The following is a 55,470-nucleotide window of genomic DNA, read 5'->3' as shown; positions in this document are numbered from 1 at the left end:
TACTCTGCCGGTCGTAGGAGGCCAGCACCCGCCGGATCGCGTCGACCCGCCCGGCCTGGTCGCCGCGGTCGCGGCCGCTGTTGGCCAGCATGGACAGCACGTTCAGGGTCGCCTGGTGATCCTCGCCGAGCCGCGCCTCCAGCGTGGTGACCAGGACCCTGAGCACGGTCGCGAAGATCTCCGGGTCGCCGTCGCCGTGCCGGCTCAGCACGGACTGCGCCACCTGCTCGATGAGCTCGTCTGGCAGCTGGTCCAGCGGCGGGAACAGCGGCTCCCCGGTGGCCTGCGCCGCCACGATCTCCGCGCGCAGCGCCAGCGCCGACGTGACATGGGGGTGGCCGTTGCGCCAGAAGTTGTCCACGGCCTCCTCGACGACCTGGCGGGCCTGCCGCAGATCACCGCGCTGGAGCAGCAGGTCGGCCAGCGGTTCGAGGCCGAAGGCGTACCCGGGGTGCTCCCGGCCGTAGAAGGCCATGCGGTCCTGGGCGCCGCGGCGCAGCTCCTCCTCGGACTCGTCGAGCCGCCCGGCCATCCGCAGGGCCAGGCCCAGGTTGAGCCGGTACGTCAGATGGTCCTTGCGGAACTGCGGGTCGTCGGCGGACGCGGTGGTCGCCTGGCGGTAGCACTCGATCGCACGGCCGAGCTGGTCGGCGTTCAGCAGCACGTTGCCCAGATCGCACTGGGCCGAGGCCCAGGCCTGGCTGCCGTGCCCGTACCTCGCCGTGACCGCCTGCAGTTCGCGCGTCATGAGTTCTTCGGCTTCTCCGAGGCGGCCCTGCTGCAGCAGGGAGAAGGCCGCCTCGATCGGAGTGGGGGAGGATGTCACGTCGCCGGAGTCTAGGTGCCGGGAACGACACTGTGGGGGAAGATCAGCCGGGACCGGTGGAGTCGCGCTGACCATCCTGGCCGCCATCGAAGGTGGACGGTCGCAGTCGTCTGGTGTCCTCCAGCAGGTGCACCAGGTGGGCGAGCTGCGCGCCGGTGAGCCGCCGGGCGTTCCAGGCCAGCGCCGCGAGTTCGGCGCTCGCCGGATGCGGGTTCGCCTGCTCGTACACCGGGCCGACGCCGGTGAGCGCCACCATGTCCGTGGGCGCGTATCCGAGCAGGTGCGCGAACGCCGTCACGTATTGCGGGGTGACCGCGACCCTGCCCCGTCCGAGCATGCCGACGGTGGAGTGGGATACGTACGGCCCGTCGCCCACCTGGGCGAGCAGCCACGCGTTCGGGCGGATGTTGCGATTTCTCATCAGCCGGATCAGCAACGCACCGGGCTCGTCGGGGAAACCGTCGTCGGCGGTGGGTTCGGTGCGGGGCTCGATCGGCAGCGAACGGATCGCGTCGTTCAGCCGGCCGCGTCGTTGCGGGCTCAGCGCCATGGCGTACCGGATGATCGTGCCCACGTTCCAGGGTGTGGTCGGCCATGCCGAGGCCAGCTCCGGTGGCACCGGCAGCCCGGCGATGACGAACAGATCGGCGACGTGGATGTTCAGGGCCGGTCCCAGCTTGTGCAGGACGTCCGGGTTCGGTGCCGTGCCCTTGACGATCGCCGCCAGTTCGGCGCGGGGCACGGCGGCCCGACGCGCCAGATCGGCCGTCATCGCTTCGGTGGAGGTGTGAAAGTCCGGCCGGCGTGCCGACAGGAGCCGCCACAGGCGTATGCCGAAGAGCGATCGTCCGGTCATGGCCGCTGAGCGTAACCCGGCCGTGCCCGCGTCCTGCGGTGTCGCCGGGACAGCCCGAGCGGGCGATCGTCCGTACACTGAGCGGCTTAGCGATCTTGCCAGGTTCCCCCACCAGGAGGTATATCGCCGTGGTTTCCTCGGTCGTCGCTGCCGCCGTAGGCTTCGTGTTCGCTCTGCTCTTCACGCCGCTGGCCATCCGCGCGCTGGCCCGGCTGCGGGCCGGTCAGCCGATCCGCGACATCAATCCAGCTGCGCACCAGGTCAAACGGGGCACGCCGACGATGGGCGGGCTGGTGTTCATCGTCGGCACCGTGCTGGCCTACATGGTCGGGCACCTGGTGATGAACGCGCTGCCGGACGGGCAGATCGTCCCGCCGGGCCCGACGATGACCGGGTTCGTGCTGCTCGGGTTGATGGTGTTCTGCGGCGGCATCGGGTTCGTCGACGACTTCCTGAAGGTCACGAAGAAGAACACGGCCGGTCTGAGCGGGCGCTGGAAACTGGTGCTGCAGCTCGTGATCGGCACCGGGTTCGGCGTGGTGGCGCTCGGGTTTCCGAGCACGGCCGGGTGGTCGGTGTCGGGCACGCGGTTGTCGTTCGTCCGCGAGATCAGCTGGCTGAACGTCGGCCAGGTCGGCGCCGTGGTCGTGTTCATCGCGGTCGTCATGGCGTCCACGAACGCCGTCAACCTGACCGACGGGCTCGACGGTCTGGCCACCGGAACGTCGATGATCGTGCTGGCTGCGTACGGGCTGATCTCGTTCTGGCAGTACCGGCACTGGTGCGCCGATCCGGCGGCGCAGCCGGCGCTGTGCTTCGAGGTCCGGGACCCGCTGGAGACGGCGCTGGTCGCCGGTGCCGCGGCCGGGGCCCTGCTCGGCTTCCTGTGGTGGAACACGTCGCCGGCGCGGATCATCATGGGCGACACCGGTTCGATGGCGCTGGGCGGGCTCATCGCCGGGCAGGCGGTCGCGACGCGGACCGTTCTGCTGCTGCCGCTGCTGGCCGCGCTGTTCGTGACCATCACGATGTCGCGGATCATCCAGTACACGTCGTTCAAGACCACCGGCAAGCGGGTGTTCCGGATGTCGCCGCTGCACCACCACTTCGAGCTGGTGGGCTGGCACGAGGTCACGATCGTGACCCGGTTCTGGATCATTGCCGGCGCGGGGGTGGCTGCCGCGCTGGGCCTGTTCTACGGCGACCACCTCAGCCGGCTGCCCTGACCGGCCCGCGGCGGCTCAGTCGAGGTAGAACTCGTCGCCTTCGACGTCCTGCATGTTCTGGCACGACTCGTTCTCGCCGCCGGCGAGCAGCAGTTGCCCGCGTACCGCGCCGAGCGCTTCCAGGCGTACGCATTCGGCTTCGAGCAAGCCAGGCGCTTCTGGCCCGACGAGTCCTGTGCCGACACGCACGTCGAAGTGCAACCAGTTCGTGATGCCCTTGCCTTCGGGAATGCGGGAAGTACACCATCTGGCCGAAGGCGGGTCCGGTGGACGCGCGAAGAGGACGGTGCGAGTCTCAGGCGATCGACGCACGCGATTTCGTGCAGTCTGCCAGGTGGCATCAGGAGGGGCACCGCGACCAGCAGAAACCAGGCAACCGCTATGAGGCGGGTGCTGACCCGGCTCGGTCTATGCGCAGGTTTCCGAACTCTCAAGCCGACCAAGGCACCCGGCGTCCGCCGTACGGTCTGCTGGGCGGTTGCGGGCTCCGTGGGGCGATGACCGCACCGTGCGGCGGCCGCCCTGAGAGTTGGGGCGGTCCATCTTGACCAGGCTCAGGGAAATCCTGGCACGGTGTGTGGGAAGGCAGCATGGGCGAAACGAGGACTCGCATTTGTGACGAACGGCGCAGTTCATCGAATAGTCCCATGCAGACAGCGAAGGCGATCAAGTACGCGTAAAATTAGGTGTTCTCCGCAATCGGAGGAGAAGCCATGACGACAGTGAACCCTGGTCCGTATCGCAAAGTCACGGGGCTCTGGTTTGCACTCTTCTGTCTACTCTTTCTGGCCGTTGGTGTCAGTGGCATCTACGTGGGCGAGTCCACAAACGGATTCTGGGAAGGGCATAAGGGTGCACAGACCTTTATTGAAAATCTTGGTGGATTTATCGTGGCAGCGGTGGTCTTGGGCATCGTATGGGAGCTGGTCGGGAAGAGGGCCTTCCTGCAAGAGATCTTGGCGACAACCGGGCTTGCCAATGACGTGGAGCGGACAGGCCTTCTTGGAGCAGGAGTCGATTTTACAAACTCACCTAACTGGGGGGAGTTATTTCGCCACGCTCAAAGACTCGACCTCTTCTTCATCTATGGCCGCACCTGGCGGAACACTAATCGCGACAGGCTTGCCGCACTTGCCAGTAAGAGGAACGCTCACATCAGAGTATTTTTGCCTAATCCCGACCGGGTCGATTTACTTCGCGCCATGGCGGAGAGAATGGACATGGATGCAACTGAATTGGGAAATAGAATTCGCGAAGCAAGGGCCGACTTCGAACAAATCGGTCGAACTAGGCGAGGCTCTGTAGAGGTACGTTACTATGACGGTGATATCTTCTATAGCTTCTATAAGTTCGATCGGATTGCGCTGCTCGTGATGACGAAACACAGACGCGAGCGCACCCAAAGTATTCCCTACTTTCTGTGCAGGGAAGGGGGAACGCTATTTGACTTCATCAAAGAAGAGCTCGAAATGATCAGTCGTCACGCTATTCAACCCCCATAACTGACACAACAACCCACGGGGCCCACAGGATAGCCGGTATGACGAGCCTGAGCTGCTCATGAACACCGCATGATTCCCGAAAGCGCACGCTGTTTGAAGGCCGAGTGGCAGTTGCTGAGCGGGCCGAATCGCTACGGCCTCGAGGGCGCGGACTAGCCGCGTCAGCTGGCACCCGGTCGACACTGTAACGCTCAGTGAGCTGAAGATGAGCACGACACTCGCCCATACTTGGGAACGGGACCAACAGGATGAACCATTGGGGCACCCGCTACTTGCCGTTCCGCCCAGCAGGCCAATGATGATCCGAGGCAAAAGGACTAGCCCATACCGGTGATGAGATACGACCTGAACTTCCGCTGGCATGGCGGAGGCCTCCAGTCGCCTTCCTGTTGCTGTAGGTGTGGCGGAATAGTGGTCAGCCTGTGACAAGCGGTGCCAGGTGGGGTGAAGCGAGCGATATGTAGGGTACAGCTGAGGAGGAAAGTGGGGAGATGGGTGTCGACGCGATCTCGCCCGATTTCCGACTAATTCATTGTGCCATGGCCAGGGACACCCTCCTGAAGCGCAGCCGACGGAGGCAGCGGACATGCACACAGCTGGAGGCCTGCCTGACACGCCATCGACAACGCCGCCCCACGAACGCTCAGCACCACCCCGCAGGCGGTCAGCTCGACCCGATCCACCGTGACGTTCTGCACGTGCGGGAGAAGATCGGCAACAGAGCACTGCAATCGCCTATCTCGCTCCAAATCGGACGGCGGCAGGAGTCTGGATTCACGAGTATCGACAGAACCCATCACGATCGATCGCTGCGCCGGCCCGGTCGTCGGTGATGGCGTGGGCACCACTGGCCGCGGCAGGCCTCAGAACGAGCTGCCCACGCCTGTGGCCCAAGGGTCGTCGGTGATGCTGTGGCTGTCGGTGCGGCGGGCGCCCAACAGTTGCAGCGGCACCAGTTCGGTGTTCAGGAACCGGAATGTTCCGAACCGTTCCCGGATCTCGGGGCCGTAGACGGACAGGATCCAGTGCCAGTACGGGGTCAGCGTGAGCTGGGCGCCCTGGGAGATGGTGGTTCCTCGGGCAATGAAATCCCGGGTCAGGCTCGCGGTGGCGGCCGTGTCCGTCGGGGCGGCCGGGTTCAGCGGCTGCAGCAGTTGCCGGTAGTAGCGGGACCAGTGATTGTCGCGCGTGTTCCAGCCCGCCTCGGCAGGGCCCTGAGGCACGACGACGCGATCGCGGCGGCGAGCCGCCTCGGCGAACTGCCCGGCCATGATGTACGGGTTGCGCAGTCCCAACCCGCCGGCGGTGACCGGCCAGTACAGCCAGGCCTCCGGGATCGCCTGCGGTGGGGCTTGCCGGTCGGCGCCGCTGCGGGTGCCGACCAGGGCGATGACGTCCTCGCACAGGGCGGCGGCGATCCCCTGGCCTGGGCCGACGTAGTCGTCGACGAACCGGACCAGGGCGGCGCCGGCCTCCGCGCGGTGGCCGTCACCCAGATCGGCTCCCAGCGCGACGCCTCGGGCCAGGTGGGTCAGGTCCGCGTTGATGATGTCGACCTTCGACAGAACCGCCCCGGCGGCCATGACGCTGCCGCGGCTCTGGGCAAGGTGCTGCTGGAAGGCGGCTTCGTGCACCGACCACTCTCCCCGCTGGTCGAGGGTGAGCATGCCCCACCGGGGCAGCGGCCCCGCCATGGCCGCAGGGAGTTCACCGCCGACGCAGACCACTCCGAACTTGTCGTCGTTGAGCGTCAGCCCGCAGGTCTGGAAGAACGCGGTCACGTGTCCCTGGGCTGCGACGGCGGCGTCGGGATCGGGGGTGAGCAGGCAGATGTCGTCGACCACCCGAATGATGCGGACCGCGGCGCGCTGTCGGACGTAGGCTTCCATGCAGCGTCCGATCAGCTCGGCCAGCAGCGCTGAGAGCCGGTAACCCATGGGCACGCCCCGGGTGGCGGACCGGGTGTCGCCGTGGTCGTCGGTCAAGCCGGGCCCGTCGGGCACCGCCAGGGGCATGGCCAGGAACCTGGCAGCCAGATCCAGTTCCGACTGGCGGACCCCGAGGTTGCCCAGAATGGTCAGCACCAGGTCGTGGGGGATGCTGGAGTAGTAGTCACGCAGATCCAGCTTCACCACGTACAGCGGCCGGTCGGGGAAAGCGGCCCGAGCAAGCTTGATCTCGGCGTTGACCAGTGCCACCACCGGGAAGAACATGTCGTTCTTCTGCTGGTATGCGTCGGCCGCGGTGACCTCATGGAGTTCGTTCAGGTGGCTGTATCGCTGGGTTAGGACCGAACTCGCCCAGGGATCGTCGTTGATGAACTCGAAGCCGGCGCGCGACTGGGAGTCCCGCACAGTGCCGAGATCCGCGATCGGGGGAGGGTCTGACTGCTGGCCCGCGGACTGCTGCTGCTCTCCGTCGAGGACGGCCTTGGGGGCGTTGAGGGCCCACAGGCGCTCCAACCGGTGGTCCTCCGCCTGTCGCTGTCGCCAATCGCCGAAAACGTCGGACAGTTCCTTCTCCCAACGGCGCGCGAGCACGTCGAGCAGACAGGTGGTGGGAAGATCCTGATCGGTGTAGAGCCGCCACTTGTTTCTGGTCCATACGGCCCGGGCGACCACGCCGCCGGCCGGCCACTGCAGGGCGTCGGGGCCGGTTCCCAGCAGGGTGAGGACATCGGCGAGTTCCCCGGCGAGCGTGGGGTCCTGGATCAGGCGGCGCGCCTCGGCCCGCAGCCGAGCGGATTGATACTGATCATTGGCGATGATGCTGAGGGCCTTCTGCAGCGACTCGGCAGGTGTCGCCTCGACGCGGTCCTTCGCCGGACCAACCCTGGAGACCCCGGCGAGCAGGTTCTCGATGAGGCCACGATGGTCGTTCGGACGGGGTGACGCCAGAACATGCTCGCGCAGTTCGTGCAGTTGTCGCGTGGGTGGTATCCGCTGAGGGCTGCCGCCACTGGTTGCCCACTGCTCGAGGAGAACTCCGAACCGGAAGACGAACTCCGATCGCAGGTGCCCTGCGGTCAGCTCGTCGGCCAGCCGACTGGACCAGCGCTCGACCAGGTCGGCGGAGATGGCCTTGCCGGGAAGGGTGTCGTTGGCCAGAACGCCGAGATCGGCCAGTTCGGGATGGACCTTCCCGCCCGCGTAGGTGAGGTCGGCCAACCCGCGATAGAGCTGTCGTAGCCGCTGGTAGGGATCGGTCGCGGTCTCGGCCTGGCGGGTGAGCTGGTCGTAGGCCTCGCTGAGCTGGCTGTGCTGTGCCCGCAGCTCCCGGAGCTTGACCGCGGTGACGAACTGGGTGGTTGGATCGGAACGCATGGTCGCAGACCGTAGTGTCGGGGTCGGACAAAACACGATCGATGTGTTCATCCCGAAGATAGGCGTCGATGCTGCAGAGTCGGCTTGTCGGACGTCCCTCGGAGCGCTTCAGCGCCAAAAGCCCCGACATCAATGTCGTCGGCTGCCCGGTCCGGCCCTTTTCGGGTTGTCGCGCCGGGCTGTGTACCCCTAGATTGCTGGGCGGCGGGGGCGGCTCCTGGGCGTGCTTCCTTCTCATCCTTTTGACCGGTCTAGCGCGACCGATCTCCGTCCCCGCCCTCACCTCCGCCCGCGTCCGTGCCGGGAGAAACCGTGCGTCTGGCTCCGCCGAACCGTGCCACCTCCGCCGAGACCGACCCGGTCGCGCTGGCGCTGCTGCGCCGCGGCCTGGTCGCCCCGGGGCTGCTGGCGGAGCGGCAGAGGATCAAGGAGCGCGGCGCGGCCGCACCCGTGGCCGCGGGTGTACGGGCGCTGGAGGCCGACGCGCTGGCCCTGGGCTACCTGATCGGCCCGCGCCTGCACGCGTACCTGTCCCGCCAGCAGGCCCCCCGCCTGGCGGCACTCGGCCACGGCCTGCTCGACGCGCTCGCCTCGCTGGTCGGCGCGCACGTGCCGCACCTGCCGCTGTTCAAGAACTTCCCCGCCCGCGTTCCGGCCGGCACCGACGACCTGTTCGTGCTGCGCATGTTCGCCTACATCGCCCAGCCCTACGAGTCCTCGTGCGTGCTCTGCGGCAAGGAGGGCACTGTCCGCCCGGTGTCGCCGTGCGGGCATCTGGTCTGCCTGACCTGCTGGGACCTCGACGACTACACCGGCTGCCCGATCTGCCACCGCCGCATCGACGAGGCCGTCGCCCACCTGGACGCGGCGACCTGGCGGCCCTCGGGCGCGGTGCCCGACGACCAGGCCCTCGACCCGGCCGCCGCGCCTCGCCGCGCGGTGCGGCTGGAGCTGGTCGAATGTCTCGACGACGAGGTGCACGCCGCCGTCGGCGCGCTGCTGGCCCGCCGCACCCCGCTGCGCGAGCAGGAACTCGCCGAGCTGGACGCGCTGCTCGACTTCGTCGGCCACCGCGACCTGGCCTGGCTGCCCGACGTCATCGAGGTCCGGGAGACCCGCGCGCACGTCCTGCACCGGCTGGTCACCGACCCGGCGCTGGCCGACCGCATGCCGCAGGCGCTCGACCGGCACGCCACCACCGCCACCGACCTGCTGCGCCTGCTGCATCTGTGCAGCGGCGGCGACGCGGGCATGCGGCGTCCGATCGCCCGCCGCGCGTCCCTGCCGCGCCGCCTGCGCCGGCTGGTCCTGGCCCGCCTGAACACCCTGCCGACCGTGGCGCTGCTCGACGACCTGCACCGCCACCGCGACGCCTGGCTGCGTACCGCCGAGAACCTGCACCCGTTCGAGGAAGCCGCCCGCCACCCCGACGCCGCGCTGGCCTTCGCCGCGCTGCGCGGCACGGTGCCCGCGCCCGGCTCCCCGCTCGACGCGGTGCTCGCCGCCGCCGCCGAACGGCACATCGCACTCGTGCACCGCCACCGCGGCCGGGTGCGCTACCGCACCTGGCGCTCGCACGTCGAGACCGCGCTGCGCGACGGCGCCGACGAGCAGGCCGTCGCCCTGCTCGCGCAGCGGCCCGGCGAGCTGCTGCGCCGCTTGACGGTGCTCGCCCACCGGCACACCGGCGACCCGACGGAGTTCCTGCTCACGGTCGCCGAAGCGGCCGAACAGGCCGCGCCGGGCGTCGTGCTGGCCGCCCTCGGCGCGGTCCGGGCCGCGACCCAGCCGGCCCGCCCCCGGTTGTTCTTCCCGGCAGGTGCAGCGGCCCGGCTGTGGACCACCGCCGACACCCGCCGACGGCTGCCCGCCGACCTCGGCGGCGAACTGGAGCAGCTGCTCGTCGAGGAGATGCTGCGCCGGGCCGCCACGCTGCCCCGGGTGCAGACGGCGCTGCTCGACCCCGGGCTGGCCGACGTCCTCGCGCCGTTCGCCGCGCGCACCGCCTCGACCGCGCTGCTGGACCTGCCCCGCGGCAGCACCCAGCCACTGCCAGACGGCGACGTCGTCCGCCTGTTCCTGCACTGGACCGAACCCGAAGGCGTTCGCGTCGACCTCGACCTGTCAGTGGCCATGTACGACGTCCACGGCGTGTTCACCGGGCTGTGCGACTTCACCCGGCTGCGGTTCGGCGACCGCGCCGCGGTGCACTCCGGTGACCTCACCTCCGCCCCGGCCCCGCTCGGCGCGAGTGAGTTCGTGGACCTCAACGTGTCCCGGCTGCTCGGCGCAGGCGTGCGATACCTGGTCATGGTCGTGTTCAGCTACAACGACATCGCGTTCGAGCAGATGACCGACGCGTTCGCCGGTGTCATGGCCAACCCGCCCGGCGGTTCCCCTGGGCGGCGGGGGCCGTTCGCGGCGGGCGGCGAGCCGTTCCAGCCGCAGCGCGTCGAGCAGCGCTTCGACCTCACCGGCGCGGACAAGATCGCAACTCCGCTGGTGGTGGACCTTCACGAGCGGCGTACCCGCTGGCTCGACGCGAAGCTGGCCGGTTCGGGCTGCGGGCACCAGGTCGGTGGGTACTCGGTCCAGCTGGGGCGGCTCGCGGTGGCTGCCGACCGCTACTTCGGCGCCGGGTTCCGGGTGAGCATGTGGGAGCTGGCGTGCTGGCACGCGGCCGCCCGCGCGGACCGGGTGATGGTCCGCGACGGTGCCGTACGCGGCTACGAACGCCAGCCGTACGAGCGCGCCGTGGACTTCGCCGCCCGCCTGGTCCACGCCGGCCCGGCCGAGCACGACGAGACGGCGCAGTCCGCGCCTGCCGCCTTCGCCGCGCTGCTGCACGGCGACGCGGAGCTAACCGACGCCGCCCGCGTGTACGCGCTGTACCACGCAGGGCTCGACGCCGCCCGCGTCGAACGGCTCGCGGCCGCCGACCTGGTCGCGCAGCTCGCCCCGATGCCGAAGCCGGGCGACTGACCGCGCCGGACCGTCCCCGCTCAGGCGGTGGCGGCCCGGCCTGGAAGGCCGCCCGGCCCGAAACTGCGCCAACGGGCAGGAGAAGGCGCGGTCCGCAGCGCCTTCTCCTGCCCGCCGCGTCGAGGTCAGCCGCCGATGGCGATGTCGGTGACCTGGCCGCCGCCCGCCATCGTCAGCCAGGACGTGTACGGGCCCTGCTTGGCGTAGTAGTTGCCGCTGCCGATGAACGCGAACCAGTCCTGGCCGTTGACGGCGATGTCGCGCACCTGCCCGCCCGTGGCCAGCGCCAGCCAATCGGCATACAGCCCGTCCTTGGCGTAGAAGTCGCCCGACTGGGTCCAGCCGATCCAGTTCCCGGCGAGCACCACCTTGCTCGCACCACCGGCGTTGACGGCCCGCCAGGACGCGTACGCCCCGTCCTTGGCGTTCAGGATCCCGGCCGCGTTGACGAACGCGAACCGCTCGCCGCTTATCGCGATGTCGCGGACCTGCCCGCCGCCGGCCATGCTCAGCCAACCGCCGAAGATGCCCTGCTTGGCCAGGAAGTCCCCGCCCTGGATCAGGCCGATCCAGTCACCGCTGAGCTCCACCCGCGTCGCGCCGCCGGCGTTGATCGCCTGCCAGGACGCGTACGGTCCGTCCTTGACGTACGCGACGCCCGCGGTGTTGACGAACGCGAACCGGTTGCCGCTGATGGCGATGTCGCGGACCTGCCCGCCGCCGGCCATGGTCAGCCAACCGCCGTATACGCCGTCCTTGGCGTAGAAGTCGCCGCCCTGGATCCAGCCGATCCAGTTGCCGCCGAGCACCGCCTTGGTCGCGCCGCCCGCGTTGACCGGCTGCCAGGAGCTGTACGCGCCGTCCTTGGCGTGCAGCACGCCCGCCGCGTTGACGAACGCGAACCGCTCGGTGACGGCACCGGCGGCGGGCAGGTCGGCGAAGCCGAGGCCGACCGGGTTGCCCTTGGTGACCGTGCCGCCGCAGGTGTACGCCGGGCTGATGTTGTAGACGGCGTTGTTGCGCCAGATCTCGAAGTGCAGGTGCGGGCCGGTGGAGTTGCCGGTGCTGCCGACGTACCCGAGCAGTTGGCCCTGCCCGACGGCCTGCCCGGTGCTCACCGACGGCGCCTGCACCATGTGCAGGTACCGGGTGAGGTAGCCGGCGGCGTGGGAGACGGTGACGGTGTTGCCCGCCCCGGAGGTCCACCCGGCGAAGGTCACCGTGCCCGGATAGGCCGCGCCGATGGCTTTTCCGCTGTTGGCGGCGATGTCGACGCCGTAGTGGTCGCTGTCGGTGCTGCCGCAGCGGTTGGACAGCACCCCGGTGACGACGCCGTCCACGGGCTGGATCATCGCCCCGGTCTGCGCGGCTGCGGGCTGAGCCGGCACGAGCACCAGCGCGGCCAGCACCGCCGCGACCACGAGGGTCCACCATGTTCTTCTCGCCGCCCGACCTGCCATCGACCGTCATCTCCTTCTCCGGTGTGGCCGGAGAAGGTAGCAGGGGCCGCGTACAGCCCAGGCACATCGGACGTGGGGCTCGATGCGACAGTCGCCGGGCTCGACGGTCAGACGACGTCGGGCACCAGCCCGAACTGCTCCCGCTCGTCCTCGCGGACGAGGTCGAGGTAGGTGTCGGCGAGCCGCAGGATGATCTCGCGGACGTACGGGCAGTACGGCCGGACGGCGAGGCCGCGCCGTCGGGCGTCGTCGAGTGCGCCGACGACGAGTTGCCGGGCCAGTCCGCGGCCGCTGAACGCGGGGAGGGTCTCGGTGTGGGTGAAGGCGATCGTGTCCGTGGTCAGCTTGTAGGTCGAGAATCCGGCGAGCTGGTCGCCGTCGTGGATCTCGTAGCGGTGCTCGGCGGGGTTGTCGCGGACGGTGATCATTTCGGGTCCTCTGCGGTCGGCGGGCCGACGGGGTGCCGGCTGATGACGGAGATCCGGTTGAAGGCGTTCATCGCGATGGTCACCCAGCTCAGTGCCGAGATCTCGTCGTCGGTGAGGTGCTGTCTGGCGTAGGCGTAGTGGCGCTCCTGCGCGCCGTCGCCGGGCAGCGTGGTGAGCGACTCCGCCAGGGTGAGCGCGGCCCGTTCCTTGTCGGTGAACAGGGTCGTGTCGGGCCAGGCGGGCAGGACGGCGATGCGCTGGGGGCTCTCGCCGCCGGCGAGGGTGTCGCGGACGTGGATGTTCAGGCAGTAGGCGCAGCGGTTGAGCTGGGACACGCGGATGTTGACCAGTTCGACGAGGGTGCGGTCGAGTCCGGCGTCGCGGGTGGCCTGCCGGACCGCTGCCGCGAGATCCCGTTGTGCGCGATACACCTGGGGGTGCTGTTTGTCGATGAGCACCCTGGGCTCGTCGGTTCCGGTGGCCATCGCTGTCCCTTCTGGGCGTGGGGGATCGGCCGCCCGCGCCCCGCAGCCGCCGGTGTCGCGCTGGGCGCGGCTCGGGCGGTGCGGGGCACGCCTGCGGCTCGGGGGTGGGTCAGCTGTTCTTGACCGCCGACACCTCGAACTCCAGGACGATCTTGTCGCTGACCAGGACGCCGCCGGTCTCCAGGGCGGCGTTCCAGGTGACGCCGTAGTCCTTGCGGTTGATCGTGACGGAGCCCTCGAAGCCGACCCGGACCGCGCCGAACGGGTCGGTCGCCGCGCCCTCGTAGGTGAAGGGGATCGTGATCGAGTTGGTGACGCCCTTGATGGTCAGGTCGCCGGTCACCTCGAAGTCCGCGCCGGAGGTCTGGCGGACGGCGGTGGACACGAAGGTGATCGCCGGGTACTGCTCCATGGCCAGGAAGTCGTTGCTGCGCAGGTGCTCGTCGCGCTGGGCGTTGCGGGTGTCGATGCTGGCCGCCTTGATGGTCACCTTCGCCGTCGAGTTGGCGGGGTTCGCGCCGTCGAGGTAGGCGCCGCCCTCGAACTCGTTGAACGCGCCGCGGACCTTGGTCACCATCGCGTGCCGGGCGACGAACCCGATGCGGGTGTGCGCGGGGTCGATGGTGTAGGTGCCGGTCAGGGCGGTCAGGTCGGTGGTGGTCGTGCTCATGGTGTTCCTCCGGGGTGTCGGTCTCGGTGTCGGTGTAGATGATGTGTCATCCACACCGGGTCAGAACCTACATGACGTATCATTCATTTCCAGGCTGGTACATGATGTGTCATCCATCACGGATAGGGTTGGGGCGTGACCGACACCAGATGGCTCGACGAGCACGAGCAGCGCACCTGGCGGGGCTTCCTCGGCCTGCAGCGGCAGCTGATCGGACAGCTGAACCGGCAGCTGCAGGTCGACTCCGGCCTGTCGCTGGCCGACTACGACGTGCTCGTCCAGCTCACCGACACCCCCGAAGGGCGCCTGCGGCCCTTCGAGCTGCAGACCGAGCTGCAGTGGGAGCAGAGCCGCCTGTCGCACCACCTCACCCGCATGCAGCGCCGCGGCCTGATCGACCGCGAAGAGTGCGCCGACGACGGCCGGGGCGCGTTCGTGGTGCTCACCGACGCCGGCCGCAGCGCGATCACCGCCGCCGCCCCCGGCCACGTCGACACGGTCCGCCGGCTGTTCTTCGACCGGCTCACGCCGCAACAGCTGGCCACGCTTCAGCAGGTGTCCGACCAGGTGCTCGGCTCCGACTGAGGCCGCTGCGCCGGCCGCCCGAGCAGCCCGAGACAAAGGCCTTGCGAGGCGTCCGCGGCACGGCCCGACCGGCGGCGCTGGAGGAATGCGTCATGCAGTGAAGACCGGGCAGCCTGCCCGGATGTGACAGTACGAGCCCCGCGACCGGCGATCCCTCGACTCGGACAATGAGGTGGGAACGGCCCACGGAGCACGGAGACCGGACAGGCAGATGAGCCGACCGAGCCTGGCGCGGCCATGATCGGCAATATCCTGGACGGCGGAGAAAGCCCGCGAAATGCCTTCCCGATCGCCGCGCCAGCGGCACGGACCATGGGGGCGACCATGATCTGGACAGCCGGTTTCCGTACCGCGGTGATCAGCCCCTACGGGCAGCTGCATTTCAACGAGCCCCGCGGATTCGCCGGCCAGACCATACGCCAGGTGCTGCACATGGCCGGCGGGGGAGAAGCGCTCCGGGTACGCCTGACCAACCGCTACGGCCGCGATCGGCTGACCTTCGGCGCGGCGACCGTCGCCGCCGGCGGGCGGCAGACCGCCCTCACCTTCGACAGGACCGTGCAGTGCGTCATCCCGGCAGGGGAGGAAGCCGTCTCCGACCAGGTCGATCTTCCCGTCGCGGCGGGAACCGACCTGATCCTCAGCCTCTACCTGCCCGAGACGACCGAACCGGCCACCTACTCCCACAAGCCCGCCGAAGCCGCGCGGATAGCCGCCGGCAACCAGGTCACGGCCGCCGCACTGCCCGACGCGGAACAGGTGGAGTCCCGGTACTACGTCTCGGGCGTCGACGTGCTCGCCCCCGACGACACCAAGGTCGCCGTGGCCTTCGGCGACTCCTGGTTCGAAGGCGTCGGCACCACGATCGGCGCCGATCACCGCTCCGTCGACTTCCTGAACCGGCGCGTCAGCCGGGGCTGGATCGTCAACCAGGGCATCGCGGGCAACCGCCTGCTACGCGACGAGGTCGGCGAACACGCGCTGGCGCGCTTCGACCGCGACACCCTGTCGATCCCCGCGCTGACCCACGTCCTGATCCACTTCGGCATCAACGACCTCGTCCTGCCCGGCATGCTGAACGAACCGATGCCCACCGCCGAGGCCCTCGTGGAGGGTTTCACCAAGCTGTCCGAACGCGCCCACGGCGCCGGCTTGACGATCCTCGCCGCCACCATCGGCCCCTTCGCGGCCGCCGAGATCAGCACACCCGACGGGCTCGCCGTGCGGCGTGACGTCAACGACTGGATCCGCACGACCGACGTGTTCGACGGCGTGTTCGACTCCGCCGCGGCCGTCGCCGACCCGGCCAGGCCCGATTACATCCGCCCGGCGTGGGACAGCGGTGACGGCATGCACCTCAACAACACCGGCGCCGAGGCCATGGCCGCCACCGTCAGCCTCGACGACCTCGTACTGTCGGCTTCCTAGCGTTCGGTCCCGGCCACGCGTGGACACCCGGACCGGCATGTCGCCCGGCGCGACCCGCACCGCCGCCGAGGCGGCCGCCGTGGTGCTGCGGTTCGCGACACTGGACGCCCGCGGGCCCTCCGGCGGGTTCTTCGACGCCGACGGCCCGATTCCCTGGTGACCTCGGCCGCACGGCAGCCTGCGGCCGTCGCGCCGGGCACCACTACGGTGTCGCCATGGCTCGGATAATCGTGGCGTCCATGCCGTTCGCCGGGCACGTCGGTCCGATGACCGCGGTGGCCGGCGAGCTGGCCGCCCGCGGCCACGACGTGCTGGCCTACACCGGCGCGAAGTACGAGCAGCGCTTCCGCGCGGCCGGCGCGCGATGGCTGCCGTGGCAGCAGGCCACCGACTACGACGACAGCGACCTTGCGGCGACCTTCCCGCCCGTCGGCGACGGCAAGGGACTGCGCGGCGGCATGGCCAACGTCGAGCACGTGCTGCTCGGCACCGGCGCGGGCCAGGCCGCCGACCTGCTGGCCGAGGCGTCGCGTACCGCGGTCGACCTGCTCGTGACCGACCACCTGGCGTTCGGGGCGGCGCTGGCCGGGGAGACCCTCGGCCTGCCTGTGCGGCGACGCAGGCCGCGCGGCCACTGTTGCTGCCGCGGGCGGTGAGCTGCTAGGCGACGAGCCGCAGGCCGCCGGGGCGGTGCCGGCTGTGCTCGGAGCGCAGCCGGTCGAGGGCCCCGGCCGTTTCCTCGTCGGCGGGCAGGTACACGACCACCCGCTGGGCGTCGGTGACCAGTTCCAGGGTCTCGCGGTCCAGCCGCAGCCGGTGGCCGGACGGGTGGTCGACGCGCAGGGTGCTCGGTGGCGGCGGTGTGTGCAGGTTCAGCCGTCGGGTGAACTCCGGCCCGGCCAGCGTGGCCAGGTCGGCGGAGAACCATTCGACGGCGTCGCGGGACGGCCCGGTCCACAGGTCGAAGGCGAGCTCGTCGGCGACGGTGTCCCAGTCGGGGAACAGCGAGCGCGCTCGCGGGTCGGTGAACACGAAGCGGGTCAGGTTGGGCGTGTCGTCGTCGAGCAGTCCCGTGCCGTCGGTGACCAGCGCGAACCCGCTGGTGTGGGCGAGGATGTCACCCAGCCCGTTGGTCAGCACGGCGATCCCGGGCTCCAGCAGCCGCAGCGTCGCGGCCGCGCCGGGCCGCACCACCCGGTCCGGCGGGGCGGGCCGGGTCCGGCCCGCGCACGCACCGCCGGTGATCTTCGCGAGGTGGTGCAGGTGGGTGCGGTCGGCGACGCTGAGGCTGAGCGCGTCGGCGATCGCGTTCACGACCGACAGCGACGGGTTGCGGTCGCGGCCCTGCTCGATGCGGGTCAGGTATTCCACGCTGATGCCGGCCCGGCCGGCCAGGTCCGAGCGGCGCAGTCCCGGCGAGCGCCGGCGGCCGTGGTCGGTGAGCCCGAGCTGCTCGGGCTGGATGCTGTCGCGTTTGGCCCGGATGAAGTCGCCCAGCGGTGTTCCCATGATCGGAAGTCTAGGTCGGGTCGGCCGGGTCAGCCTGGCCCTGGCAGGGCCAGCCTGAGCACGGTCTGGTTGCCGCCGCGCGGCCGGTCGAAGGTGGTGGTCATGGAGAACGTGAGCAAGCACAGACTGGTCGTGATCGTCGGCAGTGTCCGGGAGGGCCGGTTCGGGCCCGTGGTGGCGTCGTGGGTCGCCGAGCAGGCGCGTTCGCACGGCGGGTTCGAGGTGGAGGTCGTGGACCTCGCCGACGTCGACCTGCCGCTGGAACTGCCCGCGATGCCGCCGAAGTTCGCCGGGGACGGCTATCCCCGCCCGGCCGGCATGGCGCCTCTGACGGCGGCTCTGGACCGCGCGGACGCGTTCGTCGTCGTCACGCCGGAGTACAACCACAGCTATCCGGCGTCGTTGAAGGCGGCCATCGACTGGCACTTCACGCAGTGGACGGCCAAGCCGGTGGCGTTCGTCAGCTATGGCGGCGGGGCCGGCGGCCGGCACGCGGCGCAGCACCTGGAGAACGTGCTCAGCGAGCTGAACGCGGTCACGGTCGGGGCGGGGCTGGCCTTCGTGAACTACTTCACCGGCTGGCAGGACGGCCGTCCGGTGTCGGAGGACTCGGCCGGTTACGCCAAGACGATGCTGGACCAGCTGGTGTGGTGGGCGGGGGCGCTGCGTGCGGCCCGGCGGGCCGCCCCGTACCCGGCGTGAGCCCGCGGCCGCCCGGGTCTCCCGGGCGGCCGCGCTGGACAGTAGGCGACCGCCGACCGCCCGCCGAATGCCCCTCCAGCACGTCAAACCACACTACCGGGTGAAATATCCGGGCAAATGGCATAGCCCGCGGGAATCGGGATACAGCCGCTGCGTGACAGACACACTCGTGGAGGGCGACAAATCGCCCGGACCACTTCCGCAGCTGCAGAGCATCCCCACAGCCGACGCCACCGATCCGCTGAAGATCGCGATGGTGGCGCCGCCCTACTTCGACATCCCGCCCGCCGCCTATGGCGGCATCGAGGCCGTCCTGGCCGACCTGTCCAACGCGCTGGTCGAACTCGGGCACACGGTGACCCTGATCGCCGCCGGGCGCGACGGCACCCAGGCGAACTTCCGGCCGGTATGGGACCGGGCCGTCCCGGAGCGGCTGGGCGAGCCCGGACCCGAGATCATCTACGCGTCGCTCACCCGGCGCGCGGTGGAGGGCCTCGCCGCCGCAGGTGAGGTCGACGTGGTCCACGACCACACGTTCGCCGGCCCGCTCAACGCCCCGGCGTACCACGCGCTGGGGTTGCCCGTGGTCGCGACCGTGCACGGCCCGGTCGACTCCGAGCTGCGCGGCTTCTACCGGACGCTGGGCCGCGACCTGTCGCTGGTGGCGATCAGCCGCAGGCAGCGCGCCCTCGCGCCCGAGCTCAACTGGATCGGCACCGTCTACAACGGCCTGCGGCCGCGCGACTGGCCGTTCCAGCGCGCCAAGCAGGACTATGCCCTCTTCCTGGGGCGGTTCAGCCCCGACAAGGGCGCGCACACGGCCGTGCTCGCCGCCCACGAGGCCGGGCTGCCGCTGATCCTGGCCGGCAAGTGCGCCGAGCCGGCCGAGCAGAGGTACTACGCCGAGCAGGTCGAGCCGCTGCTCGGCCCGAACGACCGGATGATCGGTATCGCCGACGCGACGCTGAAGCGCGAGCTGCTGGCGAACGCGAGCTGCCTGCTGTTCCCCGTGCAGTGGGAGGAGCCGTTCGGCATGGTGATGATCGAGGCGATGGTGTGCGGCACGCCGGTGGTCGCGCTGCGCGCGGGTGCGGTGCCCGAGGTCGTCGCCGACGGCGTCACCGGGTTCATCTGTGACGACCCCGGGCAACTGCCGGACGCGATACGTGCGGCGGCCCGGCTCGACCCGGCCGGCTGCCGCAGGCACGTGGTGCGCAATTTCAGCGACGAGCAGACGGCGCTGGGATATCTGCAGGCGTACCGGGCGGCGCTGGCGCTGCGGCAGCCCGCGCCCGCCATGGGCCGTGCGGGTGACCCGTACGCGTGAGCGGCGGCCGTCGGTAGCGGGCAGGTCGTCTCCGGGGCGGCCGCTCGTGCCGCCGCCCCGGACATGCGGCCTTCCTGCCGCGTGATACGTATCACACGACATGTGCAACGTAGCGGCTTAGCAATTGAAAAGGTGTTCAATTGCTAAGCCGCTGGCTGGCCGCGCTGACCCACGCCGCCGTACTCGCCGTGATCATGCTCGCCGCCGCTCCGCTGGTCGCCCACATCCCGCTCGCGGCACTGGCCGGGGTGCTGCTGGCGACGGCGATCCGCATGGTCGAGGTCGGCTCGCTGCTGGCGCTGGCCCGGTCCACCCGCTCGGACGCGGTGCTGATGGCGCTGACCGCCGCGGCCACGCTCGCCCTGGACCTGGTCGCCGCGGTCGCCATCGGGCTGGTCGTGGCGACGTTCCTGGCGGTACGCAAGATCGCCCGTGCGGCGACGCTGGAGCAGGTGCCCCTGGACCTGTCCGACCACCACACCGAGGAGGCGGCCCTGCTGTCCGAGCACATCGTGGCGTACCGGTTCGACGGTCCGCTGTTCTTCGCCGCGGCCCACCGGTTCCTGCTCGAACTGACGCAGGTCGCCGACGTGCGGGTGGTGATCCTGCGCATGTCGCGGGTGTCGGCGGTCGACGGCACGGGCGCGCGTCGGAGCAGTTCGCGGCACTGGGCGAGCACCTGACCGCGGGAGGCCGCTGGTGGGGCGCCGACGGCGTACGCCTGGCGGCGATCGCGGCCCGCGCCGACGCGATGCACCACTGCGGTGATCACACCGCGGCGGCGGTGCTGCTGCGCGCGCTGGCGGTGCGGCTGTTCTCGATCTCCAGCAGCACGCCGACCTCCTCGCGTGGCTGCGACCCCGACTGACCCGCCCCGCCACCGCTTTCGCCCGCTTCGGCCGGCGCACGGTCCACCGACGGCCACGGTTCGGCGGCCAGTGGGCTGATCAGGCCGAGCTCGCCGTCGTAGCGGCGGTACAGCAGGTTGCCGCGTCCGGTGTCCCGGTCGGTGTAGAAGACGAACGGCGCCGCGGTCGCCTCCAGCCGCCGGGCGGCGTGGGCCGGGTCGAGCACGAGTGCGGGACGGGCGTCGACCTGGACCGAGCAGCCCCGCATCGACGGGTTCCCGGGCTGCTGGCGGGCCAGGCGCAGCTGCTCGGTGCCGGTGCGGTAGACGACGGCTTCCAAGCCCGTGTCGGCGTCGGTGAACAGGTGGGCGTCGTAGTCCATGGCGGTCAGCCGCATCGCCGCGTCGGCGAAGGCTGCCGTGTGCAGCCGGACGGCTTTCAGGCGCGCGACGGCGCCCTCGCCGGACGCGGCCAGGGTGCGCCGCCACGGCAGCGGCCACGCCGACAGGTCGAGGTTGAGCGCCAGGCGGCGGATCTGGCGTTCGAGGCGGTCGAGGGCGGCCCCGGCGGCCGCCTGAGGTGTGCGGGCGGCGATCTGGACCCGGGCGGGCTCGCCGCGCACCAGCAGGTTGACCTGGACCAGGACGGGCCCGCTCGCGCAGCGGCCGGCGGTGACACGCAGCCGGACCGGTCCGGCCGCGTTGGCGTTCGCGCTCACCACCGCCGCGACCGCCTGACGTGTCAGCTCGACGAACGCGGAATCGGCGATGCCGCGGGCACGCACGTCGACCCGTACGCCCTGCCGTGGCACGGGCCGTGAACCGGTCGGCTCCACCGCCGCCTCCCTTCGCCGGCGCCTCTCCACGAGAGGACGGTTGCTGGCGGCACGATTAGTTGCCGACTTTAGCAACTCGCCATGTCATGTAGCCTGGGGAGGTGGCGCACAGATGTCACACGACAACCGGCAGACCGGCCCGGCGGCACTCCACGCACCCGGGCGGGTACGGTTTTCTGCAACGAAGGGGGTGGACCGGTGAGCAAACCGCTGTATCAGGCCAAGGCGGAATTCTTCAAGGCGCTCGCGCACCCCGCCCGCATCCGCGTCCTGGAACTGCTGTCCGTGCGGGAGCACTCGGTCGGGGAGATGCTGCCCGAGGTCGGCCTGGAATCGGCCCACCTGTCCCAGCAACTGGCCGTGCTGCGCAAGATGAACCTGGTGGTCGCCCGCAGGGACGGCTCGACCGTCTACTACTCCCTGGTCAGCCCGCAGGTCGCCGAACTGCTCGCCGTCGCCCGGCGCATCCTCACCGAGGTACTGACCAACCAGGTCGAACTGCTCGACGACCTGCGCGCGGCGCAGACGGCCGGCCGCACCTAGCCGGGGCTGCGGCAGCGCGGCGACCGCGGGGACGGCCGCGATGAACTTTGAGCCCGACGCCGACCCAGACGCGCGCCGCGGCGAGGACGTTGCCGCGGTCATTCACCTGTTCGCCCGACTGGCGAGCTTCGACGACACCCCCGACCGGGTCCGGCCGCCCGACTCCGCCGATGACGCGCTCGCCGGCGGCGAGCAGTACCGCCGCGGCGTGGAACACGGCCGCCGCACCGAAGAGGAACTGATCGCGCGTATCGTCGCCATGGCCGCGGGCCGGCACCGCTCTCCCGTGCGCATACCCGACGACGCGGCAGGCCCGGCCGATGCCGGCTACCGGCAGGGCATGATCGCCGGCCGGCGCCACGTGCACGAGGCCGTGCTGGTCTCGCACCGTATGATCCACGGGCTGGCCTGCCCGGCCTGCGCCGGATCCGGACCGGACGGGCATGCCGCAGGCTGCAGGTACGGCTGAACCGGCCGTACGGAGTGGGGCCTCCTTCCGGGTAACCCGTCCGACCCCGCCCCCTGCGCCCGAATCCGGCAGCCCGCCGCGGCGCGGCCGATCCGCCGTCCTGATCGCCAACCCGGACGGAGCGGGTCACGTGCCGGCCGGTGCGGCCTGCGCTAAAGCGACGGCCTGCCGCCGCGCCGGCCGGGCATGCCGCAGACCACGGGTGAGCAGCAGCGTCGTGGCCAGCGACAGCAGGGCCAGCAGCGCCACCGCCCGGTGCGTGGGCAGCACGTCGGCGAGCACGCCCGCGAGCGCCGCGAACACCGCCTGCGCGGTCATCATCCCGTTCTGCTGCAGACCGAGCGCCTGACCGTGCACGTCCGGCGGCGAGCGGTCGATCAGCCACTCCTGCAACGGCAGCGACGCCGCGAAGCCGACCGAGGCGGTCAGCGCGAGCAGCATCGCCCACGGCAGGCCCGGGTGCAGCAGGAAGACGAGGTAGGGCAGCGGGAGCAGGAACCGCAGCGGCTGGACGCAGCGGCGGCGGGCGGCAGGGGACAGGAACCGTCCCACCACGACGTCACCGGCGAGCATGCCCAGCGCGCCGGCGGCGAACAGGAAACCGGCGCGATCCCCGGCGTACGGCAGGAACAGCGCCTCACAGCCGACGACCAGGCCACTGGGCAGCCACAGGTTGAGGTAGAGCGCCCGGCATCCGCGGTCGGTCCACAGTTCCCGGTTGACGCGCATGGTCCTGGCCGTCGAGGCTCCGGCAGCGGCCCGGGCCGGCCGTTCCCGCAGGCCGAACCAGGTCGCCGCCGCGGCCAGGGCCCGCAGCGCGGCGGCGATGGCGAACACCTGAAACGGCGTGAGCCAGACCAGCAGCAGCCCGCCCGTCCCGAACCCGGCGATCTGCATGACGCCGACGCTGGCGTTCATCGTCGAGCGGGCCAGCACGTACCCGCCCGGCGGCAGGATCGCGTTGAGCAGCGACCAGCGGGCCCCGCCGATGATCGAGCCGACGTACGCGACGAGCAGGATGACGGCGAGCCGGACGCCGACCGGCAGGCCCGGGACCGTCTGGATCGCGGTGCCGATGAGCGCGACCAGCGCCGCGATCGTCAGCGCGCGGCGCGGCGGGAGGCTGTCCGCCGCGGACAGCAGGGTGAAGCTGCCCAGCACGCCTGCCAGCGGCGCGCCGAACATGCTCAGCGCGGTCAGCGCCGCCGAACCGGTCACGGCGTAGGTCAGCGAGCCCAGCGCCAGCGCGGAGGTGGTGTGCGCGGCGATCCCGGCGCAGTTGGCCAGGAAGAGGTTGCGGAACTCGCGGATGGCGAACAGTTCCGAATAGGTTTTCACTCTGGTGATCCTCGGGTGCGGCGGCCCGGGACCGTAGAGTTACGGCTGGAGGCGAAACATGGCGGTGTGGCACGTGCCGGTGGACCTGCTCGCGCGCAGCCGGTTCGCCATCTCGCCGATGACCGACACCGTCGCCGCGCTGAAGGCCCTGCAAAGCCCGTACCACCCGTGGCAGCACGCCTGGCAGCGGCCACACCAGGCCGCGTACCAGCAGATGCTGGCCCGGCGGCCGATGCTGCGAGCGCTGCTGGCGGCGGCGTTCCGGCACCGGTGGTTCGCCGACTTCTTCACCATCGCCCCCGCGAGCGCCGCCCCGACGTTCGCCGAGGAGCTCGCGGCCGTCGGGGAGCGTTCCGACGAGCAGATCCGCGCCGACCTTCGCGCGGGCCCCCCGGCCAAACTCGATGAAGTGCTGTGCGGGGACGGGCTGACGGCGGAGGTGGTGTTCCTGCTCGAGTGGGTCTGGACGCACACCGTCGCGCCGGAGTGGCCAGCCCGCGAGCAGCGGCTGCGGGCCGACGTCGTCTCCCGCACCTCGGTGCTCAGCGCCGAGGGCTGGGCAGGAGTGTTCCCGGATCTGACCGGTGTCATGCAGTGGCTGGGCAACGGCCGGCTCCAGGTCAACAACCTGCCCGACCCGCCGCTGCCACTCGACCAGGCCGAACAGCTGGTGTTCGTGCCCGCGCACTGCGGGCGCGGCTGGGTGTTGTGGGACCAGCCGACCCGCTTCGGCATGGTGTACCCGGTCCGCGGTGTGCTGGCTGCCGCCGTCCAGCCGGCGCCGGACGGTCTGGACCGGCTCATCGGTACGAACCGGGCGGCCATCCTGCGCCGGTTGGGCAGCCCGGTGAGCACTTCACACCTGGTGGCGCTCACCGGGCTGTCGCTGGGTTCGGTCAGTGACCACCTGCGGGTGCTGCTCGACGCCGGGGCGGTGACCAAGCGGCGTTCCGGACGCGAGGTGCTCTACTGGCGCACCGCGCTCGGCGCCGCCCTGACCGGCGATGACGGCGCAGGGCCCCGTCAGGCGGCGATGCCGTCGACCGGGCGGTCGTAGTGGCGGTGCGCGGCGATCGCGGTCGTCAGTTCGGTCAGGAACGTGTCGTCGGCGTCGGCGCCCGCGGCCAGGAACACGACGCCGTCGAGCGCGCCCGCGGACGGTTTGCTGGCGGGTGCGGTGATGCGGTCGGATGCCTCGAATACGGGCAGCCGGGCCGCCTGCACCAGCCGGTCCCCGACACCGAGCACGGCCAGCGGCTTGGCGTGCTTGTACGCCTCGGCGACGAAGTGGACCGCGTAGCCGTCGTTGACCAGCTGCTCGACCGCCGCCTCGCCGTCGGCGACGACGACCGCGTCGTACAGCACCGACGCGACGGTGTTCATCGCCCGGGTGACCGGCAGGGCGTCGCCCGCCGCGGTGGTGACCGCGCCGTCGACCAGGCCCAGCAGTTCGACGACCGCGCCGTCCTCGGCCAGCGCCGCCTGGATCGACTCGACTGAGGCGCCCTCGACGCCGTCGGCGACGAGCACCGCGACCTTGCGGCCGACGACGCCGGTGCTGCCGGGCATGGACGCCTGGCTCAGCGCCGGTGACATCCTGCCGTGGTTCGGGCGGCCCGGCTTCGGGGCCGGGACGCCGATGCCCGCCGCGACGGCGACCGCGAGCTGGTGGTCGATGTTGTTGAGGTGTTCGACCATCCGCTCGCGGATGTGCCGGTGGGCGACCTTGCCCAGTTCGAAGCGGTACGCCGCGACGATGTGCTCCTTCTCCCAGGCGGCCATGCTGTTCCAGAACAGGGTGGCCTGGCGGTAGTGGTCGGAGAACGTCTCGGACCGTTTGCGTTCCTTGATCCCGTCGACGTGTTCGGGCGTGTGCACGAACGCCCCGCCGCCCGCGCCGGGCACCACCGGGCAGCCGCCGCCTAGCGAGTTCGGGTGATAGTTGGCCTGCCCGACCGGGATGTCGTCCTGGTGGAAGCCGTCCTGCTGGTGGTTGCGCACCGGCGCCAGCGGCCGGTTGATCGGGATCTGGGCGAAGTTGGGCCCGCCGAGGCGGGTCAGCTGCGTGTCCAGGTAGGAGAACAGCCGCGCCTGCAGCAGCGGGTCGTCGGTGAAGTCGATGCCGGGCACGATGTTCTGCACGCAGAACGCGACCTGCTCGGTCTCGGCGAAGAAGTTGTCGGGGTTGCGGTCCAAGACCATTCGCCCGACCGGGACGACCGGCACGACCTCTTCGGGTACGAGCTTGGTCGAGTCGAGCAGGTCGATGTCGTCGAAGGCGAACTCGTCGCTCTCGGCGATGATCTGCACGCCGAGCTCGTACTCGGGGTAGAGTCCCGCCTCGATCGACTCCCACAGGTCGCGCCGGTTGAAGTCGGGGTCCTTGCCGGAGATCTTCTGAGCCTCGTCCCAGACCAGCGAGTGCACGCCCGCGACCGGGGTCCAGTGGAACTTGACGAACGTGCGGGTGCCGTCGGCGGCCACCAGCCGGAACGTGTGCACACCGAAGCCCTGCATGGTGCGGAAGCTGCGCGGGATGGCCCGGTCCGACATCAGCCAGATGACGTGGTGCATCGTCTCGGGCTGCAGGGTGACGAAGTCCCAGAACGTGTCGTGGGCCGAGGCGGCCTGCGGCATCTCGTGGTGGGGCTCGGGCTTGACCGCGTGGACGACGTCGGGGAACTTGATGCCGTCCTGGATGAAGAAGACCGGCATGTTGTTGCCGACGAGGTCGAAGTTGCCCTGGTCGGTGTAGAACTTCACGGCGAACCCGCGTACGTCGCGGGGCGTGTCGGTCGAGCCGCGCGAGCCCTGCACGGTCGAGAACCGCACGAACACCGGCGTGCGCGTGCCGGGGTCGGTCAGGAACCGCGCGGCGGTGTACTCGGCCAGCGCCGTGTCGTAGGGCTGGAAGTAGCCGTGCGCGCCGGAGCCGCGGGCGTGCACGACCCGCTCGGGAATGCGCTCATGGTCGAAGCGCATGATCTTCTCGCGGAAGTGGAAGTCCTCCAGCAGGCTCGGCCCACGCGGGCCGGCGCGCAGCGTGTTGTCGGTGTCCTCGACACCGATGCCCTGGTCGGTGGTCAGCTCGGTGTCGAGCTTGACCATGCGGTGCGCGTCCAGTTGCAGCGCCTTCGCGTCGCCACCGGGGGCGGGCGGCGCGGCGGCGGCACGGTCGGCTCGCGACTTCGCCTCGAGCACGGCGGCGGTCGCCGATCGCGACCCTGCCTTCTTGGCCGGCTTGGCCGTGCTCGCCTTGGCCCGGGTCGCCTTGGCGGGCGGCGCGGCCTTGGCGGCGGCGACCTGCTTGGCACCGGCCTGGGCCGCGGGCCGGCGCGCGGGAGCCGACTTGGCAGCAGGCGCCTTCGACGTCGAGGTCGCCGCCTTCCCGGCCCGTCCCTTGGCTGCGGCGTCGACCGGACTCGCGGCCGTCTTGGCGGCCTTGGCCGCGGGTGTCTTCGCCGCCTTCTTGGCTGCTCGCGTGGCCTGCTCGCTCATCGCTGAACCTCGCTGCCCTCGGATTTGTTCAACAGGTCCCGGACCCGGTCGAAGACCTGGTCCGGTGGTCCGGCCAGGGCACCGCGCTGCTGCTCGGAGCCCTGCAGCAGCGCCTGCGCCTTCGCGACCACCGCCGCCATCCGGGCCAGCTCATCGGGCGCGGTCATCTCGCGCAGCCGGAGGAACTCCAGCTCCTCCTCGGCTTCGGCGTGCGCCGTGACGTCGTCTCGCAGTGCAGCGAGTCGGCCGTCGAAGTCCGGATGCGCCACGCCGAGTTCGTAGAGTTCCGACAGCGCCTGCTTGGCGTCCTCCTCCTCGGCCAGACGCGGCGGCACCACCTGTCCGCCGTCGGGCAGCTCCTGTCCGGCCAGCGGGTGGACCAGCAGCTGCTCGATGCTCTCGTGCAGCGCGAGCGTGCCGACCAGCTCGATGAACAGCTCCTGCCGGTGTTCGCCGTCCGCGGAATCGATCTGGGCGAACAGCATCTTCACCTGCTGATGCTGGCCGAGCAGGGTATCGATCACGTCTTGCCGGGCTGTCGTCATGAGCAGCGCTCCGTTCGTCCACGCCGACCGCGGCGCGGACGACGGCCGCTGACCCAGCGACACGGGAAACGAAAACTGGCAGATCGCCTGAATGTAAGCTACCCACCAGAAGTTGCGACAAACCCTCAAATTCGGATTTGAGCGCTTCACGAGCAGCGCAGAAGGTCGCCGTCAGTTGTCGCACGGCCAGGGCCACGACAGGCCGGCCGCGGGGAACCGGTGCAGGTACTCGGCGTCCAACTCGGCCAGGCGCAGCCGCAACATCTCCCGGTCACGCGGCATACCCCGCTTGCTGACCAACTCGTGGAGAGTGTGCGCGTTGGCCAGCTCGCGCCGCAGGTCCGCGTCCGTCAGGGCCGCCGCGCTCCGGGACTGCAGGACCGGCCATCCGATCTCACTGGCGGCGTGCAGCAGGGCTACATACGACATGTCAGCCTCCTACCTGGCGGCACCGATGACGTGATCCGTCCAGCGCGGTGAGCGGGACGGCCGACACATCGGCGCAGCGTCAGTCGTTCCCCGCCGGTGGTCGCTCAAACCCGGCGTACGACATCGTGCGTCCGGGCTCGAGTAGCGTTTGAGCAGCGGACTCGCAGGGAACGATCACGCCCGTCTCGATGCCGCCGTTGCGGCGGCCGTCGCCCCTGACGAGTGCCGCGAGGACCCGCTGTCGCTCAGGGGTCAGAACTGTCGGCCGCCGACTGATGCGGCATCGTGGTCGTCGTGGGCTGAAAGGGCCGCGGCATCCGCCGGGCCGGGCAGCGCACCGGTGTCGGCCAGGTATTGCGCCACGTCGGCGAGTTTGACATTGAGCTGCTGCGAGGCTGCCCGCAGCAGCTCGAACGCCTCTGACGCCGCCAGCCGGCGGCGTTCCATCAGAATGCCTTTCGCCTGGCCGATGACATCACGGGTGCTCAGACCGCGATGCAGTGCCGCTTCCCGGCGCTCGACCTCGTGCCGGCGTTCGGCGAGGGTCACCCCGACGGCCAGGCAGGCCGCCAGGAACCCGGCCAGCTCGACGTCCTGGGCGGTGAACGCGTCCTCGACTCGGCCGTAGAGCGTGAGCACACCGCCGGACGCCACGGGCCGACCGGCCCCCACGGTCAGGCACAGCGCCGACGACACGCCCAGCCGTGCCGCCGCCGCCGCGAGCTCCGGCCAGCGGCGGTCCCGACCGAGCCCGGTCACGTGCACGGGCTCGTCCTGGTGCAGCGCCTGCGGCCCGGGACCCAGTCCGGTATTGAAGGCCAGGTCGTCGAGGTCTGCGGCGGCGCCATCGGTGGCCATGGCGCCGACCGGCCGCTGCCGCGACCACAGCCTGACCGCGGCGCAGTCGCAACCGGCCACCGTCTTGAGGATCAGCTCGAGGACCTCCGACACCAGTTCGTCGAACTCGTCGTGGCCGGTCAGCTGCCGTTCAGCACCGTCGGTGCCGGCCGGCGGCAGCGGTCCGTCGGGCAATCGCCGCTGGCGGCGCAGCGCGGCCACCTCCCGCCGGTCGGCCTGCTGTTCGCGCGAGCGGGCCTCGTCGTCGCGCGCGTCGGCGAGGCTGTCGCGGGCTTGTGCCGATTCGTCGCGTTGGTCGGCCACGAGGTCCTGCCGCGCGTGCTCCGCATCGAGCCCGCCGACCGCCAGTGCCCGCTGTGCCGCGGCGGCTTCGTTGGCCGTCCGCGCCTGCATCCGGGCGTATGCCGCGCGACTGCGCCGCAGCCGCGCCTGAGCCCGGTCGACCGCCTCCTCCGCCCGCAGCACCGCTTCCTTCGCCGCCCCGATCTCGTCCTGGCCGCTGTCGAACGTGAGCTCCTGCCTGTCGAGTTCCGCGTCGTGCCGATCCGCCAGCCGATCACGGGCGTCGGCCAGCGATTCACGCTCGTCGGCCAGCTGCTCGCGTTCATCGGCGAGCCGCTCGCGTTCGTCGGCATCCCGGTCACGTCTGGCGGCGGACTGCGCTTCGGCGATGCGGTGCTCGGAGCGCTCTTCGGTCATGCGTGTTCCTCGGGTCTACACGGCCACAGGATCACTCAGTACTTCCCCCACTCCGCACATGGCAAACACCCGCGCGGGGAAGCCGGACATGCCGACGATCTTCAGGGTCACGCCGGTCTGCCGCGCATCCCACCAGGTACGGCTGATCATCCCGACGCTGTGGGCATCGATGAATGTCACGCCTGACAGATCCAGTACGACCAGGTGCGCTTCACAGGACACCCTGGCCAGGCACATCTTGAGGTCTCGTTCGGCGGCCAAGTCGAGCTCGCCGGTGATTGACAGCACGGGGGTGTCGTCGTCCGTGCGCTGCGACCAGGAAACCTGGCCGGCTGGGACGGTGGATCCAGACACGTCGCCTCCAATGTTGGAGCGAGTGGCTGGGTCATCAACCGCGTCAAGCCTAGTCCGATCCCGTTGCGTTCGGTAGCTTCCTGCCGCGCGGGTATCCCGCTGATAGCATCTGAAACCGGTCAATCTGGTGCGCCAGATTGAGCAGATTGGCATGGTTTGCCACTGTGGGGGTACTCACTCCGGCATGACCACCGACGAGGCGACCAAGTCCACCCGGGCAGGGCAGCCGAAGTCCGGCACGGGCTGGCTGGCCGGCAACGCGCTGTCCGTGGCCATGTTCGGCGCCTTCCTTGTCTTCATCGTGCTGCAGAGCGTCTTCGGCTGGCACGTGCGCAACGAGGAACTGGCCGAGTACGGCCGAGCCGCCGACTCGTACTGGCAGTACCTGACCACCGGGCACTTCGCCGAGGCCGTGTTCGAGAACTGGGAGTCGGAGTTCCTGCAGATGGGCGCCTATGTACTGCTGACGGCCTATCTCGTGCAGCGGGGCTCGGCGGAGTCCAAGCAGCCCGAGGAGAAGGACCGCCCCGACGACGACCCGGCCGGCGCGACAGGCGAGTCGCCGCGGGCCTCGCGCGGGCACGGCCCGGCCCAGTTCCTGTACCGCAACAGCCTCGCGCTGGTGCTGTTCGGGTTCTTCGCCCTGTCGTTCGTCAGCCACCTGATCGGCGGCGCCGCCGAGTACAACGAGCAGCAGGCGCTCACCGGCCGGCCGCCGGTGAGCACGCTGGAGTTCCTCGGCAGCTCCGACTTCTGGTTCCAGTCCATGCAGAACTGGCAGAGCGAGTTCCTCGCCGTGGGCGCGCTCATCGTGCTGAGCATCTTCCTGCGCCAGCACGGCTCGCCCGAATCCAAGCCGGTCACCGCGCCGCACCGGCAGACCGGTGAATGAGCCGCTGCTGCCCGGCACTTCGCGGTTCCGGCGCGCCGGGTGCGGGATTCGGCCAGGATGGTGAACGACGTCGAAACCACCGGAGGTGGCCGATGCCGTACCGCACCGAACCCGAACGCCGGAGGCGCCGCGGCCTCGCGGCACAGCAGCCTGCGCAGGACGGCCTGCTGGACGCGGCCTCGGCCAGGGTGCGCACCGGTCTTGCCATGGCCTCGGCACTCGACACCGCGCGCGTGATCGCCGAGGTGGGGGTGCCGGCGCTCGCCCAGGGCGTGGTGCTGCGCCGCCCCGCCGCGGTGGCCGGCGTCGCCGCGCTCGACGGCGACCGGCGGGCCGTACGCCTGCTGCAGCGGCTGCGCGAACGCTACGACACCGACGCGCTCGCCCTGCGGGCCTTCGGCCGCGACGTGGTGATGCTGCTGTCGGCGCAGGCCGTGGACCGGGTCCTCGACGGCACGCCGGTGCCCTACAGCCCGGCGACGGCCGAGAAACGAGCCGCGCTGGCACATTTCCAGCCCACCGGTGTGCTGATCTCCGAGGAGCCGCTGCGCGCCCGCCGGCGCGCCCTCAACGAAGCCGTCCTCGACACCGACCTGCCGGTGCACCGACTCGCCGAGGTCATCTCCGCTGTCGCCCGGCAGGAGATGACGCCGCTGCTCAGCCGGCCCGGCCGGGTCGAGTGGCGCGACTTCGCCGGCGCGTTCTGGCGGCTGGTGCGCCGGATCGTGCTCGGCGACGAAGCCCGCGACGACGTCGGACTCAACGCCCTGCTCGACGACCTGCGCCGGGACGCGAACTGGGCCTACCTGCGCCCACGCCGCCACGTGCTGTTCCACCGGTTCCGGCTCCGGCTGGCGACCCACCTGGACCTCGCCGAGCCCGGCAGCCTGGCCGGGCTGTTGGCCGAGCAGGACACCGCGCCCGACGTGGACCCGTACGGCCAGGTGCCGCACTGGCTGTTCGCGTTCGACGCCGCCGGCGCGACCGCGTTCCGGACCCTGGCCCTGCTGTCCACCCACGCCTCGCAGCGCCGGCGGGTACGCGAAGAGCTCGCCGCCTGGGACCCGGCCGGTCCGCCGCTGCTGCCCTACCTGAGCGCCTGCGTGCTGGAGGCGGTCCGGCTGTGGCCGACCACGCTGGCCGTGCTGCGCGAGAGCACCGCGGTGACCGTATGGGACCAGACCACGCTGCCGCGTGGCACCTCCTTCGTGATCTTCTCGGCCTTGCTGAACCGTGACGGCGAGCACCTGCCCGACGCCGACCGGTTCCAGCCCGACCGGTGGCTCGACGGCCAAGCCGCGACCGGCCCGACCCTCATCCCGTTCAGCGCCGGTCCCGCCGCCTGCCCGGGTCGCAACCTCGTCCTGCAGACGGTGACCGCCGCGCTGGCCGCCCTGCTGCTCGAACACGACCTGCGGCTGCACGCCCGCACGAGGATCGCCGCCGACCGGCCGCTGCCGTACACGCTCGGGCACACCGAGCTCGGGTTCACGGTGACCCCGGCGTAGCAGCCGGGACAGGTTTCATCGCTGTCGGCGGTGGAAACGTCACATCCCTCAGCACAGACGGTCGACACACGCGCCGGCGGCCTTCGGGATCTGCGGGAGGTGGCCGTGGCACTCACTCCGAACGAGCGCCGGCGGCTGCGGGAGATAGAACAGCAGCTCGCCCGCGACGACCCGGACTTCGCGACGTCGATGAGCGACCACGGGCCACCGCCCGACGAACCGGACGACCGGCGACCGCTGCTGTGGTGGACCATCGCCGTTCTGGTCGGGCTCGCCGTGTCGATCGTCGTGGCACTGGTCGCGGGCATCGCCTACGCCGCCGTGCTGATGCTGTTCATGCTCGCCGCGAGCGCGTTCGTGCAGCTGGGGCTACGCGGACGGCTGCCGCCCGGCCGCGGCGGATGACGCCGGCGTCGCGCCCGGTCAGGGCGCGCGGGAGCCGCGGCGGCGCTCCTGCTCGGCGACGGCGTCGAGGTCGGCCAGCCGGTCGAGCTGGCGCAGCGGCTGGGCAAGCCGCATGTTGCCGTGCAGCCGTTGCCGGTTGCGGTCCAGAAACGCCCAGTACCCGGCGGTATACGGGCAGGCGTCCTCGCCGAGCCGCCGGCGCGGGTCGTACGGGCAGCCGCCGCAGTAGTCGCTCATCCGGTTGACGTAGGCGCCGCCGGCCGCGTACGGCTTGGTGGTGATGGTGCCCGCGTCGGCGTACTGACTCATGCCGACGACGTTGGCCGTCATCACCCACTCGTAGCCGTCGACGAAGTTGCGGTGGAACCACCCGGCCAGCTCCGCCGGCTGCCAGCCGCGCTGCAGCGCGTAGTTGCCCAGCACCATCAGCCGCGGGATGTGGTGCACCCAGCCCCGATCGCGCACCCCGGCGAGCACGTCGGACAAACAGCGCGCCTGCACGGCGTCGGCGTCGAGGTCGGCGAACCAGCGCGGCAGCGCGCGGCGGGCGGCGAGCTTGTTGCTGTCGCGGTACTGCTCCCCGAGCTGCCAGTACAGGTGCCAGATGTAGTCCCGCCAGCCGATGAGCTGCCGGACGAAGCCCTCCGCGCTGGCCAGCGGGACCCGCCCGGCCCGGTAGGCGGCCTCGGCGCGGCGCACGGCGTCGAGCGGGTCGAGCAGGCCAAGGTTGAGCGGCGCGGACAGCATGCTGTGCGCCAGCCACGGGTCGCCGGCGAGCATGGCGTCCTCGTACGGGCCGAAAGCCGCCAGCCGGTGGTCGACGAAGTGGCGCAGCCGCGCGGCGGCCTCGGCGTGCGTGACGGGGAACAGCCGCGGGCCGTCGCGTCCGGTGAACACGATGCCCTCGTCCTGCCAGCGGTCCAGGTCGGCGCGGACCTGCGCGTCGATGTCGTCCTCGACCGGCAGCGGCGGCGCCGGCACGTCGAGGCGGCCGCCGGCCGGGGGCGGCTCGCGGTTGTCGGCGTCGAGGTTCCACCGGCCGCCGGCGGGTTCGTCGCCGTCCATGAGCACGTCGTGCAAGACCCGGGCGTGGCGGTAGAAGTCCTCCAGGCGCAGCCTGCGCCGGCCGTCGGCCCAGGCGGTGAACTGGGCGGGGCTGGTCACGAAGCCGCGCGGCCCGTGCACGGTGACGCCTGTCGCGTGTAGCAGCCGCCGGGCGGCACGGGAGGTGGGATGGCAGGCGTCGAGCGGTTCGCGGACCTGTGCCAGCGCTTCGCGGTAGGTCTCGGTGCACAGGTGCCGCGCCTGCTCGCCGAGTTCGGCGGCGCGGTGGCGTAGCGCCGACAGGATCAGGTGCGCCTTCTGCCGGTGGAACGCGCGGCGGCGGAACACCGCCTTGGACTCGATGAGCAGCACCGGCTGGTCGGGTGCGTCGAGGAAATGCGGTCCCAGCTGATCGGCGAACAGCCAGCGGCGCATGCTGCCATTGTCCGCGCCCGACGCGGCGAACGGCCGCATTTCACGGCGGGCCGCCCCGCCGGCCGCCCACGGATCCCGGGGGCGTTTCGGCCGGACCGGGGCTGGGCACGTAGCACCGGAAGACAGCGACGGGCCACCGTTCACGGGGCCCGGGGATCGAGGTGGTCACCATGTCCGAGCCGCAGCAGCAGCCTCCGGGCACCCTGCAGGCCATGCGCCGCAAACCCGACCACGGCGAGGACAGCTACCGTGGCTGCGGCCGCCTGCAGGGCAAACGTACGGTGATCACCGGCGCCGACAGCGGCATCGGGCGGGCCACCGCGATCGCGTTCGCGCGCGAGGGCGCCGACGTGGTCATCGGCTACCTGGACGAGCACGACGACGCCCGCGACACCGCCAAGCTGGTCGAGGAGGCCGGGCGCAAGGCCGTGCTCGTCCCGGGCGACCTGTCCCGCCGCGAGGAGTGCGAGGCCCTGATCGACACCGCGGTGCGCGAACTCGGCGGGCTGGACGTCCTGGTCAACAACGCCGCTTACCAGATGACGCACGAGACCGTGGAGGAGATCGCCGACGAGGAGTGGCAGCACACCTTCGACCTGAACATCACCGCGATGTTCCGCCTGGTCAAGGCCGCGCTGCCGCACCTGGGGGAGGGCGCTTCGATCATCAACACGGCCTCGGTCAACTCCGACATGCCCCGCCCGACCCTGCTGCCGTACGCGACGACCAAGGGCGCCATCGCGAACTTCACCGCGGGACTGGCCCAGCTGCTCGGCGATCGAAAGATCCGGGTCAACAGCGTCGCACCCGGCCCGATCTGGACGCCGCTGATCCCGTCGACGATGCCGCCGGAGCACGTCGCGGAGTTCGGCAAGAACACCCCGCTGGGCCGACCCGGCGAGCCCAAGGAGGTCGCCCCGGTGTTCGTGCTGCTGGCCTCCGACGAGGCGAGCTACATCTCGGGCGCGATGATCCCGGTGACCGGCGGAAAACCGATTCTCTGAGCCCCGGCCGCGCGCCATGGCGACAGCGACGAGACGCAGGCGGCCCGCCGCGAGACGCGACGGGCTGCCCGCGCCTGCCGTCGAAGTGAGCGCCGACGAGTTCGCCGAGCTGGACGCGCTGCGCGACGGCGGCCGGTGGCACGTGTTCGGCCGCGAGCTGCGGGTCACCAACCTGCGCAAAGTGCTGTTCCCCGCCCGGCGCGGCGAGCCGCCGGTGACCAAGCGGGATCTGCTGCGCTACGCCGCGGAGATCGCGCCGACGGTGCTGCCGTACCTGACAGCTGTTCCGGCCGGTCCTCGACCACTCGCAGCGCCTGCCGCGGCTGCGCTGAAAGCTGCGGCCGCGCCGGCATCCAGATGGACGCCGGCGCCGCCGACAGGCTCCGTGCCACCTAGCCGCTCGTCGACCCGAAACCCGTGCCCGTCGTGCCCGCGGCGGGACCGGAGCCGGGGCCGGGGCTCGAACCGGAGCTCGATCCGGGCGACGCCTGCTCGCGTACCGTCGAGGCCGCGTCGCCGACGGTCGAGGTGACCGACTCGACGGCCTGCTGCACCGGCTCGCGCAGGTGCTCCTTGACCTCGCCGGCCACCTCTGCGGCCTGCTCGCGCAGCTCCTCGGAGTGCTCAGACACCTTCTCCTTGACCTGCGCCGCCAGCTGCTGCTCCGGTTCGGTCGCCGGCAGCAGCGACGACACGATCACGCCGATGCCGAAGGCGATCAGCCCGGCAGCCAGCGGGCTGCCCTGGGTGCTGGACAGCACCCGCTGCTGGGCCGCGCCGGCCGCGTCGCCGACCGATCCGGCCGCCGACGAGGCCTTGTCGGCCAGGGCGGATACAGCCGAGCCACCGGTGTCCGCCGGGTGCTGCACCGTTCCCATGATCTTTTCGCGTACCGAGTGCGCGGCGTCGCGCATCCGGTCCACCCGCCGGCCGACGACCCGTGCCGGGCTGACCCGGTCGGTGAGCGCGTCGACGTCGTAGCGCAGGTCCTCGCGGGTGCGCTCGATGTCGCGGCGGATCTGTTCGGTGTCGGTGCTCATGATGGGTTCCTCCCCCCGTCGGTGTGCCCGCGCAGTGCCGAGGGCACCTGCTTGACCGTCTCCGCGGTCTGCGTCAGCGGCGCCCGCATCGTCCGCAGGCGCGACCGCCCGGCGGCGTACAGGACCGCGCCGACGATGCCCCACAGCACGGCGACCAGCACCGCCGCCCAACCGGGGTCCATCGCCGCGGACAGCAGCCGCCACAGCGCCAGCGACAGGAACAGCACCACCAGGTATGCCGCCAGCGCGGCGGCCGCGAACATGCCGGCCGCCTTGCCCGCCTTGGAACCCTCATCCCGCAGCTCGGCCTTGGCCAGGTCCAGCTCCTGCCGCATCAGCGTGGACAGGTCCGTGCTGATCTCGCCGAGCAGCTCGCCGATCGACGGCTGTGTCGCCCCCGCGGGCCCGCTGCCCAGGTCGCCGCGCAGCGGCTCAGTCCTCATCGGGACACCTCGCTCTCCTGCTCGTAGCGGCCGCCCGCGCCGGTGTAAGCCAGCTCGTCCGGCGTGACCCGGGCGGGACGGTCGCCGGCCCGCTCCATCGGAAGCCTTGACTGCATCGGTGCGGCCGGCGGCAGCGCGGCTTCGTTCGCGCCGCGGGGCGCCGAGGCGATGTTGCGGGTCAGCCGACCCACCACCAGGCCTGCGGCGAGGGCGCCGAGCAGGAAGGTGCCCGGGTGCCGGCGCGCGTAATCGCGCACCTCGTCCAGCACCTTGCCGGGCTCCCGGTGCTCCAGCCAGTCGGCTGTGCGGTGGGCTCCCGCGGAGACCTGCTGCATCAGCTGCCCGGCCATCCGGTCGGACCCGTTGCCCTGGCACATCGACGACAGGTCGTCGGCGATGGTGTGCAGTCCGCCGGCGATCCGCTGCTGCTGGGTTCCGGCCTGGTCGCGCAGTTCGTGGGTCGCGGTGTCGACCAGGCTGCGGACCTGCGAACCGGTCTCCTGCGCGACCTGCTGGACCTGCTCGGTCGCGGTCTTGGTCACCTGCCCGGCCGTGGCCGTGGCCGTGTCCGGCCCGCCGGAGGCCGGTTCGCTCGGGCCGATCCCCGTCGGCGCGATGCTCGGCTGCGTCTGCCCGGGCATCGTGATGCCGCCCGGCTCGGGCGAGCCGATGCCGGTCGCGGCCGTCTGCTCGTACTGCTCGCTCATGTCTCCCCCTCCACCTGAGCGGGAGCCGCGACCGTCACGCCGTCGTGTTGGTGTCTTGCTCGGGGCCGCGAATGACTCCCGCAGGGTGGCCGTTCCCCTTCAGGACCAGGCGAAACACATCTGCACGTGCGGATCGCGAGTTAATCGCGGGTCAGCGGGACGGCCGCGTCAGCGCAGGTCGATCCGGGGCAGCGGCTTGAGGGCGGGGCCTTGCAGCACCGTGCCGTCGACGTCGAAGCGCGAGCCGTGGCAGGGACATTCCCAGGTGCGTTCGGCGTCGTTGAACCCGACGATGCAGCCGAGGTGGGTGCAGCTCGCCTCGACGGCGTGCACCTGCCCGGCGTCGTCGCGGTAGGCGGCGCAGCGTTTCCCGTCGGCCCGTACGACGGCGCCCTGTCCGGGGGCCAGCTCCTCGACGGTCCGGTCGGGCTTGGTGAAACGCGCGCCGACGAGGTTCTTGGCCACCGACGCGGCCGCCTTGACCAGGCCGGGCGCTTCGGCGAACGGGTGCAGCCGGTGCGGGTCGTACAGGTCGGCCCAGTCGGGGGCCGCCGTGCCGAGGATGCGGCCGGTCAGCGCTGTCGCCGCGACCATCGAGTTGGTCATGCCCCAGCCGTGGAAGCCGGTCGCCACCCACAGGTGTCGGTGTCCCGGGAAGCGGCCGATGAACGGCAGCCCGTCGGTGGTCGTGTAGTCCTGCGCCGACCACCGGTAGTCGGCCTCGCTGATGCCGAACCGCTCCTGCGCCCAGGCCAGCAGCGCGGCATAGCGCCGGTCGACGTCGGCCTCTCCGGGTTGGTACGTCTCACCGGTGACGATGAGCAGGCGGCCGCCGTCCGGCAGCGGAGCCGTGCGCACCGACCGGTCGTCGTCCACGCCCAGGAACATGCCGTGCGGGTCGGACCCGGCCGGTATCGGCGCGGCGATGACGAGTTCGCGCTTGGGGACCAGCCGCGTGTACAGCTCGGGCCGGTCGAGCACCGGATAGCCGGTGGTGACGACCACGTCGGCGGCGCGTAGCACCAGACCCGACGCGAGGGTGACCTGGCCGTCGGCGAACTCGGTGACGCGGCTGTGTTCGAAGATCCGGCCGCCCAGGCGCGCCAGGTCGGCGGCCAGCGCGAGCAGGAAGCGGCGGGGGTGGAACTGGGCCTGCCCGCCCACCCGGACGGCCCCGGTGACGGGGTAGGGCAGCGCGGTGCCGGTCACGAACTCGGCGGGCAGCCCGGCCTCGGCCGCCGCGGCGGCCTCCTCGCGCAGCCGGTCCGCGCCGTCGTCGGTGACGGCGTAGGTGTAGGCGTCACGCTGTTCCCAGTCGCAGTCGATCGCCAGGGCGTCGGCCGCGGCCCGCAGCGCCGCGAGTCCGGCGAGCTGCGACTGCCCGTACCACCTGGCGTTCTCGGTGCCCAGGTCGGCGTAGACGGCGCCGTGCAGCGCCGTGACCTTCGCGGTGGTGTTGCCGGTCGACGCTTCGGCGATCCGTCCCGCCTCGAGAACCACCACGCGCCGCCCTTGCCGGGCCAGGCTCCAGGCGGTGCACAGTCCGGCGATGCCGCCGCCGACGACGACCACGTCGGCTTCGGTGGCGGTGGCCGCCGGGTAACTGGTGCGTTGCGTCGATCGCATCCAGAACGAGCCGATTTCGTCCACCATCATCCCGGGCTACCCCCGCGGCCGCCGAGGCAAACACACGCACGGCGTGCGCCCTGCAGGCCGGCCAACGCATGGCCGAAGCCGTTTCGGACCGCTGTGGCGGGAATGAGAACGCCTAGCTCACCGAGACGTCTGGGACCCCGTCTCCAAACAACCGCAGTTCAAACTCGCCGCCGTACGCCTCACCCGGCTGGCGCCCGGCGCTGGACCCGCGCCGGCTCCCGTAAACACGGCGTCGGCCCCGGCCGGCCCGCCGCCGCCGAAAGGTGGTGCGTGATGCACCTGGCTAATGGACGGTGGTGTGCCAGGCCGCGCAGGCGTGGCGCGACCACGAACTGATCGCCGTGATCGCGACCTGCCAGCCCGAGACCAAGATCCAGCAGGCGTGGCTGACGACCCGGCTCAAGGCGGCGGCCCCGCAAGCACTGCTGGTGGCGCGCTGACCGGAGTTTGGCGTGGTGGAACACCGGGAACGATCCGGTGCGTATCGACCATCCGACCCGCCGAGGAGAAGACCATGAGTGAGCAGCGTCAAGCGCCGGCGGAGCACCGCGAACCGGCCGATGCGGTAGAGACCCCGCTGCCCGCCGAGGAACTGCGCCGCCGCCAGCAACTGGGGCAGACACCCGGAATGTTCGTCGAGCCGACGCCGAGCCAAGCGCTCGATCAGGACGCCGACGACAGCGCCGATCGGGACGAGGCCGCCTGACACGATCACCGGATCGCGCCAAAGTGCGCTCTGAGCTGCTTAGGCTCAATGCGTCGCGTGAGTCGGCTGAGGGGCGATCCGGTGATCGTGGGACTGGAGGAGATCGGCCAACGCGCCTCGACCGGCGCGTTGCCCGGCTGGGACCAGGTCGACGTGCTCGTCGACGACGCCTACCGGTTCGCGCTGCGCGGCACCGGCGGCGCGGTCGCCGACTACATCCCGGCACTGGCCCAGGCGGACCCGGACCTGTTCGGGGTCGCCGTCGCCCAGGTCGACGGCGGGCTGCACGCCGTCGGCGACGTCGACGTCGCGTTCTCCATCCAGTCGATCTCCAAGGCGTTCGTGTACGCCCTGGTCTGCCAGAACTTCGGCCACGAGCAGGTCATGGCCCGCATCGGCGTCAACAACACCGGCCTGGCCTTCGATTCGGTCATCGCGATCGAGCTCAACGACGGCCATCCGATGAACCCGATGGTCAACGCGGGCGCCATCGCCGCCACCGCGCTGATGCCCGGCAGCACACCGGGGGAGCGGTGGGAAGCGATCCAGACCGGCCTGTCGGCGTTCGCCGGCCGGGCCCTCGCGCTCGACGACGAGGTCTACCGCTCCGAGACGGCCACCAACCAGCGCAACCGGGCCATCGCCCGGCTGCTGGAGAGCTACCGGCGCATCGACACCGACCCCCTCGACGCGGTCGACGTCTACACCAGGCAGTGCTCGCTGCTGGTCACCGCCAAGGACCTCGCCGTGATGGCGGCGACCCTCGCCGACGGCGGCGTCAACCCCGTCACCGGACGCCGGGTCGTCTCCGCGACCGTGTGCCGCGACACCCTCGCCGTGCTCGCCACCAGCGGCCTCTACGAACGCTCCGGCGAGTGGCTGTTCGACATCGGCCTGCCCGGCAAATCCGGCGTCGCCGGCGGCATCATGGCCGTCTCACCCGGCAAGGCCGGCATCGGCACGTACGCCCCGCGCCTGGACCCGGCCGGCAACAGCGTGCGCGGGCAGCTCGCCACCGCGCACCTGTCCAGGGCGCTGGGGCTCAACATCTTCGCCTCCGACGCGGCCGTATCCCCTGGCGGATAGTGCGTTTTGGCGAAGCTGCACGCCTATGAGACCTATACGTTATAATTGACCGAACTTGCGTGCATTCGCACGGGTTCTCGGGAGACCGGATGTCGTCGGTCAGAGACGATTTCGACGCCTTGCTCGCCGCCCGCGCAGTCAGTCCAGTTTTTCAGCCGATAGTCTCGCTGCGTGACGGGCGGGCGGTGGGGCTCGAAGCATTGGCCCGTGGTCCCCACGGAACGCGCTACGAGTCGCCCACGTCGCTGTTCGCCGAAGCCGCCCGGCGCGGCGTGACCGCCGAGCTTGATTGGATCTGCGGCGTCAACGCGTGCGCGCTGGTACTCGATACAGATCTTCGCCACGTTCCCGTGTTCGTGAATGTGGATCCGGCGACTTTCGGGACGCCCTGCCCCATCGACTTGCTGCCCACCTACCAGCGGGCGTTGCGTGAGCTGGACCTGATCATCGAGATCACCGAACGCCGGGGTGGTGATCCCGCTGCCATCCTGCGTGGAGTCACGACATTCCGGCAGCAGGGCGGCCGGATCGCCGTCGACGACGTGGGCGTCGACCCGTTCAGCCTGAACATGATCTCGGTTCTCGCCCCTGATGTGATCAAGCTCGACCGAAGTGTCACGCAGTGCGCGGGCCCGTCGTGGGCGCAGACATTCGTCATCAACTCTGTGCAGATGGAGGCACAAGCCACCGGTGCCGCGGTGCTCTGCGAGGGCATCGAGACTCCCGAGCACCTTGCCGCGGCCCGTGCCATGGGCGCGACGCTCGGCCAGGGCTGGCTGTTCGGCCGGCCGGCGCGGCTGCCGGCAGCGGTGGACCTGTCGGCCGATCCCATACCCCGGGTCGCCCCGTACCCGCCCAGCGCCTCGACGCCGTTCTCGGCGATCCGTGGCCGTGCCCCGACGCTGCCGATGAGCCCGCAGATGCTCACACCGCTGTGGGCGCTGCTGGAGGAGATGGCCCTGCACACCGACGCGGTCCGGGTGCTGTATGCCGCCGTCCCCGCCACCACGCCCTTAGACGAGCAGACGTGGCTGACATACAGCCACATCGCGAAGCGGGGGATCGCCGTGGTCGTGTTCGGCCAGGCCTCGGCCGCTCCGCTGGGAGCCGGTGTGCACGTCGTCCCGCTGCCCGACTCGGATCCGGTCCAGGGCGAACGTGCCCTGGTCGCGGTGGGCAGCCACTTCGCCGCCGCGGTGCTCGCCCGCCGCGCGGAACCGGACCTGTACGACGCCGTGCTGACCTACGACCGCAGGATCGTGATCGAGGCGCTTCACGCACTCGTCGGCAGGCTGACCTCGCTTTCGGTCGATGAGCCCGGGCGGGGAGTTTGAGCAAAAGCGCGAAACCGGCCTGCCCGCGCCACTCCGATCCCGATGATGGGCAGATGGTGGCTGAATCTGACGTGTGCCCGGAGAAGCGCCGGCTGGCACAGGCCGACTCCGGTGAACTGCCCTGGCGGGCCTGGGGGCCGTACCTGTCCGAACGCGCCTGGGGCACGGTGCGCGAGGACTACAGCGCGACCGGCGAAGCGTGGACGTACTTCCCGCACGACCACGCCCGGTCCCGGACCTACCGCTGGAACGAAGACGGCATGGCCGGCATCTGCGACGACGGGCAGCACTTCTGCTTCGCCCTCGCGCTCTGGAACGGCCAGGACCCGATCCTCAAGGAACGCATGTTCGGCCTCACCGGCCCCGAGGGCAACCACGGCGAGGACGTCAAGGAGTACTGGTGGTACGAGGACTCCACCCCCACCCACTCCCACATGAGCTGGCGCTACCACTATCCGCAGGCGGCGTTCCCGTACTCCGAACTGGTCGAGGTCAACGCGCGCCGCGGCCGGCACGAGCCGGAGTTCGAGCTGCTCGACACCGGGGTATTCGCCGACGACCGGTACTGGTCGGTCACCGCCGATTACGCCAAGGCGTCCCCGACCGACCTGTGCGTCGTGGTGACCGTCGCCAACCGCGGACCCGACCCGGCGACCCTCCACGTCCTGCCCACGCTGTGGTTCCGCAACACCTGGGCCTGGGGCCGGCCCGGCCACGACGACGTCCCCACGATCACCGGCCAGGGCGGGCACCTCACCGCCGAGCACGCCGAACTGGGCACGATCGAGCTGGTCGGCGACGGCACGCCGACCGCCCTGTTCTGCGACAACGAGACCAACACGCGGCGGCTGTGGAACGTGTCGGGCCGCTCGGCGTACCCGAAGGACGGCATCAACGACCACGTCGTCCACGGCGCGGCCACGGTCAACCCGGCGATGACCGGCACGAAGGCGGCGCTGCACTACGTGCTCGACGTGCCGGCGGGCGAGTCCCGCCAGATCCGGCTCCGGCTGGCGCGGCCGGCCGAGTCGTCCACCGACCTCGGCGCCGGATTCACGACCGTCCTGGCCGACCGGCGGGCCGAGGCCGACGCGTACTTCGCCGACCTGGTCCCGGCCGGGACGACCGACGAGGAGGCCCGCGTCGTACGCGGCGCGATCGCCGGGCTGATGTGGGGCAAGCAGTTCTACCGCTACGACGTCGGCCAGTGGCTGGCCGGGGACCGCACCACCGTCGCCCCGCCCGCCGACCGGCTGCACGGGCGCAACCGCGACTGGTGGCACCTGGCCGCCGCGGACGTCATCTCCATGCCCGACCCGTGGGAGTACCCGTGGTTCGCGGCCTGGGACCTCGCGTTCCACTGCGTCGCCATCGCCCGCGTCGACCCGGTGTTCGCCAAACAGCAGCTGCTCCTGCTCACCCGCGACTGGTACATGCACCCCGACGGGCGCATCCCGGCGTACGAATGGGCGTTCGGCGACGTCAACCCGCCCGTGCACGCGTGGGCGGCGCTGCGCGTGTTCGACCTCGACGGCGGCCGTGACTTCGACTTCCTCGAACGGATCATGCACCGGCTGATGCTGAACTTCAACTGGTGGGTCAACCGCAAGGACGCCGACGGCAGCAACGTCTTCGAAGGCGGATTCCTCGGCCTGGACAACATCGGCCCGTTCGACCGGTCCGCGCCGCTGCCCGTCGACGGCCGGCTGGAGCAGTCCGACGGCACCGGCTGGATGGCGATGTACGCCGCGAACCTGCTGGAGATCGCCGTCCGCCTCGCCGTGCGAAACCCCAGCTACCAGGACGTGGCGACGAAGTACTTCGAGCACTTCGCCTACATCTCCGCCTCGGCCCAGTCGCTGTGGAGCGACAAGGACGGCTTCTACTGCGACACGGTCCGGGTCGGTGGCGGCCCCCCGATCCCGATGCGAGTGTTCTCGATCGTCGGCCTGATCCCGCTGGTGGCGACCGTGACCTGGCGCGAGGGCACCTTCGGCCGGCTCACCGAACTCGTCGAACGGGTCAACTGGTTCCTGGCGCACAAACCCGCCTACGCCGCGGTCGTCGGCGAGCATCGCACCAGCCCGTCGGGCGAGCGCCGCCGCCTGCTGTCGATGGTGACCATGGACCAGCTCGGACCGCTGGTGTCCCGGATGCTCGACGAGGCCGAGTTCCTCAGCCCGTACGGCCTGCGCAGCATCTCGCGCGTGCACGCCGCCGAACCGTTCGTCGTCGACCTCGGCGGCCGGCCGTTCAGCGTCGGCTACGAACCGGCCGAGTCCCGGACCGGCGCGTTCGGCGGCAACTCCAACTGGCGCGGCCCGGTCTGGATGCCGGTGAACTACCTGCTGATCAGCGCGCTGCACCAGTTCGGCGACTTCCTGGGGGAGTCGGCGACGTTCGAGTACCCGACCGGTTCGGGAACCCACCACGGCCTCAACCGGATCGCCGCCGACGTGTCCGAGCGGATCATCGGCATCTTCCTGCGCGGCCAGGACGGACGCCGGGCGCTGTACGGCGGCACCGAGGTCCTGCAGACCCACCCCGACTGGCGCGACCGCCTGATCTACCCGGAGTACTTCCACGGCGACAACGGCGCGGGCCTGGGCGCCTCACACCAGACCGGCTGGACCGCGCTGGTCGCCGACCTGATCCTGGGCCGTGCGGACCGGCGGCAGCGCTAGGGGGCACTACTCTCGCGCGTTGAGTGGATCAGCCGGCGTCGGCGTCCGGTGGGGTCTCGGGCTTCGCGGCGAGGTGACGGGTGAGCACGGCGAGCTGCTCGCGCAGGCCCGTCAGCTCCTTCACCTCGGCGCGCAGGTGAGCCAGTTCGGCCAGTACCGCAGCGTCGGGGGTGGTGTCGCCGTTGTCCGCCTGCTGCGGTTGCAGCCCGAAGAAGCTGGCCAGCGAACCGGCGAGCAGGCCGAGCAGGGCCACACCCATGATCATGATCGCTGCCCCGTCGACCCGGCCGGCGGTGGTGATGGGCACGATGTCGCCGTACCCGACGGTGGTCAGGGTGACGATCGCCCACCAGAGCGAGTCGCCGAACGTCGCGAACTCCGGGTTCGTCGGGCGTTCGGCGTAGTAGGCCATGGCCGCGCCCACGAACAGGACCGATCCGGCGACCAGCGCGACCCGGCCCAGGCGGGCGAACAGCCGCCGGACGCCCTTGGTGGCGATCAGGAGCCGGCCGAGCCTGGCCAGGCGGAGGACCACCACGATGCCGGCGCCCTGCGCCCCGGACACCAGGAACCACGGCGCGGTCAGCAGCACGATCGCGAGGTCGAACTTGCCCAGGTGGGTGCCCAGATAGCCGACCAGCAGCCGCTGGTGGACGAAGAAGTCGACGGCGAACACCAGCCACGAGACGACGCCGACCACGACCGCGACCCAGTTGCCCTGCTCGGGAACGATGATCAGCGGCAGCACCGCGGACAGGATGATCGGGATCCGGACCCGGCGGTCGTACTCCGCCAGCTTCGCCGCGGCTGCCGCGCTCCGTGGCTGTCCGCGCGCCGGGACCGCTTCGACGCCGCCCCCATCGGTCGTGTTCACACCGACGATCCTGCCGCTCGCCGGCCGCCGAACCCCGCAACCGCCTGCTTCCGCCGCAGCGTGTTGCGGCGCAAGCAGGCCGGCGGTCACCGCCGCAGGGCGGGGGCCTCCGTGGCCGAGCCGACGTCGTCCCGAGCCGCCGCGGCGAGCACCCGGGCGTCGCGGCGGTTGGCGGCCAGGCTGGCGAGGGTGACGGTCAGCAGCACGCCGATGATGACGGCCAGCGACAGCACCGTCGGCACCTCGGGCAGCGCCGGCCATACCCCGTGCGCCCAGTGCAGCACCAGCTTGACGCCGATGAACGCCAGGATCAGCGCCAGGCCGTGGTTGAGGTAGCGCAGGCTGCTCAGCGCGTTGTGCAGCACGAAGTACAGGGCACGCAGGCCCAGCAGCGCGAACGCGTTGGTGGCGAAGACCAGGTACGGGTCCTCGGTGACGCCGTACACGGCGGGCACCGAGTCGACGGCGAACACCACGTCGGTCATGAACACCGCGGCCACGACCAGCGCCATCGGGGTCAGGGCGCGCACGCCGGCGCGGCGCACGGTCAGGCGCGAGCCGTGGTACTCGTCGGTCACCGGCATGAACCGGCGCAGCAGCCGTACGCTGCGCATCTTGTCGATGTCGATGGCGTGCTGGCCGCCGCGCATCGCGTCCCGCAGCACCTTCGCCGCGGTGATCAGCAGGACGCCGCCGAACAGCAGGAACGCCCAGGTGCCGGTCTGCAGCACCGCCGCGCCCGCGGCGATGAACACCGCCCGCAGGACCAGCGCGCCGACGATGCCGTACAGCAGCACCCGCTGCGCGAGCTGCGCCGGGACCGCGAACGCGGCCAGCAGCAGCATGAACACGAACAGGTTGTCGACCGACAGGGACTTCTCGACCACGTATCCGGTGAAGAACTCGACGGCCGGGGTGCCGCCGAAGCGCCACCACACGAAGAAGCCGAACGCGACCGGCAGCGCGAGGTAGAACACGGTCCAGCCGACCGCCTCGCGCATCCGCACCGCGTGCGGTCTGCGGGTGATCGCGAAGTCGACGGCCAGCAGGCCGAGCAGCACCAGGACGGTCGCCGCCCACAGCCACGGCGTGCCGATCGTGGACAGGGGAGCGGCAGAGGTGTCGACGAGCATGACGAGACTCCAGACGTGTGCGTCTGAGGTCTCCCTCACCCGCGCGAAGCGCGAGCGACCGTCCGGGGCCGGGCGGCCGGCCGTAATGACCGGAGCGGTCTGTCGAGGTACTCCCCTCAAGGCGTCACGATACCGCCCCGACCTGTGAATTCGCTGAGGGTGACGGGTGGTGCGGGTGTGCTTGCCGGGGCCGGGCGCACGGGTGATCGTGGAGAAGGGCAGGCGTTGCGAGGGAGGCGCCGACGATGATCGAATTCGTGCTCACGATGTTGCTGCTGGCGTGCGCGATCGTCGCAGGGCTGGCACTGATGAGCCCGCCATACCGCGGACCTGGCGACGGGCGCCTGCGGCACCGTTGAATCCGGTCAGCCCACGCGCCGGGCCGACGCGTACAGGCCCGGGTCCGGGACGTCGTGGATGTCGAGCGGGTTGAGACTCCACGCCCCGGCGACCAGCATCACGTGATCCTCCGACGGCGCGGCGGCCCACCAGGCCGACCACTCGCTGTCGCCGAGCGCGCCGGGGTCGTCGGGGAACGGCATGGTGCCGACACCGAGGGCCTGCTCGATCTCGCTGACCGGGCCGTGGAACTGGTGCACCTGGCCGTCGCCGATGCAGTACGCGCGTCGCACGTGCCCGTCCCGGCAGAGCGCCCACGCGTGGTACTCCGAGACCCGGTGAGTGCCGAAGAAGCAGACCTCGCCCAGCGCCCGGCTGAGGTCGGCGAGCCGGGGCAGGAAGTCAGCGTGGTCGCCGTCCAGGCCCAGGTCCCGGCCGTGGGCCAGGACCCAGCCCGACACCGGGGCGCTGACGTAAACACCCTGGTCATAGGCGCGGTCGGTGCCCTCGTCCCACGACATCGGCACGACCTGGCCGAGACCGAGCGCTGTCGCGACCTCCGCGGCAGCCCCGTCGCGTACGGCTATCCAGGAGGTCTTGTATCCGAATCCCACCCGCTCACGGTTTCACAGCGACGAAACCGAACAGGTCCGGGACCGGTCCGCCACCGGCCTCGGTGACCCGATTCAGGCGCAGGCCGGCCGCCATGGCGGCGTTGAGCAGCTCGGCGAGCGGGATGTGCCAGCCGCCCACGCGGGCGCGAACACCGTGCGGGTTCCAGGTCTCGAACGTGTGCTCGCGCTCGGCGTAGCGTTCGTCGACGACGACGCGTGGCCTGCCGCTCCAGTCGGCGAACGCGCCGATGAAGCACGGGTGCACGCCCAGGTGCACGAACCGGCCGCCGGGCCGCAGCACCCGCCCGATGTCGCGGACCACCGCGGCGTAGTCGGGCACGTCGGTGCTGGACAGCACGCATACCGCGGCGGGTAGCGAGGCGTCGCCGAACGGCAGCGCCGCGGCGTCGGCGACCGCGACCGGCAGCCGGTGCATCGCGTGGCGCAGCTGCCCGGCGGACAGGTCGACGCCGACCGGGGTCCAGCCGAGGTCGGCGACGGCGGGCGCGTGGGCGCCGGTGCCGCAGCAGACGTCGAGGCAGAAGCCGTCGCCGGGGCCGAGCAGGTCGGTGAGCGTGGCGTGCACCCGGCGCAGGTAGTCGCCCGCGGCGGGTGACATGAAGTCGTTGTACCAGTCGGCATGCGCGTCGTACGCGGCTGTCGTCCCTGTCCCCATGCGACCGAGCCTAGGCAGGACACCGCGAGGAAGCGGCCCCGTTCGCTCAGAGCATGCCTGATCCAGACGCGATCGGCGTGGTCGAAGAAGCCGGGGGCACGACGCATAGCGGGAGCCGACGGCCGCACCACCGACGACTCCCATGGGCGTCTCCCGCGGGCGCTACGGAATGATCGCCCGCCAGGCGGTTACCACCACCACTTCTGACCGGGCGCGCCGCTGCACGTGTTCTGGTAGACCCCGGCGAAGTCGGCGGTGCTGAAGACCTCGATGCACTTGCCGGTCAGCCGGTTGGCGATCAGCCCGTTGTTGGGGTTGAACGTCCAGAGCTGGTTGCTGCCGCCGTGGCAGGCGTACTGCCCGAGCTGCACGTAGTTGTTCCCGTTCGACCAGGGCACCTCCAGGCACTTGCGGCTGTTGACGTTGACCACCCAGCCGGTCTGCGTGTCGTAGTTCCATTGCTCGACCGGACCGCCGTAGCAGTAGTACTGGCCGGCCGGCGCGAAGTCGGCCGTCGACCCGTAGCTGATCTCCAGGCACTTGCGGGACCACTGGTTCTGGATCAGCCGATTCCATCCCTGGCCGGCCGACGCCATGCTGGGCGTCATCACCACGGCCATCAGCGCGACCACCGCTGCGACGATCCACTTGCTGAATGTTTTCTGCATGTCCGCAGGGTCGGACCGGTCGCGAGACGACGCCAGCGACGGTCGATGATCCGACGGTCGGCCCACGGGAGATTACGCCTGCCGAGTGAACAGATCAGGCCCCGGACCGCAGCTGCGATCCGGGGCGCGCGCTGATCACACGGTTTCGGTCGGCTTGCGGCGTGCGTACCGCCACCATCCGGCCAGCAGGGCCGCGCCGACCAGTGCACCGGCCACGCCGATGAGCAGGCCGCTTCCGGAGGATTCCTCGTTCGACGAGGCGAGGGCGACCGCCTGTGGCGAGGGTTCAGCGGACACGGCGAGCGGCTCGGTCGCCGACGGGCTCGCCGCGGCGCTGACCAGGGCTGCCGACGGGCTGGCCAGGGCGGCCGGCTTCGGGCTGGCCGCGGCCCGGGTGGGGGACGGTTTCGGCTTGGGCTTGCAGTCGGCGGCGGTGACGCCGGGCACCTTCAGCGGGATGGAGACCGAGTTGTTCGACGTCTTCGGGTCGCCCGCGTAGTCCAGGCGGAACCGGCCAGGCGTGACGCACTTCTTCTTCAACACGAAGTAGTACTCGGTCGTGTGGCCGCCGCTGCCGCCGTTGTAGGTGTCCAGCCACATCGAGCCGTTGACCTTGCATCGTACGCGGGTGTGCGGCACCACGACCGTGCACAGGCCCGGCCACTGTGCGAAATACTTCTCGTCCAGCTGCCGAAATACCGTGCCGGGCGGCGCCGTGATGTCCTTCACCACGGAGGTGTCCGTGGTGTTCTCCGGCCCGTAGTTGTGGGACCGGATCACCACCGTCACGTAGCCGATGCCGGTGTCGCCCTTGTACATGCTGTTCGCGTTGGGATCGAGGGTCGCCAAGGTGACCCTGGTCGACTCCAGCCCGACCGCCACGTCCGAGCTGGCCACCTGCGCCAAGGCCGGTGAACCTGCCAGAGTGACGGTGGCGAGCGCTGCGCAGACGACCGAAACGACCCGGCGCATGAGGACCTCTTTCCCGTCGGTCCGGTTAGGTGGCAGTTCGTGATCACGCCGGGTGGCCCGGACGTGGAAGTGATCGGATCGTCACCTGCTGATCCGCACCGCGGTCACGACCGGAGGCGCAGTGCCGAGCTGCGCCTCCGGTCGACGCCGTCAGTTCGGGATGCCCTTGCCCTTGCTGCCCCGGACCGACTTGGAGATCTTCTTCTTCCACGAGACGGCGCAGCGCACGACGTGGTCGCCCTCATCCCAGTCCGACTTGCTGCGGGCCGAGGCGATGCCGCCGTAGTACTCGGCCTGGCCCGCGCTCACGCCCAGGAATTTGCCCTTGAGCACCTGGCACTGGCTGTGGATCGCGTTCCACTGCCGCTCGGACGTCGGGTACGGCGTGGCAGCCGAGGCACGGAAGACACCCACGTACTCCGCGTTGTGCGGCTTGTTGCAGGGCACGTCCTCCATCTGCGCGATGTCGTCGCCCTGCTCGTGGACCACCACGCAGCCCGACAGCAGCGCGGCCGGAACGGCGCCCTTCAGGCTGCCCGTGCGGGTGGTGAAGCTGTTGTCCCGGTCGAAGGTCTTGATCTCGCTGACCTCGCAGCGGAACCAGCGGGCACCGCTCTGCCAGGTGTCGGTACGCGGCGTCGCGACCCGCAGTTCCAGCCGCGCGTCACCCCACGCGCGGCCCAGGTACGCCTTGGCCTTGGCATCGCACTCGACCAGCGCCGCCGCCTTGTCCGTCGGACCGGGGTACTTGTCGATGCTGAACTTCCCGACGTGCACGACCTCGCCGTGGTGCGGCTCGGCGCAGTCCACGACCGGCGCGGAGCGCATCGCCACCGCGACGGGCACGCCGCTCATGCACTCACCGACCTTCGGCTCCCAGCCGGTGACCGCCGCCATCGCCGCCCAGTCGTCGACGAGATCGCCGTCCGCCTCGCTCGGCAGTCCGGGCGCGCAGCCCGTCAGCGCAAGATTCGTCAGCAGTGCTGCCAGCACCATGCCGGCCTTGAGGCGTCCCCGCATCGCCATTCCTCCCAGGTCGTAACCTGCGAGATGCTATGCGATCTTGAATTGCGGCAGATCAGCCGAACGGCCATTAGGGCAGCGGCACCTTCTCGTCACTCTGCGTGAGCGGCGGTGCGTTGCGGACCTGTACCGGGGTGCGCGCGGACTACTCGCGTTCGGAGGTGTCGCGAGTCAAGCCGCTGGTGACGGCATGACGACGGCCATGGCGGAGGCGGCCAGCAGGGGCCGCCTCGGCGTCCGGCACACTGCCGAAGTGACCGAGCGGATGCTTGCCCTGGAAGAACACGATGACCGTTGGATTCTGCCGTTTCGTGGTCTTCGCGTGACTCAGATTCTGGTCGACCACGCCTTCAGCCTGCGACTGGACGACGCCGGGCAGGTGCGGATCGAGGGCAAGGCCACGTTGGGCTGGGCCGCCGCCGGGGTGAGGCCGGAGACGATCACCTTGGACCCGCAGCGCCAGGACGTGGCTGCCGGCCTCGCTGTGTTCAACACCGACGTACTTTCCGCCGTGGCGTTCAAGTCGGGGGTGCTTCGCATTGTCTTCAGCAGCGGACGGCTGCTCCGGGTCCCACCTGACTCAGACTACGAGGCGTGGACCGCCGGTGGGCCCGGTGGTATGTCGGTGGTGAGTCTTCCGGGAGGCGAACTCGCTGTCTGGCTACCTCGGCCGTGACAGAAACACAGCGAAGAATCATAGTTGATCAGGCGGCGGTCGTCCCTGCGCACACCTTGCTCGACTCGATCACTGCGCCGGTCGACATGAAACCTGCTGAGATGCAAACATGAGCACATGCAGCTGTCCGGAGACCGGATCGTCGCCCCGAGGAACCTCATGATCCGAGAGATCATGGTCAGCCGTAGCTGCCTGACCATCACTCTCGAGGAAGCGCTGTTCCTGCGCCAGGGCGACACGTTGTGGCTGGACGGCTCGGTGCCCGTCGTTGAACGAGTCGACGGCACCACGGTGCGCCCCCGCTCCTCCTCGGCGGCGGTCAACCGGAGCTTCAGACTCCTCTGACACCTGGGCCAGCGCCAGCGGAATCGAACATCTACCCAGCTCAGCCAACGAAACGTGACTGCCGTACCAAGCGGGCCGGCATCACGATCAACCCTGCTGACCTGGCGTTCCGGTCGAACCGAACGAAACGGTCGATCACCTGATCGCCGACGTCATGATGACGAGCCGGCTACAGCTGACTGATCGATGGCTCACGGCGTACGTCGGCCAGGGGGTGATCGGTACGCGGAATGCATCGCAGAAAGTTCGGTGCGTCGATGAACCGTCGGCTCCTAGAATACGCGGGTGGATCTTTCCCGTCTCGGCACGCCGATCCGGCCGATGGTCCGCGTCCACGGTGGGTACGGAAACCGGATGTACCGGCTCGACACCGACCGAGGGTCGTTCGCGGTGAAAGGGCTGAACCTCGCCGATCGCCGCTGGACCTACCACGTCGAAGACGTGTTCAGGTTCGAGCGGGCGGCCTTCGCCGCAGGCATTCCGATGCCGGAGCCGGTCTCGGCCGACCACGACACCCTCGTACACCGATGGGTCGAGGGAGAAACGGTGCCCGAAGAACCGGTGTCGACGGCGTACGCATTCGAGATCGGCGAGATCCTCGCGCGCATCCACCGGCTCGACGTCGCGTGGACCGACCTGTCGACCGAGGAGCCGACCGCACGGGACTGGCCTGAGCTGGCCACGCGGGCGGTGGCGACGGGCCAGCCGTGGGCTGACGAGCTAGCCGCCCAGGTCGATACGCTCCTCGCGATCGCCCAGTTCGTCGGCACCTGCGAACGGCCGGGGCCCGTCGTCCTGACCCACAAGGACATCCAACCGTGGAACCTGCTCTCCCGCGAGGGCCGGCCGGTGGTGCTCGACTGGGAACTCTCAGGGATGCTCGACCTGTCCGGGGAACTCGGCTCGACCGCGCTGAGCCTCGCGAAGGGGCGCGGCTTCGACGGCATCGAGCCGGCCGTCTTCCGCGCTGTCCTGGACGGCTACGTCGCGGGCGGGGGAGTGCTGCCGCCGTGGGGGCCGAGCTGGTTCGTTTACATGGTCGGCGGCTGGCTGGGCCACGTGAGGTGGAACCTGCTCCGGTGCCTCGCCGGTGTCGAGGCGAGCACCGGCCCCGAGCTCGCGCTGTCACACCAGTCCGTGCGCGACGGCGTGCGCGGCCTGCCCGACCTGTTCGGCCGGCTACCGGAGCTCGAGTCGCTACTCGGCTGACAGTGACCAGGAGGCGCGGCAAGCTAGCGAAGGCTGCGGATGTATGCTTCGACCTCTTCCTCGGTCAACGGCCGGAAGTAGTCGTACGGGGCGACGGATACTCCTTCACAGACCTGGCGAGGATCATCTTCGTCCGCGTCCGGGTCCAAGTCCCGCGCCCACCTGGATCCCATCGACCAGATGGCGAAGCCGGGCTCGACCCGGTACCCGATGTCGATCGGTTCGTAGCCGTAGCCCCTGGCGGCGAGGTCGGCCACGACGTCCTCCAGGAATCGATAGGTCAGTTGAACGCCGTCGAAGTAGACCTCCTCACCTCCGTCGCCGGAGTAGGCGATCTCCACCACCTCGACGGTGTCGTCTGCCGTATAGGTCAGCACAAGAGCGGGAGCGGTGTTGTAGACCGCTCGACTCGCGCGGCCTGGATGCACAGCCGCGCCCACTCGACGCTCAACCTCGTCCCGGCTCTCGCCTACCTTTGCCAAGGTCACGCCCTCGCCAGGGATGATTTCCATCCGGCGATCATGCCATGGGCGGGTTTTCCGGCGGACCGTCAGCCGTGCGACAAGACCGTGCCACCGGCGACCGGGTGCGCAACCTGCGTCGATGTCGCAGGGCATCCCTCAGCCGAGGATGCCCCGAGAGTCAAGGAACAGCACGTTCCTCAACCGCGCCTCGGATCTGCGCGGCGGGCACTGCGTCTGTCCAGCTCTCATGGCGAACAGCAACCCACCCCAGGTCCATGCGGCACAGCGTGCCTGCGATCGTCGCTGCCGACAGCGCCGGATCGCCTGCCGCGTGGACTTCTACGTCGAGATGCCAGCCACCGTCACCGGTTCCAGCCCCGGTGACTTCGCCATCCGAGCCGAGCGCAGCCGTGATGGCGTCCTCGACGTCGTCCCGGTCGACACAGTCCGGAAGAGCTGCTCGGCCGATGATCTCGAAGAACATGAAGCGAGCCTATGCCGCTGCTGTACTCAAGGTTCGGGTCGCCCCAGCTTGGGGTCCGGCAAGGGCGCGTGCCACCATCTGTCCGTGCGTACGCCGGGCGAGTCCAGCCATGAGGAGGAGTGCCTCCTGCTCAATGCGAGCGAGCATGACCTGTTGCCTGGCGTCCTTTACGACTGGCGTACCGACCTGGAGCTGGAAGGCAAGCTGTCCCGCCTTCCGCTGCTGGCGGACGCGTTGCTCGGGCTCGTCGATCAGGGCGTCGTCGAGGCGCGTCGCTTTTCACCGGAGCTGGTTGTGGCCGGCACCTTCGAGGTGTTGAGCCGGGAGGATCTGGCCGAGGCACTGGCCGATCCGGCGACCTGGCAGTACACGGCCCGAGGTTGGACTCATCGCGATGAGGGCGTCTGCATCGTGCGGACTGCGCAAGCGGCAAGGCCTCCGATCGGAACCGCGGACGCGCTCTGATCTTGCGTGCGGTATCCGTGCGACAAGCGCCGGCGAATGGTGGTTCCTGGCGGTCGACTGCGGTGAATACCTGACTTGTGCAGGTCACCGGCCTTCCGGGCCGTCGGCCGGCCATAGCGCTTCTAGGCCGTGGTCGGTGGCGTAGAGCAGGTAGGGCCGCAGCTCAGCGGCGTGTTCCAGGTCGCGGAGCAGCGCGTACAGATGAACCGACCTCGCCGCCGGGAACGGTTGGGCGGCCAGCAGGCCCCTCAGATCCCCGAACCGCCAATCCACACCCAGCAGCTTCCTTACCCGTACCAGCAGCTGAACTTCATCGACCGGAATCCCAGCCACATAGACGTCGGCGGTCGGCGGCAGGTCTGGCTCCGGGTCGGCCGGCAGAGCGAAACCGCAACGCAGCCACACCTCGAACGAGGGGGCAACGACATGGAGGTCGACCTCGCCGAGTCCACCCAGGTCGGCACAGAACACCGGGCTGCCGCCGCCGTCGAGCCTGAGGAAGAATCCCCGATCGCCTTCCTGGCCGATCATGAGGTAGCCCGTGAGCCACTCGCCGATTCCGTAGGTCGTGTTGCGCTCGGGCAAGGACTCCAGGCAGTACATGACCACTGCATCGGCGACGACGTCGTCGGTGACCGACGCCAGCCATCGCTGGTAGGCGACATCCGTCCGGGGAATGAGCTGCTCGACCATCTTCACCGTCGGCTCCTACCCGTTGGCTCTGCTGGCGATGCCGACACTCTACGCACGGTGACGACTGCGGTTCCTGGCCGGCGATCGATCGTACGGACTGCCGACGGGATGGTCAGATATTCGTGTCGGAGGTGAGCCAGCGCCGCCAGCTCGCTCGCCTGACCGT

56 protein-coding genes and 1 pseudogene (1 of these 57 only partly in view) are annotated in these 55,470 nt (G+C 70.6%); 26 read left to right on the top strand and 31 right to left on the bottom strand.

Annotation, left to right across the window (positions count from 1 at the left end; translation table 11 throughout):
- Window positions 1-826 carry the 5' portion of a tetratricopeptide repeat protein gene (locus Cco03nite_RS08885; RefSeq protein WP_203690929.1) on the bottom strand. The gene continues 644 nt to the left of window position 1, outside the view, so only the first 826 of its 1,470 coding nucleotides appear in the window; the start codon lies at window positions 824-826; its stop codon lies beyond the left edge, outside the window.
- Between the two features lie 43 nt (window positions 827-869).
- Window positions 870-1,682, bottom strand: coding sequence for a helix-turn-helix domain-containing protein (locus Cco03nite_RS08880; RefSeq protein ID WP_203690927.1), 813 nt, complete (start codon window positions 1,680-1,682; stop codon window positions 870-872).
- A 128-nt stretch (window positions 1,683-1,810) separates the two neighbouring features.
- Here Cco03nite_RS08880 and mraY point away from each other — a divergent pair, with 128 nt between their 5' ends.
- Window positions 1,811-2,908, top strand: coding sequence for a phospho-N-acetylmuramoyl-pentapeptide-transferase (mraY, locus tag Cco03nite_RS08875; RefSeq protein WP_203690925.1), 1,098 nt, complete (start codon window positions 1,811-1,813; stop codon window positions 2,906-2,908).
- A 15-nt stretch (window positions 2,909-2,923) separates the two neighbouring features.
- Here mraY and Cco03nite_RS42260 read toward each other — a convergent pair.
- Window positions 2,924-3,142 (bottom strand): annotated as a pseudogene (locus Cco03nite_RS42260) (VOC family protein); the annotation flags it as partial.
- 479 nt (window positions 3,143-3,621) lie between these two features.
- Here Cco03nite_RS42260 and Cco03nite_RS08870 point away from each other — a divergent pair.
- Complete coding sequence (locus Cco03nite_RS08870) at window positions 3,622-4,410, top strand: hypothetical protein (RefSeq protein WP_203690923.1); 789 nt, start codon at window positions 3,622-3,624, stop codon at window positions 4,408-4,410.
- Window positions 4,411-5,273: 863 nt separating this feature from the next.
- On the opposite strand, the gene Cco03nite_RS08865 is transcribed toward Cco03nite_RS08870, so the two are convergent.
- A complete protein-coding gene (locus tag Cco03nite_RS08865) occupies window positions 5,274-7,733 on the bottom strand; it encodes a reverse transcriptase domain-containing protein (protein ID WP_203690921.1) in 2,460 nt (819 codons plus the stop codon).
- Between the two features lie 312 nt (window positions 7,734-8,045).
- On the opposite strand from Cco03nite_RS08865, the gene Cco03nite_RS08860 reads away from it, so the two are divergent.
- The gene (locus tag Cco03nite_RS08860; protein ID WP_203690920.1) at window positions 8,046-10,715 is read left to right on the top strand and encodes an MXAN_6230/SCO0854 family RING domain-containing protein; all 2,670 of its coding nucleotides are present in this window, start codon (window positions 8,046-8,048) and stop codon (window positions 10,713-10,715) included.
- A 125-nt stretch (window positions 10,716-10,840) separates the two neighbouring features.
- Here Cco03nite_RS08860 and Cco03nite_RS08855 read toward each other — a convergent pair whose 3' ends face one another.
- The 4 genes from Cco03nite_RS08855 to Cco03nite_RS08840 all read right to left on the bottom strand — a co-directional run bounded on the left by Cco03nite_RS08855 (window position 10,841) and on the right by Cco03nite_RS08840 (window position 13,758).
- Window positions 10,841-12,175: a M23 family metallopeptidase gene (locus Cco03nite_RS08855; protein WP_203690918.1), complete on the bottom strand. Its 1,335-nt coding sequence runs from the start codon at window positions 12,173-12,175 to the stop codon at window positions 10,841-10,843.
- A 107-nt stretch (window positions 12,176-12,282) separates the two neighbouring features.
- Complete coding sequence (locus tag Cco03nite_RS08850) at window positions 12,283-12,603, bottom strand: GNAT family N-acetyltransferase (protein WP_203690916.1); 321 nt, start codon at window positions 12,601-12,603, stop codon at window positions 12,283-12,285.
- A complete protein-coding gene (locus Cco03nite_RS08845; protein ID WP_203690914.1) occupies window positions 12,600-13,088 on the bottom strand; it encodes a carboxymuconolactone decarboxylase family protein in 489 nt (162 codons plus the stop codon). Before Cco03nite_RS08845 ends, Cco03nite_RS08850 begins: the two co-directional genes overlap by 4 nt.
- Before the next feature lie 109 nt (window positions 13,089-13,197).
- A complete protein-coding gene (locus Cco03nite_RS08840; RefSeq protein WP_203690912.1) occupies window positions 13,198-13,758 on the bottom strand; it encodes a YceI family protein in 561 nt (186 codons plus the stop codon).
- Window positions 13,759-13,893: 135 nt separating this feature from the next.
- Between Cco03nite_RS08840 and Cco03nite_RS08835 the strand changes: the two genes are divergently transcribed.
- The 4 genes from Cco03nite_RS08835 (at window position 13,894) to Cco03nite_RS08820 (ending at window position 16,427) form a co-directional block, all read left to right on the top strand.
- Window positions 13,894-14,343: a MarR family winged helix-turn-helix transcriptional regulator gene (locus Cco03nite_RS08835; protein ID WP_203690909.1), complete on the top strand. Its 450-nt coding sequence runs from the start codon at window positions 13,894-13,896 to the stop codon at window positions 14,341-14,343.
- Between the two features lie 324 nt (window positions 14,344-14,667).
- A complete protein-coding gene (locus tag Cco03nite_RS08830) occupies window positions 14,668-15,771 on the top strand; it encodes a GDSL-type esterase/lipase family protein (RefSeq protein ID WP_203690900.1) in 1,104 nt (367 codons plus the stop codon).
- Between the two features lie 19 nt (window positions 15,772-15,790).
- On the top strand, window positions 15,791-15,931 hold the full coding sequence (locus Cco03nite_RS08825; protein ID WP_203690898.1) for a hypothetical protein: 141 nt from the start codon (window positions 15,791-15,793) through the stop codon (window positions 15,929-15,931).
- Between the two features lie 55 nt (window positions 15,932-15,986).
- Entirely contained in the window at window positions 15,987-16,427 is a 441-nt protein-coding gene (locus Cco03nite_RS08820) for a glycosyltransferase family protein (RefSeq protein WP_203690896.1), read from the top strand.
- Window positions 16,428-16,431: 4 nt separating this feature from the next.
- On the opposite strand, the gene Cco03nite_RS08815 is transcribed toward Cco03nite_RS08820, so the two are convergent.
- Window positions 16,432-17,280 carry a helix-turn-helix domain-containing protein gene (locus Cco03nite_RS08815; protein ID WP_203690894.1) on the bottom strand — a complete coding sequence of 283 codons (849 nt, stop codon included), beginning with the start codon at window positions 17,278-17,280 and terminating at the stop codon, window positions 16,432-16,434.
- A gap of 102 nt (window positions 17,281-17,382) precedes the next feature.
- Between Cco03nite_RS08815 and Cco03nite_RS08810 the strand changes: the two genes are divergently transcribed.
- The 3 genes from Cco03nite_RS08810 (at window position 17,383) to Cco03nite_RS08800 (ending at window position 19,992) form a co-directional block, all read left to right on the top strand.
- Complete coding sequence (locus Cco03nite_RS08810; RefSeq protein ID WP_203690892.1) at window positions 17,383-17,982, top strand: NADPH-dependent FMN reductase; 600 nt, start codon at window positions 17,383-17,385, stop codon at window positions 17,980-17,982.
- Between the two features lie 154 nt (window positions 17,983-18,136).
- Window positions 18,137-19,309: a glycosyltransferase family 4 protein gene (locus Cco03nite_RS08805; protein WP_239167224.1), complete on the top strand. Its 1,173-nt coding sequence runs from the start codon at window positions 18,137-18,139 to the stop codon at window positions 19,307-19,309.
- 140 nt (window positions 19,310-19,449) lie between these two features.
- Window positions 19,450-19,992 (top strand): STAS domain-containing protein, encoded by a 543-nt coding sequence (locus tag Cco03nite_RS08800; protein ID WP_239167223.1) that lies wholly within the window; start codon window positions 19,450-19,452, stop codon window positions 19,990-19,992.
- 85 nt (window positions 19,993-20,077) lie between these two features.
- Here the strand turns inward: Cco03nite_RS08800 and Cco03nite_RS08795 are convergent, their stop codons facing one another.
- Entirely contained in the window at window positions 20,078-20,992 is a 915-nt protein-coding gene (locus Cco03nite_RS08795) for a sigma 54 modulation/S30EA ribosomal C-terminal domain-containing protein (protein ID WP_203690883.1), read from the bottom strand.
- A gap of 198 nt (window positions 20,993-21,190) precedes the next feature.
- Here Cco03nite_RS08795 and Cco03nite_RS08790 point away from each other — a divergent pair, with 198 nt between their 5' ends.
- Both Cco03nite_RS08790 and Cco03nite_RS08785 read left to right on the top strand, forming a co-directional pair.
- On the top strand, window positions 21,191-21,535 hold the full coding sequence (locus Cco03nite_RS08790) for an ArsR/SmtB family transcription factor (protein ID WP_203690882.1): 345 nt from the start codon (window positions 21,191-21,193) through the stop codon (window positions 21,533-21,535).
- 40 nt (window positions 21,536-21,575) lie between these two features.
- Window positions 21,576-22,004: a hypothetical protein gene (locus Cco03nite_RS08785; protein ID WP_203690880.1), complete on the top strand. Its 429-nt coding sequence runs from the start codon at window positions 21,576-21,578 to the stop codon at window positions 22,002-22,004.
- A 126-nt stretch (window positions 22,005-22,130) separates the two neighbouring features.
- Here Cco03nite_RS08785 and Cco03nite_RS08780 read toward each other — a convergent pair whose 3' ends face one another.
- A complete protein-coding gene (locus Cco03nite_RS08780) occupies window positions 22,131-23,342 on the bottom strand; it encodes an MFS transporter (RefSeq protein WP_203690878.1) in 1,212 nt (403 codons plus the stop codon).
- 58 nt (window positions 23,343-23,400) lie between these two features.
- On the opposite strand from Cco03nite_RS08780, the gene Cco03nite_RS08775 reads away from it, so the two are divergent.
- Window positions 23,401-24,399, top strand: coding sequence for an ArsR/SmtB family transcription factor (locus Cco03nite_RS08775; protein ID WP_203690876.1), 999 nt, complete (start codon window positions 23,401-23,403; stop codon window positions 24,397-24,399).
- Here Cco03nite_RS08775 and Cco03nite_RS08770 read toward each other — a convergent pair.
- From Cco03nite_RS08770 to Cco03nite_RS08750, 5 genes are all read right to left on the bottom strand, one after another.
- On the bottom strand, window positions 24,366-26,840 hold the full coding sequence (locus Cco03nite_RS08770) for a catalase (RefSeq protein WP_275412017.1): 2,475 nt from the start codon (window positions 26,838-26,840) through the stop codon (window positions 24,366-24,368). The genes Cco03nite_RS08775 and Cco03nite_RS08770 overlap by 34 nt on opposite strands.
- Window positions 26,837-27,385, bottom strand: coding sequence for a hemerythrin domain-containing protein (locus tag Cco03nite_RS08765; RefSeq protein WP_203690874.1), 549 nt, complete (start codon window positions 27,383-27,385; stop codon window positions 26,837-26,839). The genes Cco03nite_RS08770 and Cco03nite_RS08765 overlap by 4 nt, the downstream gene beginning before the upstream one ends.
- A gap of 171 nt (window positions 27,386-27,556) precedes the next feature.
- The gene (locus tag Cco03nite_RS08760) at window positions 27,557-27,814 is read right to left on the bottom strand and encodes a hypothetical protein (protein WP_203690873.1); all 258 of its coding nucleotides are present in this window, start codon (window positions 27,812-27,814) and stop codon (window positions 27,557-27,559) included.
- Window positions 27,815-28,066: 252 nt separating this feature from the next.
- A complete protein-coding gene (locus Cco03nite_RS08755) occupies window positions 28,067-29,371 on the bottom strand; it encodes a GAF and ANTAR domain-containing protein (protein ID WP_203690871.1) in 1,305 nt (434 codons plus the stop codon).
- A gap of 15 nt (window positions 29,372-29,386) precedes the next feature.
- On the bottom strand, window positions 29,387-29,725 hold the full coding sequence (locus Cco03nite_RS08750; RefSeq protein ID WP_203690869.1) for an STAS domain-containing protein: 339 nt from the start codon (window positions 29,723-29,725) through the stop codon (window positions 29,387-29,389).
- Between the two features lie 184 nt (window positions 29,726-29,909).
- Here Cco03nite_RS08750 and Cco03nite_RS08745 point away from each other — a divergent pair, with 184 nt between their 5' ends.
- From Cco03nite_RS08745 to Cco03nite_RS08735, 3 genes are all read left to right on the top strand, one after another.
- On the top strand, window positions 29,910-30,617 hold the full coding sequence (locus Cco03nite_RS08745; RefSeq protein WP_203690867.1) for a DUF6766 family protein: 708 nt from the start codon (window positions 29,910-29,912) through the stop codon (window positions 30,615-30,617).
- 92 nt (window positions 30,618-30,709) lie between these two features.
- A complete protein-coding gene (locus Cco03nite_RS08740) occupies window positions 30,710-32,125 on the top strand; it encodes a cytochrome P450 (RefSeq protein ID WP_203690865.1) in 1,416 nt (471 codons plus the stop codon).
- A gap of 105 nt (window positions 32,126-32,230) precedes the next feature.
- Window positions 32,231-32,530 carry a DUF3040 domain-containing protein gene (locus Cco03nite_RS08735; protein ID WP_203690858.1) on the top strand — a complete coding sequence of 100 codons (300 nt, stop codon included), beginning with the start codon at window positions 32,231-32,233 and terminating at the stop codon, window positions 32,528-32,530.
- Window positions 32,531-32,548: 18 nt separating this feature from the next.
- Here the strand turns inward: Cco03nite_RS08735 and Cco03nite_RS08730 are convergent, their stop codons facing one another.
- The gene (locus tag Cco03nite_RS08730) at window positions 32,549-34,009 is read right to left on the bottom strand and encodes a cryptochrome/photolyase family protein (protein WP_203690856.1); all 1,461 of its coding nucleotides are present in this window, start codon (window positions 34,007-34,009) and stop codon (window positions 32,549-32,551) included.
- A gap of 170 nt (window positions 34,010-34,179) precedes the next feature.
- Between Cco03nite_RS08730 and Cco03nite_RS08725 the strand changes: the two genes are divergently transcribed.
- Complete coding sequence (locus Cco03nite_RS08725; protein WP_203690854.1) at window positions 34,180-35,013, top strand: SDR family oxidoreductase; 834 nt, start codon at window positions 34,180-34,182, stop codon at window positions 35,011-35,013.
- A gap of 392 nt (window positions 35,014-35,405) precedes the next feature.
- On the opposite strand, the gene Cco03nite_RS08720 is transcribed toward Cco03nite_RS08725, so the two are convergent.
- The 4 genes from Cco03nite_RS08720 to Cco03nite_RS08705 form a co-directional block, all read right to left on the bottom strand.
- Window positions 35,406-36,053, bottom strand: coding sequence for a DUF3618 domain-containing protein (locus tag Cco03nite_RS08720; RefSeq protein ID WP_203690852.1), 648 nt, complete (start codon window positions 36,051-36,053; stop codon window positions 35,406-35,408).
- A complete protein-coding gene (locus Cco03nite_RS08715) occupies window positions 36,050-36,496 on the bottom strand; it encodes a phage holin family protein (protein WP_203690850.1) in 447 nt (148 codons plus the stop codon). Before Cco03nite_RS08715 ends, Cco03nite_RS08720 begins: the two co-directional genes overlap by 4 nt.
- Window positions 36,493-37,203, bottom strand: a complete 711-nt coding sequence (locus Cco03nite_RS08710; protein WP_203690848.1) for a hypothetical protein — start codon at window positions 37,201-37,203, stop codon at window positions 36,493-36,495. Before Cco03nite_RS08710 ends, Cco03nite_RS08715 begins: the two co-directional genes overlap by 4 nt.
- A gap of 168 nt (window positions 37,204-37,371) precedes the next feature.
- The gene (locus tag Cco03nite_RS08705; RefSeq protein ID WP_239167222.1) at window positions 37,372-38,859 is read right to left on the bottom strand and encodes an FAD-dependent oxidoreductase; all 1,488 of its coding nucleotides are present in this window, start codon (window positions 38,857-38,859) and stop codon (window positions 37,372-37,374) included.
- 296 nt (window positions 38,860-39,155) lie between these two features.
- Between Cco03nite_RS08705 and Cco03nite_RS08700 the strand changes: the two genes are divergently transcribed.
- The 5 genes from Cco03nite_RS08700 to Cco03nite_RS08680 all read left to right on the top strand — a co-directional run bounded on the left by Cco03nite_RS08700 (window position 39,156) and on the right by Cco03nite_RS08680 (window position 44,669).
- Window positions 39,156-39,299 carry a hypothetical protein gene (locus Cco03nite_RS08700; RefSeq protein ID WP_203690846.1) on the top strand — a complete coding sequence of 48 codons (144 nt, stop codon included), beginning with the start codon at window positions 39,156-39,158 and terminating at the stop codon, window positions 39,297-39,299.
- A gap of 74 nt (window positions 39,300-39,373) precedes the next feature.
- Complete coding sequence (locus Cco03nite_RS08695) at window positions 39,374-39,565, top strand: hypothetical protein (RefSeq protein WP_203690844.1); 192 nt, start codon at window positions 39,374-39,376, stop codon at window positions 39,563-39,565.
- A gap of 57 nt (window positions 39,566-39,622) precedes the next feature.
- Window positions 39,623-40,651 carry a glutaminase A gene (glsA, locus tag Cco03nite_RS08690; RefSeq protein WP_239167221.1) on the top strand — a complete coding sequence of 343 codons (1,029 nt, stop codon included), beginning with the start codon at window positions 39,623-39,625 and terminating at the stop codon, window positions 40,649-40,651.
- A gap of 89 nt (window positions 40,652-40,740) precedes the next feature.
- Complete coding sequence (locus Cco03nite_RS08685) at window positions 40,741-41,985, top strand: EAL domain-containing protein (RefSeq protein WP_203690840.1); 1,245 nt, start codon at window positions 40,741-40,743, stop codon at window positions 41,983-41,985.
- Between the two features lie 53 nt (window positions 41,986-42,038).
- Window positions 42,039-44,669: an MGH1-like glycoside hydrolase domain-containing protein gene (locus tag Cco03nite_RS08680; protein ID WP_203690838.1), complete on the top strand. Its 2,631-nt coding sequence runs from the start codon at window positions 42,039-42,041 to the stop codon at window positions 44,667-44,669.
- Window positions 44,670-44,697: 28 nt separating this feature from the next.
- On the opposite strand, the gene Cco03nite_RS08675 is transcribed toward Cco03nite_RS08680, so the two are convergent.
- The 7 genes from Cco03nite_RS08675 to Cco03nite_RS08645 all read right to left on the bottom strand — a co-directional run bounded on the left by Cco03nite_RS08675 (window position 44,698) and on the right by Cco03nite_RS08645 (window position 50,965).
- Complete coding sequence (locus Cco03nite_RS08675) at window positions 44,698-45,543, bottom strand: potassium channel family protein (protein WP_203690836.1); 846 nt, start codon at window positions 45,541-45,543, stop codon at window positions 44,698-44,700.
- An 86-nt stretch (window positions 45,544-45,629) separates the two neighbouring features.
- Window positions 45,630-46,676, bottom strand: a complete 1,047-nt coding sequence (locus Cco03nite_RS08670; RefSeq protein ID WP_203690834.1) for a TerC/Alx family metal homeostasis membrane protein — start codon at window positions 46,674-46,676, stop codon at window positions 45,630-45,632.
- A gap of 365 nt (window positions 46,677-47,041) precedes the next feature.
- Window positions 47,042-47,629: a hypothetical protein gene (locus Cco03nite_RS08665; protein ID WP_203690826.1), complete on the bottom strand. Its 588-nt coding sequence runs from the start codon at window positions 47,627-47,629 to the stop codon at window positions 47,042-47,044.
- 4 nt (window positions 47,630-47,633) lie between these two features.
- Window positions 47,634-48,305 carry a class I SAM-dependent methyltransferase gene (locus Cco03nite_RS08660; RefSeq protein WP_203690824.1) on the bottom strand — a complete coding sequence of 224 codons (672 nt, stop codon included), beginning with the start codon at window positions 48,303-48,305 and terminating at the stop codon, window positions 47,634-47,636.
- Between the two features lie 188 nt (window positions 48,306-48,493).
- On the bottom strand, window positions 48,494-48,973 hold the full coding sequence (locus Cco03nite_RS08655) for an RICIN domain-containing protein (protein ID WP_203690822.1): 480 nt from the start codon (window positions 48,971-48,973) through the stop codon (window positions 48,494-48,496).
- A gap of 135 nt (window positions 48,974-49,108) precedes the next feature.
- Window positions 49,109-49,945, bottom strand: coding sequence for a hypothetical protein (locus Cco03nite_RS08650; RefSeq protein ID WP_203690821.1), 837 nt, complete (start codon window positions 49,943-49,945; stop codon window positions 49,109-49,111).
- A 150-nt stretch (window positions 49,946-50,095) separates the two neighbouring features.
- Window positions 50,096-50,965, bottom strand: coding sequence for a septum formation family protein (locus tag Cco03nite_RS08645; protein WP_203690819.1), 870 nt, complete (start codon window positions 50,963-50,965; stop codon window positions 50,096-50,098).
- Window positions 50,966-51,221: 256 nt separating this feature from the next.
- Between Cco03nite_RS08645 and Cco03nite_RS08640 the strand changes: the two genes are divergently transcribed.
- From Cco03nite_RS08640 to Cco03nite_RS08630, 3 genes are all read left to right on the top strand, one after another.
- Window positions 51,222-51,644 carry a DUF6188 family protein gene (locus Cco03nite_RS08640; protein ID WP_203690817.1) on the top strand — a complete coding sequence of 141 codons (423 nt, stop codon included), beginning with the start codon at window positions 51,222-51,224 and terminating at the stop codon, window positions 51,642-51,644.
- A 117-nt stretch (window positions 51,645-51,761) separates the two neighbouring features.
- Complete coding sequence (locus Cco03nite_RS08635; RefSeq protein ID WP_203690815.1) at window positions 51,762-51,989, top strand: hypothetical protein; 228 nt, start codon at window positions 51,762-51,764, stop codon at window positions 51,987-51,989.
- Between the two features lie 285 nt (window positions 51,990-52,274).
- Window positions 52,275-53,198: a phosphotransferase family protein gene (locus Cco03nite_RS08630; protein ID WP_203690813.1), complete on the top strand. Its 924-nt coding sequence runs from the start codon at window positions 52,275-52,277 to the stop codon at window positions 53,196-53,198.
- Window positions 53,199-53,221: 23 nt separating this feature from the next.
- On the opposite strand, the gene Cco03nite_RS08625 is transcribed toward Cco03nite_RS08630, so the two are convergent.
- The gene (locus Cco03nite_RS08625; RefSeq protein ID WP_203690803.1) at window positions 53,222-53,710 is read right to left on the bottom strand and encodes a hypothetical protein; all 489 of its coding nucleotides are present in this window, start codon (window positions 53,708-53,710) and stop codon (window positions 53,222-53,224) included.
- Between the two features lie 130 nt (window positions 53,711-53,840).
- Window positions 53,841-54,146 (bottom strand): hypothetical protein, encoded by a 306-nt coding sequence (locus Cco03nite_RS08620; RefSeq protein WP_203690801.1) that lies wholly within the window; start codon window positions 54,144-54,146, stop codon window positions 53,841-53,843.
- Between the two features lie 84 nt (window positions 54,147-54,230).
- Between Cco03nite_RS08620 and Cco03nite_RS08615 the strand changes: the two genes are divergently transcribed.
- Entirely contained in the window at window positions 54,231-54,611 is a 381-nt protein-coding gene (locus tag Cco03nite_RS08615) for a hypothetical protein (protein ID WP_203690799.1), read from the top strand.
- Between the two features lie 84 nt (window positions 54,612-54,695).
- Here the strand turns inward: Cco03nite_RS08615 and Cco03nite_RS08610 are convergent, their stop codons facing one another.
- Window positions 54,696-55,310, bottom strand: coding sequence for a hypothetical protein (locus tag Cco03nite_RS08610; protein ID WP_203690797.1), 615 nt, complete (start codon window positions 55,308-55,310; stop codon window positions 54,696-54,698).
- Between the last annotated feature and the right edge of the window lie 160 nt (window positions 55,311-55,470).

It is taken from the genome of Catellatospora coxensis (genome assembly GCF_016862635.1).
Taxonomy (GTDB): Bacteria; Actinomycetota; Actinomycetes; order Mycobacteriales; family Micromonosporaceae; genus Catellatospora; species Catellatospora coxensis.
The sequence above is the reverse complement of the archived record's forward strand: the minus strand, read 5'-3'. Positions and strand labels throughout refer to the sequence as shown.

Bases quoted from the DNA above. Each gene is read 5' to 3' on its own strand.
- Cco03nite_RS08880 (WP_203690927.1), bottom strand. From the start codon at position 1,682: ATGACCGGACGATCGCTCTTCGGCATACGCCTGTGGCGGCTCCTGTCG.
- Cco03nite_RS08870 (WP_203690923.1), top strand. From the start codon at position 3,622: ATGACGACAGTGAACCCTGGTCCGTATCGCAAAGTCACGGGGCTCTGG.
- Cco03nite_RS08865 (WP_203690921.1), bottom strand. From the start codon at position 7,733: ATGCGTTCCGATCCAACCACCCAGTTCGTCACCGCGGTCAAGCTCCGG.
- Cco03nite_RS08855 (WP_203690918.1), bottom strand. From the start codon at position 12,175: ATGGCAGGTCGGGCGGCGAGAAGAACATGGTGGACCCTCGTGGTCGCG.
- Cco03nite_RS08850 (WP_203690916.1), bottom strand. From the start codon at position 12,603: ATGATCACCGTCCGCGACAACCCCGCCGAGCACCGCTACGAGATCCAC.
- Cco03nite_RS08845 (WP_203690914.1), bottom strand. From the start codon at position 13,088: ATGGCCACCGGAACCGACGAGCCCAGGGTGCTCATCGACAAACAGCAC.
- Cco03nite_RS08840 (WP_203690912.1), bottom strand. From the start codon at position 13,758: ATGAGCACGACCACCACCGACCTGACCGCCCTGACCGGCACCTACACC.
- Cco03nite_RS08830 (WP_203690900.1), top strand. From the start codon at position 14,668: ATGATCTGGACAGCCGGTTTCCGTACCGCGGTGATCAGCCCCTACGGG.
- Cco03nite_RS08820 (WP_203690896.1), top strand. From the start codon at position 15,987: ATGGCTCGGATAATCGTGGCGTCCATGCCGTTCGCCGGGCACGTCGGT.
- Cco03nite_RS08815 (WP_203690894.1), bottom strand. From the start codon at position 17,280: ATGGGAACACCGCTGGGCGACTTCATCCGGGCCAAACGCGACAGCATC.
- Cco03nite_RS08810 (WP_203690892.1), top strand. From the start codon at position 17,383: ATGGAGAACGTGAGCAAGCACAGACTGGTCGTGATCGTCGGCAGTGTC.
- Cco03nite_RS08785 (WP_203690880.1), top strand. From the start codon at position 21,576: ATGAACTTTGAGCCCGACGCCGACCCAGACGCGCGCCGCGGCGAGGAC.
- Cco03nite_RS08775 (WP_203690876.1), top strand. From the start codon at position 23,401: ATGGCGGTGTGGCACGTGCCGGTGGACCTGCTCGCGCGCAGCCGGTTC.
- Cco03nite_RS08770 (WP_275412017.1), bottom strand. From the start codon at position 26,840: ATGAGCGAGCAGGCCACGCGAGCAGCCAAGAAGGCGGCGAAGACACCC.
- Cco03nite_RS08765 (WP_203690874.1), bottom strand. From the start codon at position 27,385: ATGACGACAGCCCGGCAAGACGTGATCGATACCCTGCTCGGCCAGCAT.
- Cco03nite_RS08760 (WP_203690873.1), bottom strand. From the start codon at position 27,814: ATGTCGTATGTAGCCCTGCTGCACGCCGCCAGTGAGATCGGATGGCCG.
- Cco03nite_RS08755 (WP_203690871.1), bottom strand. From the start codon at position 29,371: ATGACCGAAGAGCGCTCCGAGCACCGCATCGCCGAAGCGCAGTCCGCC.
- Cco03nite_RS08745 (WP_203690867.1), top strand. From the start codon at position 29,910: ATGACCACCGACGAGGCGACCAAGTCCACCCGGGCAGGGCAGCCGAAG.
- Cco03nite_RS08740 (WP_203690865.1), top strand. From the start codon at position 30,710: ATGCCGTACCGCACCGAACCCGAACGCCGGAGGCGCCGCGGCCTCGCG.
- Cco03nite_RS08730 (WP_203690856.1), bottom strand. From the start codon at position 34,009: ATGCGCCGCTGGCTGTTCGCCGATCAGCTGGGACCGCATTTCCTCGAC.
- Cco03nite_RS08725 (WP_203690854.1), top strand. From the start codon at position 34,180: ATGTCCGAGCCGCAGCAGCAGCCTCCGGGCACCCTGCAGGCCATGCGC.
- Cco03nite_RS08720 (WP_203690852.1), bottom strand. From the start codon at position 36,053: ATGAGCACCGACACCGAACAGATCCGCCGCGACATCGAGCGCACCCGC.
- Cco03nite_RS08715 (WP_203690850.1), bottom strand. From the start codon at position 36,496: ATGAGGACTGAGCCGCTGCGCGGCGACCTGGGCAGCGGGCCCGCGGGG.
- Cco03nite_RS08710 (WP_203690848.1), bottom strand. From the start codon at position 37,203: ATGAGCGAGCAGTACGAGCAGACGGCCGCGACCGGCATCGGCTCGCCC.
- Cco03nite_RS08705 (WP_239167222.1), bottom strand. From the start codon at position 38,859: ATGATGGTGGACGAAATCGGCTCGTTCTGGATGCGATCGACGCAACGC.
- Cco03nite_RS08695 (WP_203690844.1), top strand. From the start codon at position 39,374: ATGAGTGAGCAGCGTCAAGCGCCGGCGGAGCACCGCGAACCGGCCGAT.
- Cco03nite_RS08685 (WP_203690840.1), top strand. From the start codon at position 40,741: ATGTCGTCGGTCAGAGACGATTTCGACGCCTTGCTCGCCGCCCGCGCA.
- Cco03nite_RS08680 (WP_203690838.1), top strand. From the start codon at position 42,039: ATGGTGGCTGAATCTGACGTGTGCCCGGAGAAGCGCCGGCTGGCACAG.
- Cco03nite_RS08670 (WP_203690834.1), bottom strand. From the start codon at position 46,676: ATGCTCGTCGACACCTCTGCCGCTCCCCTGTCCACGATCGGCACGCCG.
- Cco03nite_RS08660 (WP_203690824.1), bottom strand. From the start codon at position 48,305: ATGGGGACAGGGACGACAGCCGCGTACGACGCGCATGCCGACTGGTAC.
- Cco03nite_RS08655 (WP_203690822.1), bottom strand. From the start codon at position 48,973: ATGCAGAAAACATTCAGCAAGTGGATCGTCGCAGCGGTGGTCGCGCTG.
- Cco03nite_RS08650 (WP_203690821.1), bottom strand. From the start codon at position 49,945: ATGCGCCGGGTCGTTTCGGTCGTCTGCGCAGCGCTCGCCACCGTCACT.
- Cco03nite_RS08645 (WP_203690819.1), bottom strand. From the start codon at position 50,965: ATGCGGGGACGCCTCAAGGCCGGCATGGTGCTGGCAGCACTGCTGACG.
- Cco03nite_RS08635 (WP_203690815.1), top strand. From the start codon at position 51,762: ATGCAGCTGTCCGGAGACCGGATCGTCGCCCCGAGGAACCTCATGATC.
- Cco03nite_RS08625 (WP_203690803.1), bottom strand. From the start codon at position 53,710: ATGGAAATCATCCCTGGCGAGGGCGTGACCTTGGCAAAGGTAGGCGAG.
- Cco03nite_RS08620 (WP_203690801.1), bottom strand. From the start codon at position 54,146: ATGTTCTTCGAGATCATCGGCCGAGCAGCTCTTCCGGACTGTGTCGAC.